Below are 55,025 nucleotides of genomic sequence, written 5' to 3'. Positions count from 1 at the left end.
CCCGGTCCTGCCCCTGGTGGGGACTGATCCGGCAAGCTATGAAGCCCTTTATTTGGCCTTGGAGGAAGGCGTCGCTAGGCCCCGTTACCTGTCAGACGAGGCCCTGGTGGATTGCTTTCAGACAGGTAGTCAGCAGGCAGCCTATGCCCAGGCCTTAGCCCTGGTGCCGGCAGAGGGCTTGGACCTTTATTCGCCGACCTGGCTGGCGGCCAAGCTCCTGGAGGGGGACCGGCCCATCGCTGAGGCCTTGGCCCAGGCCGGTAGCCAGGGTATCCAGGCCTTTCTGACGGCCAACCCGGATGGCAGCCTCTACACTGGCGACTGCAAGTTTGCCTGGATTGAGGCCCTTTTGGCCGACTGTGTGGACCGGTCCCAGAGCCGGCGGCGGGTCTTGGGCCGGTTTGACCGCTGGGCCATTTCTAAAAAATGGGGCAAGGCTATTGCTATAGGGATTGTCCTCCTGGGGGTCATGGCCTCTATGCTGGTGGCGGCGCCGATTATGGTCCTGGGCGGCAGCCTTCCCCTGCTCTTAAAGCCCCTGGTTATCCAGACGGGCCTACCTCCGGTCCTGACCTCCTTTATTAACGGGACCCTGATGACGACGCTTGGCTGGGTGGCTTCCATGGCAGGCTTTGTCTTTGGCATTAACCTGGTCTTTGGCCTTATTGAAGAGGTGGGCTATATGGCCCGGGTCTCCTATGTCTTTGACCACACCATGAACCGGCTGGGTCTCCAGGGCAAGTCCATCATGCCTATGCTGGTTAGCTTTGGCTGCACCATTGGCGGGGCAGCCGGGACCCGGGTCATTGATTCCTACAGCCAGCGGATTTTAACGATTGCCCTGGCCTGGGCTGTTCCCTGCGGGGCGACTTTCGCGGTGGTGCCGACCCTGGCGACGGCGTTTTTTGGTGGGGTGGGCGGCTTTCTCGTGATAGTGCTGATCTTTATCATTATGTTTATTCATATCAAGGTGACGGCTATGATTTTTGGCCGGACCCTGAGCCCGGTGGCAGAGCGGACAGGGCTCATTATGGAGCTGCCGCCTTATCACAAGCCCCGTTGGAAGGGCCTACTGAAGACCACCCTGGTCCGGTCCTTCGATGTCTTTAAAAAAGCCTTTGTGGTTGTCTTTTTTGTTTCGGCCCTCTTCTGGGCCCTGACTTACTCGGCTGACGGAGATATGACAGGGACGGTCCTGTACCGGTTTGGCCAGTCCATTGAGCCGGTAACCCGCTTTTTCGGTATGGGCTGGCAAACTTTCCTGGCCTTCCTGGCCTCGATGATTTCGAAAGAGGCAGTCCTGGGCGTGACGGGCGTTCTCTTTTCCCATACCGGGTCAATTTTTGAGGCCACCACCGGCGCCGGGGCAGATGCCCATATTGGGCATCTGCTGGCGGCTTCGATTTCCAAGGCCGAGGCCCTGGCCTTTATCATTGCTGTGACCTTTAATGTGCCCTGTCTGATGGCCTTGAATGCGACCTTGCACGAAACCCATTCGGCAAAGTGGACCCTGCGGATTGCCCTCTATTATGTGGCCACAGCCCTGGTCCTTTCGGCCTTGACCTACCATATTTCAAGCTTATTTTTCTAAAGGTGGGATTTTATGTCTATCTTGGATGTATTGGGCCAACCTGGCCTCTGCACCAGCCTGGAGGTGGCGGAGACCCTGGGCATGTCCCTGGAAAGGGTTGAGGCCCAGCTGGCCTATTATGAACGCCTGGGCTATATACAAAAAGTACCCCTGACGACTGGTTGCGGGAAGGCCTGCGGTCATTGTCGGGGCTGTGGCCTACAAAAGGCGGAAAAGCAGACCCCGGCCTATTGGGAGCGGGTTAAGTAAAGAGTGGACCTTTCGGTACGCCTGAACCGATATAGCTAAAATGATTTCCTAAGGAGCAACCCGACAAAAAAGTCTTCTGACTTGTTTTATCGGGTTGCCTTTTTGTTTTTCCGAGCAAGTAGGCAAATGGCAGGAAACCAGACATCCTGGAGATAGACCTTAATCACTTGAAATAGAATCTTGAAATTCAAGTAGTATTTATAGATGTATCAATCAGGAACATGGAAAGAAAAGCCTACCTTAAGAGGTATTTTTCTGCTTCCGTAAAAAGTAAAACAATGATATTGAAAAATGAGAGCGCTTTTACTTCAATGAATATTTTTGTAGTAAAATGCTTACCATATCTAATAGGAATGATTAGCAATATCTGTAACCTGCTTAGGTATGATTGCCTTGTTATATTGGATGATTTTAGGAGGAAAAAATGGCAGATAAGAAAGGAAATACGAAGGGGATAGTCCGGAAGACGGTGACCATTTCTTTAGCTGCAGCACTTATTTCAGGACCGATTTTTAGCGATGCAGCTGTATGGGCTAAGGATCCTGCTCCTGTAATTTTAAGTGCAGGGAATGGTGTGAATTCAGCGTCGACTAATACCAGTCTGGCTTACCCGGCTAATATAGTTAATGTTCTTAATTGGGATAAGGACGAAATGTCTGAAAACGACGTGAACTATTGGGGTATCAGCCAAGCCAATCCAAAGCAAAAACTCGTTAGAGTCACTACCTCGGACCCCATCGAAATTGTGGACTTTACCTATGAAGGAACTTTTGTAGACGAAGAAGGCAGAACCAATCTAAGACTGTCCTATATGGAAAAGTCTGCAGCGGTTTCTGCCGTTTGGAAACAAGCCCTCTTTAGGTTTGATGACGATTTATACAATGCCATCGACTGGGAAAAATCAGTGGGTGTGACAGAAAAAGGCGAGGAATATAAATTTACGACGGCACCTGGCAAGAATGAAAAATTGTTGTCTGTTGCACAAATGATTGCAACTAGAACGCAAAACAAGAATAATTTACCAATAAATCTTGTTTTAAAAGAAGGCGTCAATTTAAATACCCTTGGCAAAAAGAATTATTTAATTCAAATGCGCCTTGTTGACGCTAAGAATCAAAGAATTTATGCCTTTGCACCGGGGAAATCCTCTCTCGACTATTCAACCTATACGAGAACCACATCCGTATCTTTAGAAGATAAGATTGATACCTTATTCAAAAAAGGACCTATGCAAAAGAAGGGGGACTACCTTGCTGTACAACGGTCTTTCCTTTCTGAATTTATCGCAAACCCAGACGGTTATGCGGACTCTTCAAATCTTGGACTTGTTAGAACCCAGTACCAAGGAGAAAGAGGGTCAGCACCGGGAAATACTACAGATGACAAGCCGACTGGTTTTGCGCAAGTCTTTGATGCTAGATTTGTAGAGTATTTTAAAGAGGATCCTCAAGGTAATATCGCCTATACCAACTTACTCAAATCGGATAGAACAGAGTACGATAAAGAGGTTCGTGTGCCCATTAAGAAAGAGGACATTAATTATTCTCCAGATGGAAAACTTGCTTATATCGTAATCGGCGAATCCAACTTTACCAAAGATGGGGTAAAAGTTGTGTCCGTAGATAAGATGAATAAAAAAATCAGCTTAGATGGTTTTTATTTCACTGCTATCGACTATGTTGTAGATAAGGAAAAATTCCAAGAAACTTTCCAAACGACGGGAACAACAAAAGTAAACTTCTCAACGATGACTGGTTGGGTTGAAACAAATCCTAAAGGTTGGACGATATTCGAAAAAGACTACGACAGTGATTATGTCGTTCCAGCAGGGGAGTCTTATATCTTAGACACGGCACAAAAACCTGAAAGCGGACAAATTATGTTCCAAGTAGGCAATCCTGATGAAGCCCTTGTAAGAAGAATGCAAGGGTACTATGCAGGATATAAAGGTTCTGCTGATGGATTTGAAAGAGTGAAGGAAATTGCCGATGGAGTCTATGAATTTACCCTACGTGAAGGGGCAAAAATTTCAACTGGCGAAAAATTAAGAATCTATTTACCTGACACTGCAGAGCACACAGGACCCCTTAACTTCATGGAAATGAAAAACGGGTCTAAATTAAATGGGGGTGCTGCGACATTAAAACTCGAAAAAGATAGAAATATCAATATGCACCTTTATAAAGAGGGTAAAAAAGGTAGTTTCAAGCTTAAATATACGCTTGCTGATGGAACTGAATCAGAACTGGACTTCACACCAAAAACATTATGGAATTATAATGATAAAGATAAGGTGATGGCTGGTCTTCCTAACAAGGCTACGGTAAGTACTGGGGGTAATTTCTGGATTGATACGAAAAAATTAAAACCAGGAACAGATATTGTTGTCGAATCATATGATGAAAATGGTATTAAACAAGAAAATCTAACATCTTACTTTAGATATATCAATTTAAATAAGTCAGATGAAAAGTATACAAATCTTGCTTGGGTCGATCATACGGAAGATCTATCACAAATTGGTATTGAAAAATCAACCTATGTACCTTATCAAGACATTTATACGAACGACTATGCAGAGGGAACTGACGACTGGTATAAAGATCCGAGAGTTGAAACCGATTCAACGAAGTTTATGACCAAGACCACGAATATCCTTGGTTTTTCAAAATACGAAGGCGCAAAAGTTAGAATGCGCTATATCAATCCTGAAAATATCACTTATGTTGGCAAAGCAGATGCTGAAAGCAATGAGTACAATAAAGATGGTGAAATAGTTGGCAAAGATGTCACAAAGGTTGTAAATGTTAATGGAACAGATTACGATGCTTACCTATATGACATCAACTTAGCACAATTGAGCGAATTTAAAGATGGCAGCGGCATGACGGGTGGATTCGAGCTTAAAAAAGATATGAAGCTTATCTTTAATGATTCAAATGGTTCCGCCCTTCCCTCCGACTGGATTGAGTCTAGAGTAAAGACAAGAGTCTTATTTGACACCACAGACGGCGCATTTGCGGATAGCAAAAAGCAAGCTATTAAAGTGGTGCCAGATAATGAAAAATTCTTTGAAGAAGATGGCTATGCTGCCAACGGATTTGAAGGAGCAGGAGCAAATACTGCAACGGGAGATAAATTCCCAGAAGCACCAACCGCAGAGGGTAAAACATTCTTAGGATGGGCAACAGAAACTGGAAAGACTAAATTAGGAAAAACCATCGTTAAAGCAGCGGACTATGAAGCTTTAACAGATGCGGAAAAATTCACCTCAACGACAGCTGTACCAACGCACGCAGTCGTTTACGCGATTTGGTCGGAAGAAAAGCTCGTGACCTTTGATGCCAACGGCGGTGCTTTTGACGACGGCAACAAAACCAAAACCGACGATATTGCCGACGGTGTAACGCCACCGACAAACCCGACATTGGAAGGCAAAGAATTTAAAGGTTGGGCAAGCACACCAGGTGCGACCCAACCCGAAGACGGAATCCTCAACAATGTCACCGCAGCAAAAACCGTTTACGCCGTTTGGGGTGATCCTGTTGTTCAAAAGGATAACGAAAAGTACAAAGCCGAATACGCTACCACAGATCCGGTAAAAGTAGGGGAAGCGGCACAATCTAACTACCCGAATTTTAAAAAGGCCGAGGGCGGAGATGCTGTAAAACCGCAAGGAACGACCTTTAAGTTAGGAGAAGGTGCACCAACAGGTGCAACCATTGACGAAAAGACAGGAATCGTTACCTATACTCCCGTTGAAGCTGATGCAGGTAAGACGGTAGACATTCCCGTCGTCGTCGTATATCCCGATAAATCTGAACAAGCGGCTACAGCGAAGATTGCAGTAGAAAAAGATACCAAACTGGACGTCAAAGAACCGGCCAAGACTGAAGTCAAGGACCCGACCGCCTTAACGGAGGGCGAAAAACAAGCCGTTAAAGATGCCATTAAGGAAGCTAACAAAGACCTAGGCTTAAGCGACGATGACATCAACGTCAAAGCAGACGGTTCCGTTGTCGTCACCAAAGATGGAAAGACCGGCGAATTAAAACCGGACCAAACCGTTACCGAAAGCAAAAAGCTAGACGTAAAAGAACCGGCAAAGACCGAAGTCAAAGATCCTGCTGCCTTAAGCAAAGAAGAAAGAGACAAAGTGAAGGAAGCAGTGATTAAAGCCAATCCAGAGCTAAAGGATGAAGAAATCACAGTAAACGCCGATGGTTCAGTCGACGTAACCAAAGACGGTAAAACTGGAAGCTTAAGACCAGACCAAACCGTCACCGAAAGTAAAAAGCTAGACGTGAAAGAACCAGCCAAGACTGAAGTCAAAGATCCCGCTGCCCTAACAGACGATGAAAAACAAGCCGTTAAAGACGCCGTCAAAGAAGCCAACAAAGACCTGGGCTTAACCGATAACGACATCGACGTGAAAGCCGACGGCTCCGTTGTCGTAACCAAAGACGGCAAGACTGGCGAATTAAAACCAGAACAAACCATTACCGAAAGCAAAACACTTGACGTCAAAGAACCAGCGAAGACCGAAGTCAAGAACCCGAAGGCCTTAACGGAAGAAGAAAAACAAGCCGTTAAAGACGCCATCAAAGACGCGAACAAAGACCTAGGCTTAACCGATGACGACATCGACGTCAAAGCAGACGGCTCCGTTGTTGTAACCAAAGACGGTAAGACTGGTGAATTAAAACCGGCACAAACCGTTACAGCAGATACGACAGCACCAGCTAAACCTACAGTTGTTGCAAACGACAACGGTTCTGTCACGGTGACACCGCCTGCTGATAAAGATACCGATGTTGTGATGATCACCTATACTGATGAAGCGACAGGGGCAGAAGGTACTGTTGCCGCAACAAAAGATGATCAAGGCAATTGGACTTTACCGAAAGATTCCGATTTAACGATTGATGCCAAAACTGGTGTAGTAACCATTCCTGCCAATAAGGCGAAAGATAATACAGAGGTCAAGGCAGTTGCTCAAGATGCGGCCGGCAATACTTCTGAAGAAGCAAAGGCAACAGTAGCAAAAGCTGATGAACCTGTAGTAGAAAAAACACAAAAACCAATGGTAGACACTGTAAATGCTGGCGATAAAGAAATCACAGGAAGAACAGAACCAAATGCAGATGTAGAAATAACTCTACCAGATGGAACAAAAGCAACAGGAAAAGCTGATGATACCGGAAAATTCACTGTAACATTACCAGAAGGTAAAGAGCCAAAAGAAAATGATGAAATAAAGGTAGTTGCTACAAAGGAAGGGAAAAACCCATCAGACCAAGAAGTTAAAAAAGTTGAAGCAGCTGACAGAGTTTACAAAACAAAGTGGGTTCAAGAAACTAAAAAAGGAGTCATCACATTAAAAGAAGAAGATGGCAATCATCCAGACGATGACGGTGTATCCGATATTGAAGGCTATGAATTTGTCCGTACAGATACTAAAGAAGAGGGCAATATTGTAACAATTACTAATGTCTACAGATTACAATTGGCGTCAAAATTCTTAGGTCTTGACGGGAAAAATATCAAAGAAGCTGAATTAGGGTATGATAAAGAGAACCCAAATAAAGCGGAGGGCTATACTTTCTTGTTTGATGAAGGAACAAGCACACAAGAAGTTGTCCAAGGTAAAAAAGCGTATATCATTAATCGAATTTATGCTAAAAATCCGGAAGTGGTAGAAGTCGCAAATCCTGACAATTTAACTGGACTTGAACAAGAAGCAGTTAAAGCAAAAGTAAAAGCGGCAAACAAAGATCTTAAAGATGATCAAATTGCAGTAGACAATAAAGGGAATGTGACAATTACAAGAGGTGCTAATACAGGACAATTAAGTGCAGACGTAACTGTAAAAAAAGATACTACCGCACCAGCTGTGCCTACGGTCGTGGCAAATGAAGATGGTTCTGTCACGGTAACACCGCCTGCTGATAAAGATACCGATGTTGTGATGATCACCTATACGGATGAAGTGACAGGGGTAGAAGGTACTGTTGCCGCAAGAAAAGACGATCAAGGCAATTGGACTTTACCGAAAGATTCCGATTTAACGATTGATCCGAAAACTGGTGTCGTTACCATTCCTGCCAATAAGGCGAAAGACAATACAGAGGTCAAGGCAGTGGTTCAAGATGCGGCTGGCAATACTTCTGAAGAAGCAAAAGCAACAGTAGCAACAGTTGATACAAAAGTTAAAGCACCAGTAATTAAAGATGTTTATACTGATTCAATAGATGTTGAAGGTAGGGGCGAAACAGGGTCGTCAATAATAGTTACATTCCCAAGTGGAAGACAAGCAAGAACTGGCGTAGACCAAAATGGTAAGTGGAGAGCTAGTTTACCAGATGGTGAAGTATTAGAAGAAGGTGCTGTAATAACAGCTGTAGCTGAAAAGGCTGGAAAAGAAAAATCTGAAGAAGCTAGTACAACTGTTAAGCAATTAGTGTCCACAATCGACGTAAAAGAACCAGTGAAGACCAAAGTCAAGAACCCGTCTGCCTTAACAGATGAGGAAAAACAAGCGGTTAAAGACGCCATCAAAGAAGCTAACAAAGACCTAGGCTTAACCGATGACGACATCGACGTGAAAGACGATGGCTCTGTTGTCGTGACCAAAGATGGTAAGACTGGTGAATTAAAACCAGAACAAACGGTTGAAAAGAAAGAAACAATTGCGGATAGAATTAAGCTCGTATTACCAGAAAAAACGGCAGTTGATGATGTAAGTAATTTGACGGCAAGTGAAAAAATAGAAGTTGAACGCAAATTAGTTGAAAAGAACCTGCATCAAGTGAAGGAATTTGGTAATTTTAGAACAGCAGCAGGTGCTGATGGAACGACAACCGTAACGTTTGCTGATGGAAGTTCTTTAGAAGTTCCTGGCACAGCGTTAGTAATAGCTAAAGATGCATTAGATGTAAAAGAACCGGCGAAGACCGAAGTCAAGAACCCGTCCGCCTTAACAGACGAGGAAAAACAAGCGGTCAAAGATGCCATCAAAGAAGCCAACAAAGACCTAGGCTTAACCGATAACGACATCGACGTCAAAGACGATGGTTCCGTCGTTATCAGCAAAGACGGCAAGACCGGTAACCTAACCCCCGCCCAAACCATCCGTGAAAAAGCCACACCACCAGGCACCTCCGGTGGTGGTTCCAGCTTTATCATCCCCAAAGATGACAAAGGCACAGTAGAAGAGCTGAAAGACCACAAGGCCTACATCTTTGGCTACGAAGATGGGACCGTCCGGCCCGATGGGAATATTAAGCGGGCTGAGGCGGCTGCGATGGTTGCCCGCCTAATGGGTTATGACCTATCTGATACCAGTAAGCCAAAATTTGCCGATACCAACGGCTGGTACAATAATGCCATCAACGCCGTTGTCAAAGCGGGCCTCATGGGTGGGTATGAAGACGGGTCCTTCCGGCCGGATGCCCCCATAACCAGAGCAGAGTTTGCCAAAGTCATCCAAAAGATTGACAAGCAAAACACCACAGATAACCTTCCCTTTGCCGATGTCAGAGGCCACTGGGCTTATCAAGCCATCTCCCAGGCCTACGCTAATGGCCGGATTAGCGGCTATCCAGACGGCAGCTTCAAAGCTGAACGAAAGATTACCAGAGCAGAAGCAGCCAGCATATTGAACGCCGTATTCAACCGAAAGGTCGATAAAGAAGGTTTGGCAAAAATAGCTGCACAGACCAAACACTTCCCTGACTTGCATGAAGGTCAATGGTACTACTATGAAATGGTAGAAGCCATCAACAGTCATACCTACCACAGGGCTGATCAAGCAAAAAGTGAATCCTGGAAGAAATTAAAATAATCAAGTGTAAGAAGGAATGGGACAGGGGTGCTGTCCCATTCCTTTTTTATTCAATAGCACTTAGAAAAGAATCCCCTATAGCGAACTGGTCCAAGCTGGTCTTGGGTCGGTTCGCTATAGGGGATTATTAGGATTGGCCAGGCTTATAGGCATAGAGATTTTAGGGGGACGGAGAAGTGGCTTTATCCAATATTTCTAAGGCGAGGAGTTTAGAGGCGATGAGGGATTTGATATCCTCTATAGAGATATTGCGGACGTAAGTTGTTTGTTGGAGGGCAGCTAGAAGCTGGCTGATGAATCGACAGACAGAAGGGTCATAGGAAACCAGGTACTTGAACCTGGTGGTATCAAAGGGGTCCAGTTTTTTCATGATAAAGCTGTTTTTTCTCAAGATAAAGGACATATAATAGTCCCAGTTAAAGTTGGTCATATACTGGGTGTCAATTACCGCATAAGTATGTTGGTCTAAGTGGGTCAGGTTTTCTTTAAGAGATTTTAGGTAGCGTTTATAAGCCGTTTTGGGGAGGGTTAGGTAGTAGGGCCCTACAGAGACCTTTCGACTTTCTATAGAGGCCAAGAGCGATGAGACGTTAAAGGTAATCTCATAATGCTTATTGGAAAAGGCGTAGCCCTGCAAGGCCAAGAGGTTATCCAGGATAGCCGCTTGTTTTTGGTTGACCTTATTTTTGCTGAGAACCTGCTTCAGTTGGAGGGTGTCACTCAAGCAACCGTCAATATAAGAGGTGAAGATTTTAGCTTTATCGCCAGCCAGGTTTTGTTCGTATTGAGACTTTTCAAAGGCGAAGTTATCAATAGTTTTCAATAAGGGGCTGCTGTACCTAAAGAGCCGGTTATTGTTGCGGTTTAGGTGCTTGAGTAAGTCCGGATTTTTAGAGAAGGTAATCATCAGGGGCTGGCCATCATAAAAGGATTGGAAAAAGACGACGAATTTATTCTTCACATAGAGGTAGGGACTATCTGTTTGTGTATCGGTATAAGTGAAAATATTTAAGTCATAATAAGATAAGAGGCCCAGGGCCTTGATGTAGCATAGCAAGTCTTCTTGCTCAGGGGCTTGGGGGAGGGCATCTACTAATAAGTTTAAGGTAACAGGCGCCTTTAGGCCGAAGAGCCATAATTGATCAAACCAGTCCAATAAGGTGATGGATTGGTTAGTGGGCAGGGTGGAGAAGACTTCGATGTGTTCGAGGTCTAGGTCTGCAGCAAAAAGGGCATATAAAAAGCCGGCTATTTTTTTCTTGCCTACGATAACCTGATGGTCTTCCGAGGTCTCAAGAGGCGGAACATTGGATTTTCTGTAGGTCTCAAAATAAGCTGCCGTTAGGCCATTATAAAGGGATTTATTCAGCATGGATTGGGTGGAGTAATTGGCATTTTTGGCTAAGACTGCAGAGAGGGTGTCTTTTTTATCGGAATTAAAGAGGATGCTGGAGAACAAGGAGGCTAGCTCATTGTGAATGGCAGAGACGGAAGAGATGGAGGGGATTGACTTGCCGTTAATCCACTTGCTGATGTAAGAGAAATCATAAAATAAAAGGTTGGCAATGTCTTGCAGCTTTTGGTCAGATACATCAATCAGCCATTTTAATAATTTTGCGTACTCCATACAAGGTGCCTCCTAGATTGGCAAGAGAGGGGCTGCAGGTATTTATGGTCCTGTGTGGGATAATAGCTATTATACCATGATTGTCCTGAGCCTGTGGCCTGATTATCATTTGGTAATAGCCAGGTTGGTTAGAAAGTAGTGGATAGTAAAGAAACCGTCCTCTAGGGACGGCTTCTACAAAAATTATACATTAAATAAAAATTCGATGACATCGCCGTCTTGGACCACATAGTCCTTACCTTCCAGACGGAGTTTGCCGGCTTCTCTGGCCCCGGCTTCGCCTTGGTAGAGGATAAAGTCATCATAGGAGATGACCTGGGCCCGGATAAAGCCCTTTTCGAAGTCGGAGTGAATTTTACCGGCGGCCCCGGGGGCCTTGGTGCCCTTGGTGATGGTCCAGGCGCGGGTTTCCTTTTCGCCGGTGGTCAGGTAGCTGATCAGGCCGAGCAACTTGTAGCTGGCGGCAATGAGCCGGTCCAAGCCGCCGGAAGAGATGCCCAGGTCATCTAAAAATTCCTGGCGCTCATCATCGTCCAGTTCGGCGATTTCCTGTTCCACAGAGGCGGATACCACAAAGACTTCAGACCCCTCCTGGGCGGCATGGTCGCGGACAGCGGCCACATAGGCATTTTCGTCCGCTAAATCATCTTCGGCGACGTTGGCTGCATAGAGGACGGGCTTGGCGGTTAAAAGGTTGAGCCGGTCAATAAAGACCTGGTGGTCCGGGTTATCCGGTTCAAAACTGCGGGCACTTTGGCCGGCTTCTAAGTGGCTATAGAGGGCTTTTAGGCAGCCGTCTTCAGCAATCAGGTCCTTGTCCTGGGTCTTTTGGCCCTTGGCCGTCCGCTGGAGCCGGCGGTCAACAGCCTCCATATCGGCAAAAATCAGTTCCAGGTTGATGGTTTCAATGTCCCGGACAGGGTCAATGTTGCCATCCACATGGATGATGTTGCTATCGTCAAAGCAGCGGACAACATGGACAATGGCATCTACCTCACGAATGTGGGAAAGAAACTGGTTGCCCAACCCTTCGCCCTTACTGGCGCCTTTCACCAGCCCGGCAATATCCACAAATTCAATGACTGCCGGCAGGATTTTTTGGCTCCCGCTGATGGCCGACAGCTTGTCCAGCCGTTCATCCGGTACGGTGACAATCCCGACATTGGGGTCAATGGTACAAAAGGGGTAATTGGCCGATTCTGCGCCGGCCTTGGTAAGCGAATTAAAGAGGGTACTCTTGCCGACGTTCGGCAGACCGACAATCCCTAGTTTCATCTATACTTCATCCTTTCAACGTGAGGCATTCTATCTCCTGGTTATTATAGTAGACGGCTGAGGCTTTTGCAATTATGGCTTGGCGGTTGGGGTCTCTTCGCCGAGGCCTTCCTGGGCAGCTTGTAGGTAGCTGATAAAGCGTTCCACCGCCGGTGACTGGCGCCGGCTGGCCTTGGTGGCCAGGACAATTTGCCGGGTCAGGGTGGTGTCCAGTTCTCGCGTGACCAGCTGGTAGGGGGACCGCTCCAGGACCAGCTGGGGCATGATGGAGACCCCGATGCCGCTTTCAACCATGGCCATGATGACATAGTCGTCATAGGTGGTGAAGCGGATATTCGGGGTCAGCCCGTTGGCCTCAAAAAGCACCGTCACCTCTGATGTCTTGCCTTCCTTTTGCCAGAGGAGGAGGGGTTCCTGGCTCATGGCCTTTAAGGAAACGGTCTCGCCCTTGCTTAGGGGGTGGTCCGGGGGCAGGACGGCGATGAGGTGGTCATGGCCGAGGGGGATATAGTCAAAATTACCCTCATAGGGCAGGCGTAAAAAGCCACAGTCGACGCTGCCCTCATTGAGCCACTGCTCCACTTCCGGGTAGTCGCCCAGCATGATTTCATAGTCTATACCCGGGTAATCGGCCTGAAAGCGCTGGATCAGGGCCGGGAGCCAGTGGATGGCCACGCTGGTAAAGGTGCCGATCCGAATATGGCCGCTTTCGACCCCATGCAGGCGTTGGACCTCATCCTGTAAGTCATCGTAGTCTGCGATGAGGGCCTTGACATAGGGCAGCAGTTGTTGGCCTTCAGGGGTCAGGGACAGGGGGGCGGTCGTCCGGTCTAAGAGGTAGACCTGCCATTCTTTTTCCAGGTCGGCAATCATCCGGCTAATGCCGGACTGGGAGTAATTCAAGGCCTCTGCTGCCCGGGTAAAACTCCCGGTATCTACGGTCTTCAGCAGGGCCATGTACTTCGATAAGTTTTTATCCATCACCAGCACCTCATGATAAAAACGCATAGTAGCAATGATAAACATTCGTTTTCTTAATGCACTAATTTATGATAAAGTAAAATAAACAAGAAGACAAGGGAAAAGGAGCACTTGATATGTTTGTCAGCGATCCTGTCACCAGCCCACCCACTGGCCCCTTAACGCCAGTTCAGGAGCGGATTTACGCCCTCTTAGAGGAGCTAGAGATGCCCTACCAGCGGGTGGCCTGCGAAGCAGCCATCCGGATGGAAGACTGTGCGGCGATTGAAGACCGCCTGGCCACAAAAATCGTCAAGAGCCTGCTCCTGACCAACCGGCAAGAGACAGCCTATTACCTCTACGTGTTGCCGGGGGAGGCCCCCTACAAGGCCTCGGCCTTTAGCCAGGCCCTAGGTGTAGCCCGGGCCCAGTTTGCCAAGGCCAGCGCACTCCAGTCCCTCCTGGGGACCGATGTTGGCGGGACCACCATTTTAAGTGCCGTCTGGCCCGCCGCCCGGGAAGTCCAGCTGGTCATTGACCAAGCCTGCCTGGCTGCCCCTACCTTAGGCTGCACAGACGGGACCCCGACCGGCTACTTGAAAATAGCCAGTCAGGACTTGCTCAACTTATACTTACCGGCCTGCGGACGGCAAGTGACCCTTATTTAATCCCGCAGATGAAGATACCCCCTCTCGTGAATTGGTGCATGGGAGCGCTTGATGGTTCAAGTGAGCACTGAGTCACGTTCTGCCTTATTGCCTGCTGGCGGTAAGGCCTTTTTTATGCCCTGACTGGTCATTGCAGGGGCTTTCGTCATTTGATATGATGGGGGCAGAGAGGAGTGGTCCCGTGAAAAGAACCCTTGAATCATACTATACCACCATTGAAGATTTCCCGGCGGAAGGCATCTTATTCCGTGATATTACCTCTGTTTTAGGCGATGCTGACGGCTTTAAGCTGGCCATCGATGAAATGCTCAAGGCCATTGAAGGCGAAGCCATTGATGTCATTATTGGGATTGAGGCCCGCGGCTTTATGTTTGCCCCGGTCCTGGCCTATGAGCTGGGCAAGCCCTTTGTACCGGTTCGTAAGGCAGGCAAGCTGCCTCGGGAAACGGTGTCGGCCACCTGTACCCTGGAATATGGCGAGGCAACCATCGAAATGCACGCCGATGCTTTTCCGCCCGGGTCCAAGGTTTTAATTGTCGATGACCTCATTGCAACCGGGGGCACCGCCAAGGCTACGGCCCAGATGGTTGAAGAATTGGGAGGGGTGGTATCCTCTTTCTTATTTGTATCTGAGCTGACCTACCTGAATGGCCGAGACCTCTTAGAGGGTTACAAGGTGCATAGCCTGGTCACTTTTTAAATATTCATTTTATTTTATAATATTGCCATTAGTGAAAGATACTGCTATAATATTGGTAAGTCGAAAGGAAATGTGGTGAAATGGTATCACGCTAGGTTGTGGCACCTAGGGTGCAGGTTCGAATCCTGTCGTTTCCTAACGTCGACGCACTCGCCGTATGGATGTGGGTGCGTTTTTTTGTTGGCAGATTTATAAGGAGGCGCCTGTTGAGGCTGTTATTTATAGGAGACATGGTGGGGCCGGCATCCATCGACCTGGCAGAGATGGCTCTGCGCCGGTTACGGCGAGAGGGGTCCTTTGACCTGGTGGTTGCCAATGGGGAGAATGTATCCGTCAGGAACGGCTTGGCGGAATCGGAATACCGGGCCCTGCTATCCATTGGGGTGGATGTAGTCACTCTGGGGAACCACGCCTGGGATAATCATGATATTTATAATTATATCGATGATGCCAGCCGCCTGGTCCGGCCTTTCAACTATCCGCCGGGCACACCGGGCCAGGGCTGGTGTCTGGTGGATACAGGTAAGCACCAGGTGGCGGTTCTGGCGGCCATGGGCAATGCCCTCTGCTCCGCCCTGCCCTCTCCGTTTTTAGGTATAGAAGGGGTCCTGGCGGATATCAAGGCCGAGGGCATCCGGCACATTGTGGTGGATATCCATGCCGAGGCCACGAGCGAAAAGGTGACCCTGGGCTACTTCCTGGACGGTCAGGTGAGTGCGGTCCTAGGCACCCATACCCATGTGCCCACAGCAGATGCCCGGCTCTTACCGGCCGGCACCGCCTACCAGACCGATGTAGGGATGACCGGTCCCTATGAAAGCGTCATTGGCCTGGATATTGACCTGGCCAAGACCCGGTTCACCACCCAGCGGCCCAGCCGCTACCGCCAGGCTCCGGCTTGGCCCGGGGTCTTTAATGCAACAGCGCTGACCTTAAATGAGGCCGGCCTGGCAGTAGATATCAAAACCCACCAGTTTATTCTCAATGAAGAAGGAGGCTTATTGTGAACGGTGCAGAAAAGGCATCCTTTGTGAACCAAGTATTCGATACCATTGCCGGTGACTATGACCGGATGAATATGCTCATGACCTGGGGCATGCTGCCCATGTGGCAGCGGCGGGTCATGCGGTACACCGACCTTCCCCTGGCCGGTCGCGGCCTGGATGTGTGCTGCGGGACCGGGGAAATGGCTTTCCAACTGGCCAAGCTAGCCGGCCCCTACGGGGAAAGCGTCGGGGTTGACCTCTCCCGGGAAATGCTGGCTGCGGCCAGAGAAAAACAGGCCCAGCGCCAGGTTGACAACATCAGTTTTAAAGAAGGGGATGCCCTTAACTTGCCGGTATCCACTGGTTCTTTTGACGCGGCCACCTGTGGCTATGCCCTGCGGAATGTGACGGATATTCCCCGGGCCATCCGGGAAATGGCCCGGGCTGTCCGCTCCGGCGGCAAGGTGGTTTGTATTGAAGTCAGCCGGCCCCTCTTCCCACCGGCCCGGTTATTCTTTAACTTTTATTATTACAAGGTGGTACCCTGGCTCGGAGACCGGCTGGTCAGCCGCCGGCTGGTCGGGGACCAGTATAGCCCCTACGCCTGGTTGGCCGAATCCCTCCGGTCCTTCCCCAACCGGAGGACCATTTGCCGCTATTACAAGGAAGCCGGCCTGGTCGATGTCCATACCCGGTCCTGCGGCTTTGGGGCCACGACGATTTACGTTGGCCGCAAGCCGACGCCGGAGGAAAGCCTCCGGCCGGAGCCGACGATACTTGACCGGGTCCTGGGGCCCATCGTTCAGGTGAAAAACAAGTGCCTTTCCTTAATCAAGCGTATCAAAGGCTAACAAAAGCGAGTACCCGGCTGGGTACTCGCTCTTTTTTATGCCTTGTCTTCCTGGGCCTCTAAGTCATAGTAGGGCCAAATGCCCACTTCAGACAGGGAGGGATGGGGGACCATGGTTTCCCGGACGGTCCGGAGCTTATGGGGGTCCATGTCGCGGACCAGGCCGGCAGACCGTAATTGTTCGGTTTCGGGGCTGGCGATGACCTCATTGATGGCCTCCAGGGGGGTAGGCCCGGCATTCATCAGGTTCAGGTAGGGTTGAATCAGGGCTGAGGCATAGGGCCCGATGGCGTGGGCCCCCAGGAGGGTCCCGTCTTGGGCGTCAACGATGAGCTTGGCAAAGGCCTTGGCCCGGCTATCCGGGTTGTAGCCCAGGGCAAAGCCCTTAGCGGTTTCGTAATAGTGCCAGCGGCCCACCCGGACCTGGTGGCCGGCTTCTATGGCCTGGGCTTCCGTCAGGCCCACATCGGCCACTTCCGGATGGGTATAGGTTACAGCCGGGACCAGGTCATACCGGGCCCAGCGGCGGTCTTCGTCATCTTCCGCCAGGAAATGGTTATGGGCCAGGATATCCGCCTCATAATTGGCCTTGTGGCGGAATTGGTGGAGGCCGTTGATATCGCCGAAGGCGTAGACCCCTTCGACAGAGGTTTCTAAGAATTCATTGGTGGGGATCCAGCCCCGGCTATTGGTCTCGATGTTGGTATTTTTCAGGGCCAGGCTGTCGCTATTGGGTATGATGCCCGGGCAGATAAAGAGCAGGTCGGCGTCAATATCTGTGAGGCTGTCATCAGCCCGGTCGCGGATGGTCAGGGTCAGGCCGTCCCCCTTGGGCTTGACCTTGGGGGTTTTTTTGTTCAGGTAGACGGTAATCCCGTCTAAGCGGAGGTTATTCAGGATGGCGGCGCTCATTTCTTCGTCCGACTTGGGCAGGAGGCGGACATTATGCTGGACCAGCTGGACCTTGGCCCCAAAGGCCCGGAAAATATGGGCAAACTCACAGCCAATGGCCCCGCCACCAATGACGATAACGTCCTTGTAGGGTTTGTCCGGCCAGGCCGGGCCAAAATAGTCTTCGCTGGTGGCGTAGGGGACCTGGTCTAGCCCCTCGATCTCCGGTATATTGGTTCGCCCACCGACGCCAATATAGATTTTAGGGGCGGTGATTTCTTCAGATTCGCCACCGGCGTTGAGACGGACTTTCAGGGTATGGTCTCCGGTGAAGTAGCCTTCTCCTTCATAGACATCCAGGTTTTTTTCATTCAGGTAAAAGCGGTGGAGGTCCTTGCTTTCATCAATCTTTTGCCAGACCCGCTGGCTGATGACCTCCCAATTGACCTTTGGCGCGCCGGCTTCAATGCCCAGCTCGCCTGAATCACGGATTTCATACAGACGATCAGCAGCAGTGACCATGACCTTGGTGGGGATACAGCCCCGGGTCAAGCAGGTGCCGCCAAACTTGGCCCGCTCGATTTGGGCGCAGGATAGGCCTTTCTTTAAGGCGGCCTCTAAAATAATATTACCGGATCCGGTACCGATAACGATGACATCATATTTTTTCATCATCTCATCCTCCTCATCAATGACTACATACCCTGAAAGGGTAAGATAAACCCCCTTTGCCGGTGACAAAGGGGGTATTTATTACTGGTCTAAGAGGCTCAGGTCCTCGGGATCCAGTTTAAAGAGGCGGCAGGCATTGTGCCAGGTCTGGTCGATGATCCGGTCCACCGGTTCACCGCGCAGGTCGCTAATGGCTTCGGCCACATAGCGGGTGTAGGCCGGCTCATTCCGCTTGCCCCGGTAGGGGGCCGGGGTCAGGTAGGGACAGTCTGTTTCAATGACCAGCCGGTCCAGGGGGACGGCCTTGGCCACTTCTTTGATGGTTTTGGCGTTTTTAAAGGTAACCACGCCCCCAATTCCGATATAGAAGTTGTGGGCCAGGATTTCTTCCATCATTTCGACAGACCCGCTATAGGCGTGGAAGACGCCACCAACCGACTGGGCATCATTGGCCCAGAGGGTGTCCAGGCAGTCCCGATGGGCGTCCCGGTCATGGATGATGATGGGCTTATTCACGGCCTTGGCCAGGTCGATATGGTCCCGTAAAAGGGTCATCTGGGCCTCCTTGCCGGAGGTCATCCAGTAGTAGTCCAGGCCGGTTTCACCAATGGCCCGGACCTGGGGGTGGCGGGCCAGGTCGGCCAAGCGGTCCATGAGGGCCTCGGTTCGGTCCGGTTCATTGGCTGGGTGGAGGGCCACCGCGGCAAAGATCGTGGGGTGGTTTTCAGCCAGTTGGACCGTCTTCTCAAAGTCCTCCAGGCTTTCACACCCTACATTCATAATGGCGCCGCAGGCCTCAAGGGTCCGGGTCAGGACCTGGTCAAAGTCTTCCTGGAAGGCCGGGTCCAGGATATGGGCATGGGAGTCAAAGAGTTTAGCCATTAGGATATCTCCGATCCGGCGGGCATCTCTTTAGCCACCTGCAGAAGTTCCAGAACGGCATCGTCGTCGCTGGCAGCGGTTAGGAGCATGCCGTGACTTTCAATGCCCCGGATTTTTTTCGGGGCCAGGTTGGCAATCATAACTACCTGTTTGCCGACCAGGTCTTCAGGATTTTCATAGCTGGACCGGATGCCGGAGACAACGGTTCTTTCCTCTGTGCCGATATCCAGGCGGAATTTTAGCAAGCGGTCGGCCTTTTCCACCGGTTCGCAGGCCAGGACCTTGGCCAGGCGGAGGTCCAGCTTGGCGAAGTCATCGTAGGTCACCGTCGGCTTGCCGGGGGCCTGGTCAGCTGCTGGTGCCGCTGCCGGGGCTGGCTCGACCGGTAAATCCAGGGACTTGGGGTCAATCCGGGGGAAGAGGGCCTCGCCCTTGTGGACTTGGGTGCCGGCTTGGGACTTGCCCCAGAGGGCGGCATCGGCCCAGGTCTCTTGGCTGAAGTCGTAGTTGAGCTGGGCGCCACACCGGGCCGGTAGGGCCGGCATGAAGGGGGTCAGCATGGTGGTCACAATCCGGATGCTATCGTATAAGTGGTAGAGGACCGTTGCCAGCCGGTCTTTTTGGGCCTCATCCTTGGCCAGGAGCCAGGGGCTGGTTTCATCGATATATTTGTTGGCTCGGCGGATGAGTTGCCAAATATCTTCCAGGGCCAGGGGAAACTGGAGGTTATCCAGGTGGCTGGCGGCACTGGCGGCGGTTTCTGCAGCCAGGCGGCGGAGGGACTGGTCCAGGTCATCGCCGGCCTCTGTGGCGGCCGGGAGTTGGCCATCGAAGTACTTATCAATCATGGCCACGGTCCGGCTGACCAGGTTGCCATAGTCATTGGCCAGGTCTGTATTGATGCGCCGGACCAGGGCTTCTTCGCTGTAGTTGCCGTCCTGGCCGAAGCTTACTTCCCGGAGGAGGAAGTAGCGGATGGCGTCCACGCCGTACTTGTCCAGGAGCTCATTGGGGTCGACCACATTCCCCTTGGACTTACTCATCTTGCCGCCGCCGACCAGGAGCCAGCCATGGGCATAGACATGCTTGGGAATCGGCAGGTCGGCAGCCATGAGCATGATAGGCCAAATAATGGTATGGAAGCGGGCAATGTCCTTACCAACCATGTGGACATTGGCCGGCCAGAAGGTCTTGTAGAGGCTGTCATCTTCACTGCCCCAGCCGAGGGCGGAAATATAGTTGAGCAGGGCGTCAAACCAGACATAGATGACGTGCTTGTCATTGATGGGGACCTTGATGCCCCAGTCGAAGCTGGTCCGGGAGATGCAGAGGTCCTCCAGGCCCTGCTTGACAAAGCTAATCATTTCATTGCGGCGGGCTGTCGGTTGGATAAAGTCAGGATGGTCCTCAATGTACTGAAGCCAGCGGTCCGCATACTTGCTCATCTTGAAGAAGTAGCTTTCCTCTTCCAGCCATTCGGTCGGTTTGCCGCAGTCCGGGCAGGTGTGGTCCTCGCCCACCTGGGTTTCGGTGAAGAAGGTCTCGCAAGAGGTGCAGTAGTGGCCCTCGTAGCTGGACAGGTAAATATCGCCCTGATCATAGACCTTTTGGAAGAACTTTTGTACGGCCTTGTGGTGGAAGGGCATGGTGGTGCGGATGAATTGGTCATTGGAAATCATCAACCGGTCCCAGAGCTTTTGGATGCCGGCAACAATCTGGTCAACATAGGCTTGGGGGGTGGTGCCGGCTGCTTCAGCCGCCCGCTGAATCTTCATCCCGTGTTCATCGGAACCGGTGAGAAGATAGGTCTTAAAGCCTTGCATGTCCTTATACCGGCGCAGGGTATCGGCCATGGTGGTGCTGTAGGCGTGACCGATGTGAAGCTTGGCGCTCGGATAGTAGATGGGGGTGGTAATATAGAAGGTTTTTTGTTCGCTCATAGAATCCTCCTCGTTTAGGATGCCCATTGGGTCTTTTCATAAGTATAGGGTTTAGGGGCGAGATTTGTCAACGCAGCAGGCTGGGGACTGGCGGCCCGGGCTGGTCGATTGCGATAAAATTTTTGAATATTTGCGCAAGGTGAAGACGGCTTTCGAGATTCCGCCCGGGGCTGGCAGGGGCCAAAAGGCCGATAGAAGGGGAGGGGCGCAGGAAAAACCGGCCAGCCGGCAGGACCCAATAGCTGATCCGGGTATAGGTTGGTCCCGGCCTTTCTTTTTTGACGGGTCATTGGGCATGGGTTATAATCTTTTTAGACTACATGTTTATAAGGAGTGCCTATGAGCGATAATAAAGATATTAAAGATATGATTACCTTCTCTACTGCTGATGACCAGCCTGTCCGCCATGATAAACTGATGGACAGTGACCGTCACTATGAGCTGTATGTCACCCAGGTAGACGACTACAATGCCCTGGTCCAGGTCGACCTGGCCTTAAGGGAAATTGCCCCGGTGCCGGCCTACTATTGGCTTCTGGGCATCCAGGTGGAAATTCAGGACCCCGGTGAGGATGGCTTTTACCAGGCCCATGAACGGGATGCCCTCTTGAGCCTGGAGAAGGAAATCGTTGAACAGATGGAAAATGAAGGCCATGCCCGCTTTGTGGGCTCGGTGACCTATGCCGGGACCCGGATGATGTACTTCTATGGCCAGGATGAAAACTACCTGCCGCCCATTGTTGGTGGTCTGGCTGCCAAGCACAGCGACTATGAATTCAACTTTATGACGGAAAAAGACGGCCCCTGGCGGTTCTTCTTTAATTCCCTCTTCCCATCGGATATGGACTTAATGCACATCCGCAACCGGCATATGCTGGCTAACCTGGAAGCAGCCGGTCTGGATATGACGGCCACCTATGCCGTCAGCTATTACTTCTACTTCCAGGACGGGGCAGCCCGGGCCCAGGCCGCAGCCCGCTTTCAACTGATGGGCTTTGAAATCATCGATGACCATATGTATGTCGAGGCCCTGGAGCCGATGAGCATGGGCTTACGAATCATGGCCCACCATGACCTGACCTACGCCACCATTACCGAGAAGACCTATGACTGCTTTGAAGTCATGGAAGACTTTATCGGGATCTTTGATGGTTGGGAACTTTCCCCGACCGAAGACATTAAAGAGTGGGTATAGGCCAATGAAGCTGACCAAAGAAGACCAGGCCTTCCTGGAAAATTACGATGCCTCCGCCTATGACCGGCCCTCAGTCAGTGCAGATACCCTGCTTTTTCGCCTGACCCCGAGCCGGGGGCCTCGGCGGCTGCAACTCTTACTCATCCGGCGTAAGCGCCCCCCCTATGCCGGGGGCTGGGCCCTGCCCGGCGGTTTTTGTGAGATGGGCGAAGACCTGGCCGCCTGTGCCGCCCGGGAACTATATGAAGAAACCGGCCTCAAAGCTGCCTACTATGGCCAGTGTGCCAGCTACAGCGCCCCGGACCGGGACCCCCGGACCCGGGTCATCACCGTCAGCCACTTGGCCATCCTGCCCTATGACTTTCCCCAAGAGCCGGCTGCCGGCGATGATGCAGCCGAGGCCCGGTGGTTTGACCTGACCTTTGACCTGGAAGCCCGGGACGAGGCCTTTATCGGCAAGGTTGGCCTGACCGCCGGGGCAGAAAGCATCAAGGCCCAGATCGATATCCGGCGGGATGCCGAGGGCAATTGGCGCCGGCAGCCGCTCGGCGAAGTGGAAAACCTGGCCTTTGACCATGCGGAGGTCATCACTGCCGGGATTTTTGCCTTGCGGGACCGGCTCTACCGGACTGACTTTGCCTTCAGCTTCCTGCCGGAACCCTTTCCCCTGCAAGAGCTCCAATACGTTTTTGAGGCCATCTTAGACGAAGAATTACTCCGCAGTACCTTTATTGCCCACCTGAATCACAAGTTGATTCGTACCAGTGATGTCGATGCCGGACTGTCCCTTATGGAGCAGGAATACCGTCATGATCCGGAAGCCATCTTTCATTCAGCCCCCTTCGACATCTGGCTGTAACAAAAAGGAGAAGAGAATGGATAAACGGAACCTCACCCTGCTGATGGACTTTTACGAACTCACCATGGGCAACGGCTATTTCTTAAAGGGCTTGAAAGACCGGGTGGCTGTATTTGATGCCTACTTCCGGACCCTACCGGACCAGGGCGGCTTTGCCATTATGGCTGGCCTGGACCAAGTCATTGACTACATGGAAAAACTCCATTTCACCCCGGAAGACATCGCCTACCTGCGCCAGCGGAACCTTTTTGACGAAGCCTTTTTAGACTACCTGGCTAATTTTGAATTTGCCTGTGATGTATGGGCCGTACCTGAAGGGACGCCGGTCTTTCCCGGCGAACCCCTGGTGACCGTCCGTGGGCCGGTGATTCAAGCCCAAATGCTTGAAACCATGACCCTCCTTCTCTTGAACCACCAGTGCCTGATTGCCACCAAGGCCAACCGGATTGTCCGGGCGGCCCAGGGCCGGGCTGTTATGGAGTTCGGGTCCCGCCGGGCCCAGGGGGCAGACGCTGCCAATTACGGGGCCCGGGCAGCCTATATTGCCGGGGCTGTCGGTTCGGCCAATACCTGGACTGACCGGGAAATGGGCATTCCAGCCCTGGGGACCATGGCCCACAGCTGGGTGCAACTTTTCAGTTCCGAATATGAAGCCTTCAAGGCCTATGCAGAAGTCTACCCCCAGGACTGCACGCTCCTAATCGACACCTACGATGTTCTGCAAAGCGGCGTCCCCAATGCCATCAAGGTCTTTGATGAAGTGGTGGTGCCTGCCGGCTACCGGCCCAAGGGGGTCCGGATTGATTCCGGGGACATTGCCTACCTGTCCAAGCGGACCCGGCAGATGCTGGATGAGGCCGGCTACCAAGACTGCGCCATTGTGGCAAGCGGTGGCCTGGATGAATACCTAATCCGGGACTTGCTCCTGCAAGGGGCCAAACTGGACTCCTTTGGCGTCGGCGAGCGGCTCATTACCGCCAAGAGTGACCCGGTCTTTGGCGGGGTTTACAAGATGGTGGCCGTCGCCGATGAAACCGGCGCCCTGGAGCCCCGGATTAAGATTAGCGAAAACGTCGATAAAATCACCACCCCCGGCTTTAAATGCACCTGGCGGCTCTTTGACCGGGATACCGGTAAGGCCATTGCCGATGTCATCTCCCTGGCCGATGAGACCATCCCGGAAGATGAGCCCTTTACCCTCTTTGACCCGAAAGCCATCTGGAAACGGAAAGAGGTCGACAACTTCCGGGCCGAACGTCTGCAAGTACCCATCTATGAAAAGGGCCAGCTGGTCTATGCCCGGCCCTCTGTCGAAGCCATCCGGACCTATTGCCAGGAAAAACTGGATACCCTCTGGGAAGAAGTCACCCGGTTTGAAAACCCCCACAAGTATTATGTGGACTTCACCTACAAGCTTTGGCAGCTCCGGGAAGACATGCTGATGCGTCACCGGGTATAAATGAGACAGAAGCCGGCCCTTGCCTTGGCAAGGGGCCGGCTTTTTTTGCAAGAAGACTATAAGCCTAATTAGTTAGGAAACAGTTTGGTAACAAGATAAGGTAGGGTAGGGAGGGGCTATCCTTTCGTGTTATAATAAAAGGGAGTTGAGAGGGGTGTGGATATGAGAAAACTGGTCGTTATTCCGGCCTATAATGAGGCGAACAATCTAGAGGCTGTCATTGCCGATATCCAGGTTCATGCACCCACTTTTGATTATATTATTGTTAATGACTGTTCGACAGACCACACCCGCCAGCTTTGTGAAGAGAAAGGTTATTCTGTCTTGCACCTGCCCTATAATTTAGGCATTGGTGGTGCAGTCCAAGCCGGGTACTTATTTGCAGAAAGATATGATTATGACTTAGCCATTCAATTTGACGGAGATGGGCAACATGATGCCAGCTATCTGGATGCTTTGGTGGACGCTCAGCTTGAAAGCGGTGCTGATATGGTCATTGGCTCACGCTTTATTGATAAGCAGGGCTTCCAATCGACCAGAATGCGGAAATTAGGGATCCGTTTTCTGTCATCTCTAATCGCCTTGCTCTGCCAGCGGCGGATTTATGATGTCACCAGCGGTATGCGGTTGGTCAACCGGCAGGTCATTCAAGACTTTTGCGCCTATTACCCGAGTGACTATCCTGAGCCGGAAACCTTAGCCTTGATACTACGGCGTGGCTACAAGGTGCTAGAAGTTCCAGTGAAAATGAGGGCGCGTCAGCAAGGTCGGTCCTCCATTACTCCCTTACGGAGTGTTTACTATATGGTAAAGGTGACGCTGGCTATTTTTATTGATGCCCTAAAGCCGAATGCATAGGGGGTATTATTATGGAATTGCGCTTGCAAGTGATCATCCTCTTGGCCTGCTTGGCATCTCTGCTGGTCTATGGAGAGGCTGTTAGACGCGAGAAGTTAATGCTACGGATCACCTTCCCTTGGCTTTTTTGTTTATTGGTTACGGTTCTTTTGACCTTATTCCCGGCCTTTATTGATGGGTTGGCTTTTTTACTTGGCGTCGCCAGCCCAATGAACGCTGTTTTTTTCTGTGCTGTTTTATTTTTGGTGATGGTGGGATTTTTTAATTATGTCACCATGAGCAAATTAAGACAGCAAACTGTACGGACCGTTCAAGAGCTGGCCCTGCTGGAGTATAGCTTGCGGCAGCAAAATAAGCGGGGGGATAAGGAATGACGACAAGCAAACTGTTTCCGACACCATCAGCTAAGCGTGTGTTTGGGATGTTGGTCCTTTGGTTTTTAGAAATCCTGGCCCTTTGCTGTGGTGCCTACTACGCAGCTTATCATGTCTATACCCCTCTCTGGCGGGTAGGTCTAGCCCTACTGGTTTGGATCGGATTGACCCTGGCCTTTCGATATATCTCAGGGCCGCAGACCATTTTTAAAGGCCAAGTGGCTAAGGTCATTATATTTTTACTGGCAACGGGCATCGCCACTTTCTGCTTCTTTGGAAAGGGCCTGCTTTATGAACCTGGGGGATACTGGCTTTCTTTAGACCTTTGGCCTGTACTCTCAGGGCTTTACATCATAGTAGGGATAACCGCACGGGATACTTTCTTACTTTGGCGGCATTTACCCCTCCTGCTTTGTAGCTCTAAAAGTACGCCTTACCGTCGTTTTCATATGGCAGCCATCTTTGTTTTACAGGGAATGATTTTAGCCGGCTACTATATTGCTTTAGCACCGGGAAGTATGTCCTATGACACCTTCAACCAGTTGCAGCAGATAGATGGCAGCATCGGTTACACCACTTGGCATCCTATCGCCCATACCCTCTTGCTCAAGGGCCTTTTAATGGCTACTGGTAGCTTGTCCGCCCAAAGCCTTTGCCATATTCTTTTCTTTTGTTTGGTGACAACTGCCTTTGCCGGTGAACTCATGAAAAATCGCCTGCGCCCAGTCGTTTTATATCTTGTCATTTTAGCCCTGGTCTTGATGCCCCAAACAGGGATTAACCTGATGACCCTCTGGAAGGATATACCCTTTACCATTGCCCTCTTATGGATGACCCTGATGCTCTACCGAGCCGGAACGGACCAAGCCTTTCTTCGGACGGGCAAGGGATGGGGGGCTTTCTGCCTGGGGTTATTACTGATAGTCCTTCTCCGCTATAATGGGGTTTTGGCCTTCGCTTTATGTCTACTTTATGGCCTCTATTATATGGTCAGGTATGAGCAGAAAAGAGCTGGACGCATTCTTATGGCCCTCGGCTTATGTTTGCTCATTATTGCACTTGTTTTAGGGCCCCTGCCGAAAGTGCTGGATGCGGATCCAAATCCTGCAGGGATGAAATTAAGGCCTATTTACCAAGGCCTGGGGGCTATGTATGTAGCTGAACGAGAGCGGGATTTACCAGCAGGAGCACGGAAGGCTATGGCAGGCGTGGCCTCTCCTGACCAATGGCGGACCTACTATAACCCTTATTTTTCAGATATTTATATTCAATATGTGCGTCGCTATATTCAAAACTTGTCACCTATTAGTACAGGTTCATCTTTACACTGGTATATAGAGGCTCTTGAAAAGGCGCCGACAGTGATCCTGGGGGACCGGTTTAACCTGGGGCTACTTAGCTGGAGCGTACCGCCGGACCCTTTAAGCTATAATAATCGCTATACCCTGGCTATTGATGAAAATGTTACCAAGGCCTATGGCATTAGTCGAGATGAAAATCAGGCCTATGACCGGTTAGTGACTTGGGCTTCGACCACTACGGATTATGCTCTAATAGATACTTTCTTCTGGAGAGGCGGCATTTACTTGCTAGGCTTAACCATGCTTTTAGCCTACACCTTAATGTATCGACGGCAGGGACTGGCCTGGCATCTTCCTTGGCTTGGTAATTTTATTATTGTCTTTCTAACGATGCCGGCCCAGGATTTTCGTTATATATGGTTTCAGGGGCTCATCTTTCCATTTCTTTTCTTAGCCTTGATGAGCCGGCCCGGCCAGATTGGGGACGATGAAAGAGAGGCACTATGAGATCGAAGGGGGTTCGTATGGGGATATTTGTCGCTTATATCTTTTTTACAATGACTGGCTTACTACTGATGAAATTTAGCCAAGAAGGTATTGTTTTTGCCCTGGAAAATGGGTCTTTTAACCTGCACATTAATATAACCATGATTTTTGCTCTAGTGATGTACGGCATTAGCTTTTTATTATGGACAAGCCTAGTGGTCAATAATGACCTGGGCTTTATCCTGCCCTTTTCCACGGCTATTGTGAATGTTTTATCGGTGACGGCCGGCATTTTGCTCTTTGATGAAAGCATGACGCCTTTAAAGGCCCTGGGTATTGCCCTAGCTGTCTGTGGGGTTGTTATTATGAATTTAAAGAGTTAAAAGAAAAAATAGGCAGTCGATGCCTTGCATCTCAGGCTATGACGTGCTATAATTTATGATTGTAATCCCTGCTCTGTAAATTTTGATGCAGAGCCGTTAGTCCGGGGGGAGGAGGTGCAAAATGCGCGAATATGAATTGCTGTTTATCGTCAAAACGGAAGTCCCTGAAGAAGGCACCCAAGAAGTCATCGATCGTTACAGTAAAGTACTGACCGATCAAGGTGCTGAAGTAACGGCCGTTGATAAATGGGGCAAACGTCGTTTGGCTTATACCATCGACAAAAAATACACCGATGGTGTCTATGTCCTCATTAAATTTAACGGTGACAGTGCCGCAGTCAACGAAGTGGATCGTCTCATGAAGATCGACGAACGTCTTCTGCGTCATCTCGTGACCCGTGTCGGCGAATAGTCTGACTCAAGAAAGGATTCTCCATGAATAAAATCATTCTGATCGGTCGCCTGGTGGCAGACCCCGAATTACGGTATACGCAAAGTGGTATTCCTGTGTGTAATTTCAGACTGGCAGTAGATAGACCTTTTACAAACCAGAGTGGTGAGCGAGAAGCCGATTTCATTGATATTGTGGTGTGGCGGAAAACAGCTGAAAACGTGGCCAAGTTTATGAGTAAGGGCCGCCAAGTCGCTGTTGAAGGCTCACTGCAAATTCGCAGTTATGATGATAATAACGGCATCCGTCGTCGTACTGCCGAAGTACAAGCCAATAACGTTGAATTTTTAGGTTCCGCAGCTGGCGGCCGCTCTCAAGAAGACGGCTTCAGCCAGGGGACTGGTGGTTTTTCTGCTCCGCAACGGCCGGCTGCACCCCAGGGGGGCTTCGGTGAGGAAGTAACCTTTGACGATGACGACCTGCCTTTTTAACTAAGGAAGGAGATTCTCATGGCAAGACGAGAACGCGGCAGACGGTCCAGAAAGAAAGTCTGCAATTTTTGCGTCGATAAAGTCGATCATATCGACTACAAAGACAGCAACCGTCTGAAAAAATACATGACGGAACGCGGCAAAATTTTACCGCGTCGTATTACCGGTAACTGTGCCAAGCACCAACGTGCTGTAACGGTCGCTATCAAACGCGCCCGGGCAATGGCCTTACTACCGTATTCCAACGACTGATACCAAGCGTCGGCGAGAGCCGGCGCTTTTTTCTTACTATTTTTAAGGGGTCGAATAAAGGGGTAAGCCTATAGGTAAAGCTAGAAATGCATTGTGTAAAGGAGACGACTATGACCAAGCAAGCCTTATCTGACCAAGCAGCTGCTATTGCCCCCTGTGACCTGGACCAGCCCTATTATTATATTTCCTACTCCACCCGGGAAGGGGAGACCGTTTACAAAACCGTCGCCGGCCTACAGGCTGCCGGGGCCAACCTCTGGATTGACACAGAAGCCAACCTTATCCAGGGCGATGGCTATAATTCCTCTATTTTTAAGGCCCTGGCCAGCCCCAAGTGCCAAGGAATCATCTTTTTTATGAGCCAGGCGGCCATGACCAGCGCCCAATGTGCTAAAGAGCTGAACTACCTCAAGAGCACCCCCTTTTTAGCCAACCATGGAGAGGACGTTCCCCTTATCCTGGTTGAATTAGAAGACATCGATGCCCATGATGATGAAAAGTGGGTGGAAGGCCTGCTCTACCAGACCTACCAGGATGATAACCTGTCTGCCGCTGAAGAAAGCCGGATTGAAAAGTACCGGGAAAAGTACAACCCCAAAATAGACCGGTTGACCAGCAAGTATGACGTTGCCAAGAGCATCCTCCCCTTTTTACTGGCCCAGGAAGCCGGGCGGGTCCCCTATGGCAGCCCAGACCCGGTGGCTGACCTGCGTCCCCTTTTAAAATAGACTGATAATCTTTCAAGGCCCTCCCACTTGGAGGGCCTTTGCTTATGAACGCCCTGAATGGGGTATCTATAAATTAAGTAGGCAAGCGAGTTCGGGTGCCTACCCGTTTATACAAAAAAATAATGAGAGAGGAGCGATATTTATGGAGGCAAAAATAATACATAGAGAAAAAGGGGTGCGGACCAAAGATGGCGCCGGCGTCAGCCTGGTCCGGGTCCTGTCCAACCGGACGGCGACCGCCTATGACCCCCTACTTATGCTGGATTCCTTTGATTCAACAGACCCCAATGACTACATAGCCGGCTTCCCCATGCACCCCCACCGGGGTATTGAAACCATCACTTACTTGCGTCGGGGTGAAATCACTCACGAGGACAGCCTGGGCAATAAGGGCCGGATTATAGACGGTGGCAGCCAGTGGATGACTGCCGGGTCCGGCATCATGCACGAAGAAATGCCCCAGCCGAGTGACCGGATGCTGGGGGTCCAAGTCTGGCTCAACATGCCCCAAAAGGAAAAGATGGCCCCGCCGGCCTATCATGATCTGTCGGCCGACAAGTGCCCGGTGGTCCCTGTTGAAGGTGGGGAAGTCGCTATTATTGGCGGCCAGTACCAGGGGGTTAAAGGTTTTCAAGGCCATCACCACCCCTTGACTTTCTTATCCATCCGCCTGGAAGCCGGTGCTTCCCTGACCCTACCCCTGGACCCGAAGGGGTCACAAACCGTCTTCCTGCTGGAAGGGGATGCCCGCCTGGGGGACGTCGTGGTTGAAGAAAAAACCGCTGTCCGCCTGGCTGAAGGGGATACCCTCACCCTAAAAACGACCGATGGGCCCATTGAAGTCCTTTTCTTCGAAAGCTACCCCCTGGATGAATCCATCGCCTGGGGCGGCCCCATCGTCATGAACACCCAGGAAGAATTAGACGCCGCCTTTGCAGAACTCCGGGAAGGCACCTTTATTAAGGACAAGCCTGAAGGGGAAGCCTAAGGCCGCCGCTGGAATGCTATAGAACTATACAAGAAAAGCGTGCATCCATGTGGATAAGCACGCTTTTTGTATGGCTTGCGATTCATCTATTCGGTATCTTCTTCGAACCAGTCTTTAAGATGGTTACAGATGTTTTCCATGTTATCTGTGATAAGGGGTTGGTCGGGCAGAGACCCGATGAATTGGCGGCCGTAGTTTTTGCTTAGGAGCCGGTTATCCAGGATGATAACGGCGCCGTGGTCCTTGGCAGACCGGATCAGGCGGCCGGCGCCCTGGCGGAAGCGGAGGATGGCGTGGGGGAGGCTGAGTTTATTAAAGGCACTCTTCCCCTGGGCTTCGAGCCGTTCGGCCCGGGCGCTTTCGACGGGCATGGTTGGCGGGGCGAAGGGAAGTTTGGCGATGACCACGGTGCGCAGGTGGGCGCCGGGGACATCGACCCCTTCCCAGAAGCTGGAGGCCCCAAGGACGACGGTCTTACGTTTGCTCTGCATGGTGGCAATAATACTCGACCGGCTGCCGTCCTGGCCATGGCCCAGGATGGTGTAGTCGCTCAGGCGGCGGTCCTTTTTAAGGGCGAAGTAGACCCGGTTGAGCATGGCGTAGCTGGTAAAGAGGACCAGCATGTCCCCATCAACGGCCGGGATAAGGGCAGTGAGGTCCCGGGCGACATTATAAGAATAGTCCATGTCGCTGACCTTTGAATAATCGGGATGGTCGGTGGGGATGGCGATAAAGGACTGGGTCTGGTAGTCAAAGGGGGAGCTGCAGATAAAGGCTAGGTAGGTCTCCGGGTCCAGGAGAAACTTGTCGGCCGTGAAGGTCAGCTGCCGGTTGACGGCCAGGGTGGCCGAGGTCAGGATGACGCTTTCCTTGGCGTTGAAGAGCTTTTCCTTTAAGAGGGGGGCGATGTCTATACGGGCGCTGTAAAGGAGGAGGTTATTCCCCCAGCCGGCGGTGACACTTTTCACCCAGTGGACCAGGTCAGTGTTTTGGCCGTCCAGGATTTGGGCCAGGCATTCCAGGGCTTCTGTAAAGGTGTCCAGGGCGAAGCCCAGCTCTTTGGCGATGGCTTCCAGGTCTTCAGCCTCCCGGACCCGGTCCAGGAGCCGTCTGCCGGTGCGGTTAAAGGCGGTCAGGGCGTTGACCAGGCCGGCCAGGTCAGCAGATAGGTCCTGCCACCAGGCTTGGTTGCGGACCTTGTCGGTTAACCGCTTATCAGATACCCGGTCTAATTCAGGCAGTTTGACGGCGAAGTCGATGAGGTTTTTGAGCCGGTCTTCCAGGCTTTCGGCATCGGCCCTTAGGCCGGTGACCATTTCTTCGATTTCGACGGTGTCAAAAACAAGTTCCGGGGCGGTTTTGGCCTTGGTATTCAGGCGGTTGAGAATCCCCTGGGGTCGCTTGAGGGCAGCCATGGATTTCCGCAGGAGTTCCAGGTCTACGGTGTCGGTCCATTGGCGGGTGGCTTCGTCTTCCAGGTGGTGGGCCTCGTCAATGATGACCTGGTCATACTGGGGCAGGAGGCCGCCTTCCAGCTTCATATCCTGAAGGAGGAGGGAGTGGTTGACGATGATGACCTGGCTTTTTTCAGCGGCCCGCTTGTTGTTAAAGTAATAACAGTCGTTAAAGTGGGGGCAACGCCGGTTTAGGCAGGTATCTGCCGTGGCCGCAATACCCTGCCAGTATTGGTGCTCCATTTTATTCAGGTTTAACTGCTCCCGGTCGCCGGAGGGGTCCCGGTCCAGGTGGCGGATCAGGGAGCTGAGAAAGAGGCGCTCGGTCGGATTGACTTGGTCGGCATTTTTGACCTGCTGGTAAAACCGGCGCTTGCAGAGGTAGTTGGTCCGGCCCTTGCTGATGGTGGCCCGGAAGGGAAAGCCCAGGGCCTGGCGGAGGAAGGGGAGGTCATACCGGAAAAGCTGTTCCTGCAAGGTGATGGTTGCCGTTGAGACAATGAGCCGGCTGTCGTTTTCGTAGCTCCACAGGAGGGCCGGGACCAGGTAGGCGAAGCTCTTGCCGGTACCGGTGCCGGCCTCAATGATGGCGTGTTTGTGTTTTTCCAGGGCTTGGGCAATGACGGTCAGCATCTGGCCCTGTTCAGGCCGTTCTTCATAGGCGCTATGGGCTTGGGCCAGCAGGCCGTCAGCGGCGAAAAAATCCCGGGCATGGGCGAAGTCCAGGGCCGGGGCCGGGGCATCGGCCCAGATAGCTGGTTCCGGGCTTTCCTCAGCAGGTGCAGCACTGACCGAAACCGCTGCCTCCAGGAGGCGGCGGAGGGGGGTGTCTGCTTCAAGGACGCTGGCCATGTCTTCCAGGATAAAGGGGTCCGTGCGGCGGATTTCTGCAAAGAGCCGCTGGGTGACTGCCGCAGCGACGTAGGCATCGTTTAAGGCCCGGTGGTGGCCGGGGTCGTCAACGCCCAGCTCGCCGGCCAGGGCCACCAGCTTATAGCTGGTCAGGGTCGGCAGGAAGAGCTTGGCGATATCATGGGAGTCTAACCAGTCATTGGGGAGGTCCTCACCAAAGGCATAGGCCAGCCGGCCCCGGTCAAAGGGGACATTGTGGGCCAGAAGGAGGCGGCCGTCCAGCTTGTCGGCCAAGTCCTGGCGGATGTCCGCCCAGCTGGGGGCATTTTCCAGCATCCGGGGGGTAATGCCGGTCAGCCGGGTGATTTCCCGGGATAGGGGCTTGGTCGGCTTGACGAAGGTCTGCCATTGGTCGACGATTTTATCGCCATTGACAAAGACCAGGCCGATTTCAATGATTTCCGCATCCTTTTCCAGGCCGGTGGTCTCTAGGTCGAGGGCAACGAAGCGGTCAAATCCACTAATCATTGAGGGACCAACTGTTGAGGTAGGCGGCCTGGTCCTCGGTCAAGCGGTCAATCTCAACGCCCAGGGCCTGGAGTTTGATTTCGGCGACTTCCCGGTCGATGGCCGGGCTGACCGGATAGAGGCCCGGGGCCGGGCGGTTTTCAACCAGGCTATTTAAGGAAAGGACCTGGAGGCCGAAGGTGAGGTCCATGATTTCTGCAGGATGGCCATCGCCGGCGGCCAGGTTGACCAGGCGGCCTTCTGCCAAGAGATAAATTTTCCGGCCGTCAGCCAGGCTGTAGGCGTCAATGTTGGGTTTGACCCGGCGGCAGTCCTGGGCCATATCGGCCAAGGCCTCCTTGTTGATTTCCACATCAAAGTGGCCGGCATTGCAGCAGATGGCCTGGTCCTTCATTTGCTCAAAGGCATCCCGGTCGATGACGTGGCGGTTGCCGGTGACGGTGATGAAGACATCGCCCAGAGGGGCGGCCTCTACTAGGGGCATGACCCGGAAGCCGTCCATCATGGCTTCGATGGCCTTGATGGGGTCTACTTCCGTAACGATGACCCGGGCGCCAAGGCCCTTGGCCCGCATGGCGACCCCCTTGCCGCACCAGCCATAGCCAATGACCACACAGGTGGTGCCGGCAACCACCAGGTTGGTGGCCCGCATGATGGCGTTCCAAACGGATTCGCCGGTGCCGTAGCGGTTATCGAAGAAGTGCTTCATTTGGGCGTTGTTTACAGCCACCATGGGCACTTTGAGGGCACTTTCCCGGGCCATGGCCTGGAGCCGGACAATACCGGTGGTGGTTTCTTCGCAGCCGCCAATCATATGGTCTAGCTTGCCCGCATAGGCATCATGGAGGAGCTGGGTGAAGTCGCCGCCATCATCAATGTAGAGGTCGGGCTCAAACTCAGCCAGCCGGCGGATATAGTCATGGTACTCTTCCGGACTGCAATCGTGGGTGGCAAAGGCCGTTACCCCTTCTTGGACCAGGGCGGCGACAACGTCATCCTGGGTCGAGAGCGGGTTGGACCCGGCGACGGCCACTTCGGCCCCACCGGCCTGGATGACCAGGGCCATGTAGGCCGTCTTGGCCTCTAAATGGAGGCAGATGGCCACTTTTTTTCCGGCAAAGGGCTGCTGGTCCTTGAACCGGGCCTCAATGGTGTTTAATATGGGCATATGGGCCTTGACCCAGTTGATTTTATCGTAGCCTGCAGGGGCGAGGGAGATATCTCGGATAATACTCTTCATGGTAGACTCCTTTCGAGGGCAGTATAGTCAAACCATATTATAAGGTGAACCGGCCAGGGGTGCAAGGGGAGCCCCTTGGGCCGGGCTTGTAAAATGCTTGCAGGGGCAGGTCATGAACAGTATAATAAAAGTAGGTCCGGGCCAGGCGGCTCGGACTTTTATCAAAAAATGAGGAGGCTGCTAATGATCGGTCAGCACTTGCTCAGTATCGCTCAACTGACCCCTGAGGATATTGACCATATATTTACCGTCGCGCGAGACATGCGCGACCGGTTGCAGAGTTCACGTAAGAAACGGGATGACCTGGATGGACGGGCGGTCATTAATCTATTCTATGAAAACAGTACCCGCACCCGGACTTCCTTTGAACTAGCGGCAAAGTACCTGGGTGCAGAGGTGGTTAATATTGTCGCCAGTGCCTCCAGTGTGCAAAAGGGAGAATCCTTAAAGGATACCGCGGCGACCCTAAACCGCCTCAAGCCGGATGGGATTATTATGCGCCACCCGGCCAGCGGTGCCCATAAAATTTTATGCGAAAATGTAGACGCTATCGTCATCAACGGCGGTGATGGCACCCATGCCCACCCGACCCAGGCCTTACTGGACGGGCTGACCATTAGTGACCATAAAGGCGATTTTTCAAAGCTGACCATCGCCATTATTGGCGATATCCTCCACTCCCGGGTGGCCCGGTCCAACATAGCCCTTTACCGGAAGTATGGGGCCACCATCCGGGTCGCTGGGCCGCGTACCCTTATACCGCCGGCCATTAGCGATGAGGGCGTTATTGTGTGCCCGGATATGGAAACGGCCTGCCGGGATGCAGATGTCATCATGATGCTGCGCATCCAACTGGAACGGCAGGATGCAGGTCTTTTCCCCTCTGTAGAGGAGTACGCCCACTTTTATGAATTGAACCCTCGCCGCCTGGCCCTGGCCAAGCCGGACGTGATTGTCCTGCACCCGGGGCCCATTAACCGCGGGGTAGAAATAGAGCCATCGGTAGCCGATGGCGACCGGTCTCTTATCAATGAGCAGGTCACCAATGGCTTGGCCATCCGGATGGCATTACTGAAAATCATGACTGAGGAGGCATAGCATGCTACTAAGAAATGGACACCTGGTTGACCCGGGACAAGCCATCGACGGCGTCACCGATATTCGCATCAAAGGAGAAACCATTGCCGAACTGGGGCCGGACCTGCCGGCAGAAGCCGGTGAAGAGGTCGTGGACCTGGAAGGGCTCTATGTCATTCCAGGCTTAATTGACCTGCACGTTCACCTGCGTGACCCGGGCGATGAAGACTCCGAAGACCTGGAAAGCGGGAGTAAGGCGGCCATTGCCGGCGGTTTTACCACGGTGGTCTGCATGCCCAACACCAAGCCGGTGATTGACAACGTACCCATGGCGACCTACATCCAGGAAAAGTCTCGCCGCCTGGGCTATGCCGATGTCATTCCCTCAGCAGCCATTACCAAGGGGGAAATGGGCAAGGAAATCACCGAAATCGGCATGCTGAAAGAGGCCGGGGTTGCCGCCTTTACCGATGACGGGAAGACGGTTATGGATGCCGGCGTCCTCCGCAATGCCATGGACTATGGCAAGGCCTATGATGTCCTCTTCATGGAGCACTGTGAAGACCCCTATCTGAGAGACCGGGGTGTGATGAATGAAGGGAAGGTGGCCACAGAGCTGGGCCTTTTCGGCGCCCCCAAAGAGGCCGAAGATGTCATCATCATGCGGGACATTATGCTGGCCGAACTGACCGGGGCCCGGATGCATATCCAGCACCTGTCTACAGCCCGGGGCCTGGACATGGTGCGCCAGGCCAAGGCCAAGGGCCTGCCGGTCAGCTGTGAAGTGACCCCCCACCACCTGCTTTTAACTGAAGAAAAGGTTCGGGGCTATAATACCTTTGCCAAGGTGGCCCCGCCGCTGCGGACGGCTGAAGACAATGCCGCCCTGATTGCCGGCCTACAGGATGGGACCGTCGACTGTATCGCCACCGACCATGCCCCTCATGCAGCTGAGCTGAAGGACTGTGAATTTGTCCGGGCCCGGTTTGGGATTTCCTCTATCGAAGTGGCCTTCCCCCTGGCCTGGACCCACCTGGTCGGCAGCGGCCAGCTATCCTTAAGTGAATTGGTGCGGCTAATGAGTGCGCGGCCTGCTGACCTCCTGGGCTTGGAAAGAGGGAGCCTCATTCCGGGCCGGGTAGCGGACATCCTCATCTTTGACCCCAATACCGAAAAAGAAGTAGAGCCTGAGACCTTCTACAGCAAGGGGAAAAACTGCCCCTATGAAGGCGAAACCCTCTCCGGGTGGCCCGTCCATGTGCTCCGGGCCGGCCGCCTGGTCTACCGGGATGGGGCAATCGTCGCCCCGGGGGCAGAGGCATGAGTGACAAACACTTCGGCCCCTACCCCATTACAGAAATAAGCAAACTGGGTCGGGAGCTGGTGGTCTGGGTCCAGGCGCCGGCCATACAGGCGGCGGCACGTCCGGGACAGTTTGTCATGGTTGGACTGGGCCGGCCCCGGGCCAACTTTTTAAAACGGGCCATCAGCATCCATGCGGTTCGGGCAGATGAAATCGCCCTGGCCATCCTCCAAGTGGGGGATGTGAGCCGGGCCCTGGCCGCCCTCCAGCCCGGCGATACACTAGAGCTGATTGGCCCCTTGGGCAATGGCTTTGACCTGGACCCCAAGGGGGCGCCGGTTGCCATGGTCGCCGGGGGGATTGGCCATGCTCCCTTCCGCTTTTTAGCGAAAGGCTTAAAGGATAAGGTCAGTGACCTGACCCTTTATGTCGGGGGCCGGGATAAGGCTGCCCTGGCAGGCCTAGACTGGGCTAAGGCCGCTGGTCTGAAGGTGGCGGTTGCCACGGAAGATGGGTCTGCCGGGACCCGGGGCTTTGTGACCACCCTCTTGCAGGAGCTCGCCCCGGACACCCGCCTGTATGCCTGCGGGCCCCTGCCCATGCTATCAGCCGTCCAGCGCCTGGCCTTAGACAAGGACCTGGCCTGCCAGCTCTCCCTGGAAGGGAAGATGGCCTGCGGCGTCGGGGTCTGCCTGGGTTGCACCTGTGCCCGCCCGGACCCAACGGCCACTTATGCCAAGGTTTGTACAGATGGACCGGTCTTTTGGGCTGAGGAGGTGGACCTCCATGGTTAATATGCAGGTAGACTTCTGTGGAATTCCCTTTAAAAACCCCGTTTCAACCGCTTCCGGCACCTATGGCTTTGCCATTGAATACGGCAGCTTTGTGCCTGTTGAAGACTTGGGCTCAGTGACCACCAAGGGGCTGACTCTCCAGCCCCGGCAGGGGAACCCCGGAATCCGGGTGGTCGAAACCCCGGCCGGCATGCTCAATTGCATTGGCCTGGAAAACCCCGGCGTAGACGCCTTTATTCAAGATATCCTGCCCCGGATGCGCGACCGTCTGGCGGCCTCCGATACCAAAATCATCGCCAATATCAGCGGTAACACAGTGGATGAGTACGCCCGGATGGCAGAAAAGCTGGCCGCCTGCCCGGATGTGGCCTTGCTGGAAGTGAATATTTCCTGCCCTAATGTGCGGGCCGGGGGCATGGCCTTCGGGACCTCCTGCAGCCAGGCAGCAGCCGTTTGCCAGGCGGTGAAGGGGGCTGCCGGCCAGCCGGTGCTTATGAAGCTGTCGCCGAATGTGACCGATGTCGTTGAAATTGCCCTGGGCCTCCAGGAGGCCGGGGCAGATGGTCTGGCCATGATCAACACCCTGATGGGGATGGTCATCGACGTCGATAAGCGGCGGCCTGTCTTGGGTAATGTCACCGGGGGCCTGTCCGGCCCGGCTATCCGCCCGGTCGGGGTGAGGATGGTTTGGCAGGTGGCCCAAGCGGTGGATATCCCCATCCTCGCCATGGGCGGGATTGATACGGCCAGAGACGCTTTAGAGTATATCCTGGCCGGGGCCCGGATGGTGTCGGTGGGTGCAGCAGCCTTTGCCGACCCCCTCGCCCCCATGCAGGTGGTTGAAGGGCTCCGGGCCTATTGCGAAAAATACCAAGTTGCGGCCATAACCGACCTGGTCGGGGCCGCTTGGAAGGAGGATACAGGTGGCAACTGAACTGATTGTAGCCTTGGACTTTGATACAGCAGAGGAAGCCCTGGCCCTGGTGGATGACCTGAAAGATGACGTCCGCTGGTACAAGGTCGGCCTGGAGCTCTACCTGAATTCCGGCGGCCGGATTTTATCTGAATTGAAAATGCGGCGGCGGAAGGTTTTCCTGGACTTAAAATTTCATGACATCCCCAATACCGTTCACCAGGCTGTCCGTTGGGCAGCCGGCACCGGTGTAGACCTCCTGACCGTCCACGCCCTGGGCGGGGCGGATATGATGCAGCGGGCGGCTGAGGCCGCCAAGGAAGGGGCCGAAGCGGCCGGCGTCACTGTGCCGACCGTGGTGGCGGTGACCGTCTTAACCAGCATGGACCAGGCCGGCCTGGCTGCCATTGGCATCCCTGATGGGCCGGAAAAAGCCGTCCCCCGCCTGGCCAAGCTGGCCAAGGCCGCCGGCCTGGACGGGGTGGTCTGCTCCGGCCGGGAACTCCCCCTCTTTAAAGATATCCCCCAACCCTTTGTCACTGTTTGCCCGGGCATCCGGCCGAAAGGGGCAGATACAGGGGACCAGAGCCGGGTTCTAACACCGGCTGAAGCCGCCCAGAAGGGCGCCAGTTTTATTGTCGTCGGTCGACCGATTCGCCAGGCAGCAGACCCAGTGCAAGCGGCCCGACAGATTCTTCAAGACCTAAGGGAAGGTGAGCAGAAATGAAACAAGAGGAAGCCTTAAAAATACTGGAAGATACCGGCGCCTATCAAAGGGGCCACTTTAAACTCTCCAGCGGTTTACATAGCGACGTATACGTTCAATGTGCCCAGCTTTTGATGCACCCGGCCCTGGCAGAGCAAATCTGCCGGCAGGTGGCCGACCTCTGGCGGGATGAAAAGCCGGAAATGGTTGTTGGACCAGCCATTGGCGGTATTTTAGTGGCCTATGAAGTGGGCCGGGCCTTAAATGTGCCTACGATTTTTGCAGAACGGCAGGAAGGGGTTATGACCCTGCGGCGGGGCTTTGAGCCCCACGTGACCAAGGGCCTCCGGGTCCTGGTGACGGAAGACGTATTAACCACAGGCGGGTCAGCCCAGGAAGTGGTGGAACTCTTACAAGGCCTGGGCGCTGATGTCATTGGGGCAGCGTCCATCATTGACCGGACCCATGGGAATACTCTGAAGCTCACGGTGCCCCACCGGTCTCTTATCACCCTGGAAGCCGGCACCTACCAGCCCGACGCCTGCCCCCTGTGCCAGGAAGGACTGCCTATTAATAAGCCGGGGAGCCGCCCGGGGATTTGAGTATCGAGAAAGAAAGGGCCCTGCTGATTTTTCTGCCGGCGGAAGGCAGCCAGCCGGACCTCATCGCCCGGCGCCAGGCGGAAATGCTGGCCCTGGCCGATAGCGCCGGCCTGGAAGTGGTCGATACCCTATCCCAAAAGCTGCGGGGCGACCAGCGGCAGCTGGGCAAGGGCAAGGCCCAAGAGGCAGCGGCCTATATGGCAGCAGCAGATATTGATGTAGCCGTCTTTGACCGAGACCTGACCCCCTCTCAGACCCGGGCCATGGAAAAGGCCCTTGACCGGAAGGTCATCGACCGGGCAACCCTCATCCTGGATATTTTTGCCCAGCGGGCCCGGACCCGGGAGGGGCGGCTGCAGGTAGAAGGGGCTCAACTGGCCCGTCTGCTTCCCCGCCTGACCGGCCAAGGGACCGCCTTGTCCCGGTTGGGGGGCGGGATTGGGACCAGGGGACCGGGGGAAACCCAACTGGAAACAGACCGTCGGCACATCCGGCGCCGCTTGGCCCAGGTTCAGCGCGACCTCAAGAAGGTCAGCGCTGAACGTCAGGTCCAGCGGGCTGCCCGGGAAGCTCAGCCCCACCCCTTTGTGGTTATCGTGGGCTATACCAATGCCGGCAAGAGCACCTTCTTAAATGCCCTGACCGGTAGCGATATTTACGCTGAAGACCGGCTCTTTGCCACCCTCGACCCAACGACCCGCCGGGTCAGCTCCCCCCTGGGAGAACTTTACTTTATGGCTGACACGGTGGGCTTTATGGAAGACCTGCCCCCGGAACTGACCATTGCCTTTAAGGCGACCCTGGAAATTGTCAAAGAGGCCGATGTCCTCATCCACCTTTTTAATGTCGCCGACGAAGGCTATGAGGACCGGATTCGGGTAGTCAACCACTTCCTGCGGGATCTGGGTGGGGAGGGGATTCCTATGCTCTATGTGGCCAACCAGGTTGACCAGCTGGACGAAAGCCCCTACCTTGGGGGCCTCTTTAAGGATGAGCCGGTGGTGGCCCTTTCAGCCAAGACCGGCCAGGGCTTTGACGCCTTTTGGCAGGCCCTCAGGCCGCTGGCGGAAAAAAGCCTTTTTGCCCAGCCTGTCCGCCTGCCCAATAGCGCCGAAGGGGCTCGGCTCCTGGCCCTGGCCCATGAAAGCGGCGAAGTATCCCAGCTCTCGGCCACTGAAGCAGGTATTTCCTTTTACCTGCGCGGGGACCGGGACCGGCTGGCCGGCCCCTTTGGCCCCTACATTAAAGGGCCGGAAGATGATCAAGATTAAGGAATAGAAAGGAACCTGCCCCAACAATGAATGCTTTTCAGAGACAATTAGCCCAGCAATGCGGCATCAAGGAGGCCGCCCTGGCAGAAATCAGTGAAATCGAAGAACGGTATGCAGCAGCCTACGCCCGGGTGGATGAAATGACCAATGCCGCCCAATTACGGATTTTAGCGGCCTTTCAAGCGGAAAACGTCGGCGACTTCCACCTGCATGGCTCAACCGGCTATGGCTATGGGGATATTGGCCGGGACAAGCTGGAAGAGGTCTGGGCCCGGGTCTTTCAGGCCGAAAGTGCCCTGGTCCGGTCCAATATTGTCAGTGGGACCCATGCCATCGCCACCGTGTTATCTGCCCTTTTAGGGCCGGGCGATGAATTGCTCTCCATTAGCGGTATGCCCTATGACACCCTCCAGACCATTATTGGTGAAAGTGGTGATGACCCCCAGTCCCTCAAGGCCCTTGGGGTCCGGCACAGGGTGGTTCCTTTAACAGCAGATGGCGACTTTGATGACCAGGCAATCCTGGCGGCTATTGGCCCCCAAACCAAGGTCATCTCCATTCAACGGTCGCGAGGCTACCTCTGGCGGCCCAGCCTCAATATTGAAAAAATCCGGCGGATCACATCATTGATTCGGGATCGGTTCGCTGATATCATTATATTTGTAGATAATTGCTACGGAGAATTCGTAGAAGAAGAAGAGCCCCTGGCTGCCGGTGCAGATATTATTGCCGGGTCCCTGATTAAAAATCCGGGCGGCGCCTTGGCTCCGCGTGGGGGATATATTGCCGGCCGGGAAGACCTGGTCCGGCGGGCGGCGACCCGGCTGACCGCGCCGGGCATTGCCTTTGAAGTGGGCAGTGCCCTGGACTTTAACCGGCCGGCCTTCCAGGGCCTCTTCATGGCCCCCCTGATTGTCCAGCAAGCCCTGAAAGGGGCCATCTTCGCCTCAGCTATGCTGGAAAATCGCGGTTTTGCGGTATCGCCGGGACCGGCTGAGTGGCGGACGGATATTATCCAGGCCATCCGCTTTGGGGCAGAGGCGCCCCTCCTGGCCTTTGCGGAAGGAATCCAGGCGGCCTCGCCCCTAGAAAGCTATGTCCACCCGGAAGCCGCCTTCCTACCCGGCTATGAGGACGCCGTCATCATGGCCGGTGGAACCTTTACCCAGGGCTCTTCGATTGAATTATCCATTGACGCCCCCTTGCGGGCCCCTTATATTGGGTATATGCAAGGTGGATTATCCTATGCACATGTTGTATATGCAGTGACGCTTGCTTGCCAAAGATTGGAGGCTTAAGATGGATGTCTATGCATGGCTACTGATTATTGTACTGGTTGTAGGGACCCTTGGTACTTTTGTGCCGATGGTGCCCGGTATGTGGTTGATCTTTGCCGGTATCCTGGTTTATGGACTTTTTGACAGCTGGACTGCCTATTCACCGGTGTTTGTTGTGGTGGTTGGCATTTTAGCGGTCTTGACTTCGGTGCTGGACTATGGCGGGGCCATGATTGGGGCGAAAAAGTTTGGCGCTTCCAATATGGCGACCATCGGGGCCCTGGTGGGCTCGGTGGTGGGTGGCCTCCTTCTGAATATCCCCGGGACCCTCTTAGGCGGGATTGTGGGGGCTATCTTAGCGGAATATAAGCGGCAAAGGTCCCTGCCCCATTCTCTGCGGGCGGCGGCCGGGTCCTTAATTGGGACGGCCATTGGATCCTCTGTCCAATTGGTGGTGGCCATGGTTATCACGGTCTATGCCATCTTCCGTTTACAAGGAGTCGCCTAATGACGGCCCCGCTGACGGTTGGTGTCCTCTTTGGCGGTCCCTCGGAAGAATATGAGGTTTCCCGGAAGTCTGCCTGTACTGTGATGAGGGGCTTGCGGGAGGCTGGCTTTGATCCGGTCGCCATTGGCATAGCCCGGCATGGCCGTTGGTATGGACCCATCGCTGAAGAAGATATCCTGACCTTTGACCCGGTTGAAAATGCCCCCGGTGAAGTGGCCATGATGCCCAGGCCAGGCGGCACTGTATACCGCTTATTTGACCTCCAGCCCATTTGTGAACTGGATGTAGTTTTCCCCATTATCCATGGAACCTACGGGGAGGATGGCCGACTCCAGGGCTTTTTGGATATGTGCTGCCTGCCCTATGTCGGGGCCGGTGTTGGTGCCTCAGCCGTTGGGATGGATAAGGTCTACATGCGGGATATTGCCAAATGTCACGGCATAGCTCAGACAGACTATGCCTCCGTTTTACGCAAGCGTTGGCAGAAGGACCAGACCGAGATCTTAGAGGACCTGACCCGGCAATTCGCCGGGGCAGAGGTCTTTGTCAAACCGGCTAATGGGGGGTCTTCCATTGGGATCAACAAGGCCACGAGCCGGGATGAACTTATCTATGCCATCGACCAGGCTGCCCGCTATGACCGGAAAATCCTGGTGGAACGGGCGGTTGAAAAAAGAGAAATAGAGTTGGCGGTCATGGGCAATGACCAGCCGGTGGCCTCGCTCCCCGGCGAAATTCTTGCCGACCAGGCCTTTTACGACTACCACAGTAAGTATGAAAGCCAGGTCAGCCGGACGGTTTGCCCCGCTAATTTAGATGAAAAAACCACTGAAGCTGTGCGCCGCACCGGCTTGGAAATCTATCGGGCCCTGGATATGTGTGGCCTTTGCCGGGTGGATTTCTTTATAGAAAAAGAAAGCGGCCGGCTCCTCTTCAATGAGGTCAACACCCTGCCCGGTTTCACAGAAATCAGCATGTATGCCCAAATGTGGGCTGCCAGTGGGAAAGATTTAGCAACCCTCTGCCGGGAATTGGTCGAACTCGCCATCGCCCAACGGGCGGAGGTTGATGCCAATGCGATTACCTTAGGAGGGATATAATGGCCAAAAAAGAGACCAAGAAACAAGGCGCAAATAGAGTCGAAGGCGACGGACGTGAAGCCGCTCTAAAACGCGCGATTAAAGATATAGATGAGCGTTTTGGTGCCGGGGCCGTCATGCGGCTGGGCGACCAGGATAAGCTGGATATTGAAGCCATTTCGACCGGATCCATGGCCCTGGATAAGGCCCTGGGTATCGGCGGGATTCCCATCGGCCGGATTACGGAAATATACGGGCCGGAATCATCCGGTAAGACCACCGTTGCTTTGCATATCATTGCCGAATGCCAAAAAACCGGCGGGACGGCCGCCTTCATTGACGCCGAACACGCTCTCGATCCCATCTATGCCGAGCATATCGGGGTGGATACAGCCAACCTCTTGATTTCCCAGCCGGATAACGGGGAGCAGGCCCTGGAAATTTGCGACGCCCTGGTCCGTAGTGGGGCCGTTGATATTGTTGTCGTTGACTCCGTTGCCGCTCTGACCCCCCGGGCAGAAATTGAAGGGGAAATGGGGGACACCCATGTCGGTCTTTTGGCCCGGCTCATGAGCCAGGCCCTGCGGAAACTGACAGCCAACACGGCCCGGACAGGAACAACCCTTATTTTTATTAACCAGGTTCGTGAAAAGATTGGTGTCATCTACGGGAATCCGGAAGTTACCACCGGGGGCCGGGCCTTGAAGTTCTACAGCTCCGTCCGCCTGGAAGTCCGTCGGGGTATGGCCATCAAAAAAGGGGACGAGCAAATCGGTAACCGGACCTCCGTTAAGGTGGTCAAAAACAAGGTGGCCCCGCCCTTTAAGAAGGTCGAATTCGACATCATGTACGGGGAAGGGATTTCTATTTCCGGCGGCATTGTGGATGTCGGCGCTGAAATGGGCATCATTAACAAGAGTGGGTCCTGGTATTCCTATAAGGGCGAACGGCTTGGCCAAGGCCGGGATAACGCCAAGGTCTACCTGGAAGAAAACCCCGAGGTTATGGAAGAAATTCGTCAGTTGATTATGGCTGGTGGCGAAGAGCCCCAGGCTGCAGAAGAGACCAAGGACGCTCCGGCCAGCCAGGAGCCCCTTACCGATAATGAATTTGTAGATGAAATGAACGCCCTCCTGGACGAAGACTTTTTAGATGATGACAGTCTGGAGGACCTATGATCAGCCAGAGGCATAAAGACGCGGCGCTAAAATTTTTAGCGCCGCGTCGTCGTAGCGAGCAGGAAATGCGCCTTCACCTGGAAAAGCTGGACCTGGCCTTTGAGGACATAGAGGACCTGGTGGCCTGGCTCTACAGCTACGGCTACCTAGACGATGCCGACTATGCCGCCGCCTATATCCGGGATAAATTGCGCTTCCATCCCTGTGGGTCCCTGCGTCTGCGCCAGGAGCTCCGTGACAAGGGGGTTGATGAAGCCACCCTTCAGGCTGCCCTGGCGGCGAACCTGCCTCTTGATTTGGAAAAAAGATTTGTGAAGCACTTTTACCTGAAAGCCCGCAAAAGGGGGCGGACCCATGTCCAGGCCCTCCGGTATGTGGCCGGCAAGGGTTTTCCCAGCGACCTGATCCGGGGGTTGGAGGAATTGTTATAATGGCTTGACAATATTTGTTCTAGTTCGTAAAATTGTAAAGAGGCTCCGCAATCTGCGGTGTAAATAAGTATTTTCGCATCCCTTTGGATTGCCCGTAGGGCGGGAAGATCAATTATTGATACCGACAAACCGAGGCAGCTCGGTTTGTTTTTTTGTCAGGAGCCTACCTAATCGGAGGAAGGAGGCCTTTATGGAATTGACCATCATCGCTGTTGGTCTTTTAGCCTTGATTATTGGCTGTGCCGCTGGCTATGTTCTGCGTAAGCAGAGCGCTGAAAAAGTGATTGGCTCTGCAGAAACAGAAGCCAAGCGGATTGTAGAAGACGCCAATCGATCGGCAGAGACCCTTAAAAAAGAAGCGCTGGTGGAAGCGAAAGACGACGCTTACAAAATTCGTAACGAAGCGGAACAAGAAGCCCGGGAAAGACGGGCCGAAGTTCAAAATACTGAGAAGCGGTTGGTACAAAAAGAAGATATTTTAGACCGCAAGTCAGATAGTTTAGAACAAAAGGAAGAAAAGCTTCTTGAACGGGAACAAGCAGTTTTTGAGGCAAAAAACGACATTGACCGCTTAATTGAAGAACAAAAAGCGGAATTAGAGCGGATTGCTGGCTTGACCAATGAAGAGGCGAAAAATCAACTGTTCCGACAAGTTGAAACAGAAATCGATCATGATTTGGCCGTCATGATTAAAGAAAAAGAAAGTGAAGCCAAAGACGAGGCCGATAAAATCGCTCGTGAAATCATTGGCGGCGCCATCCAGCGCTGTGCCGCTGACCATGTCGCGGAAACAACCGTGTCTGTGGTCCAGCTGCCCAATGATGAAATGAAGGGGCGGATTATCGGGCGCGAAGGGCGCAACATTCGGACCATCGAAAGCTTAACCGGTGTCGATTTAATTATTGATGACACCCCGGAAGCGGTGGTCGTGTCTGCCTTTGAACCGGTTCGTCGTGAAGTGGCCCGGCTGGCTTTGGAAAAACTCATTGTGGATGGACGGATTCATCCGGCCCGCATTGAGGAGATGGTTGCCAAAGCCCAGAAAGAAGTCGATGCCAGTATTCGGGAAGCTGGGGAACAGGCGGTCTTTGAAACCGGCGTCCACGGCATTCACCCGGAATTGGTGAAGCTACTCGGTCGCCTCAAGTACCGGACCTCCTATGGCCAAAATGTCCTGAAACATTCCATTGAAGTGGCCCACTTAGCCGGCTTACTCGCAGCCGAGCTGGAATGTGATGTGAGCTTGGCCAAACGGGCAGGTCTTTTACATGATATCGGTAAAGCCCTTGACCATGAAACAGAGGGGTCTCACGTGACCCTGGGCGCTGAAGTGGCACGGAAATACCAGGAACCGAAGGGTGTTTTAAATGCCATCGTCAGCCACCATGGGGATGTCGAACCCAACTGCGTGGAAAGTGTTCTGGTGGCTGCAGCGGATGCAATTTCTGCTGCCCGTCCAGGTGCCCGCCGCGAGACCTTGGAAAACTACCTGCGTCGGCTTACTCAATTAGAAGAAATTGCATCTGACTTTGAAGGGGTAGAAAAAACCTACGCCGTTCAAGCCGGTCGTGAAGTCCGCGTGATTGTCAAACCGGAAAAAGTCGACGATGCTAAAAGCGCCAAAATGGCCTTTGATATCTCTAAACGGATTGAGCAGGAAATGCAGTACCCCGGTCAAATTAAAGTCGTTGTCATTCGTGAAACCAGAAATGTTGATTACGCGAAATAAGAGCCAAGCCCCTGTCGACAGACAGGGGCTTTTTGTCTTATCTTGCGAGTTATAGTAAAGCGTGCTACAATCATTTAAATATCATGGTTGATTGCGGCACTGGCAAGGCCGCAGACGAGGTGAGGTGTAGGATGGAAGATGTACTGGTAGTCGGCGGTGGTCCGGCCGGTATGATGGCCGCTATTGCCGCAGCTGAAGGGGGCGCCCGCGTCACCCTTTTAGAAAAAATGCCGCATTTAGGTAAAAAGCTCCTCATCACCGGTAAGGGGCGGTGTAACGTCACCACAGACTTTGGCCAAGACCAATTAATAGAACACATTCACCATAATCCCCGGTTTATCTATTCAGCCCTAGCCCGTCTAGGGCCTAGGGAGGTACGGGCCTTTTTTGAAGATCGGGGCTGTCCCTTGAAGGTGGAAAGAGGGGGCCGGGTATTCCCGGAAAGTGACCGGGCCCAGAGCATCCTCGATGTGCTCCTGGCCGCCTTAAAAGAGGCAGGGGTTACCGTCCAGACCAAGGCGGCTGTGGAAGAAGTGGTGCAGAACAAGGACCAGTCCTGGACCGTCCGGACCTCGGCCGGCAGCTATACCGGTAAGGCCCTGGTTTTGGCCACCGGTGGGGCCTCCTACCCGGCCACCGGCTCGACCGGTGATGGATACCGGCTGGCGGCAGACCTGGGCATTGCAGTGGTGCCGGCACGACCGGCCCTGGTACCTCTGGTTTGCCGGCCGGGCTGGGTCCAGGCAGCCCAAGGGCTTAGCCTGCGGAATATCCGCATTATTTTTACCGCTGAGGGAAAGGTCATCTACAGTGACTTTGGGGAAATGATGTGCACCCATTTCGGGGTCTCCGGCCCCATTATCCTGAGCGCGAGCGGCCGCTTGGTCGACTACTGGCAGGACCACCCGGGCCCCATCCAGGCCACCGTTGACCTGAAGCCGGCCCTGGATGAGAAACAGTTGGATGACCGGCTCTTGCGGATGATCAAAAAAGATGGCCGCAAGCAACTGGTCAATGGCTTAAAGCCTCTCCTGCCTCAGAAACTCATCAGCCCCTTTATTGCCGAGGCCCAATTGGACCCGGCTCAGCGGATGCTGGACTTGACCCGGGCCGACCGGCTGAAGATGGTCCACCTGTTGCAAAATATGCCCTTGACGGTAACCGGCCCCCGGCCCCTGCGAGAAGCCATCGTCACCGCCGGGGGAATCGCTGTAGGTCAGGTGGCGCCAAAGACCATGGCCCTGCGCAGCCATGCAGGCCTCTATGCCTGCGGCGAATTGTTGGATATTGACGCCAATACCGGGGGCTTTAACTTGCAAATTGCCTTTTCAACAGGCTATGTGGCCGGTCATGCAGCCAAGGCCTGTGCAGCTTATTTTGACGGGGAGGGGAGCTCATGCAAATAGCCATTGACGGCCCGGCCGGGGCCGGCAAGAGTACCATTGCCAAAAAAATCGCCCGTGACCTGGGTTTTGTTTACATTGACAGTGGGGCCCTCTACCGGGCAGTGGCCCTGTTGGCCCTGCAGGAAGACCAGCCTCCGGAAGAAGGCCCTGGCCTGGCTGCCTTCTTAGACCAGCTGACCCTTGACCTGACAACGGACCAGGCCGGCCAGCAGCAGGTTTGGGCCAATGGCGAGGACGTGACAGAGGCCATCCGGGACAACGCTGTCTCCCAAAGGGTCTCTGCCTACAGCGCCCTGCCGCCAGTCCGCCAGCTGGTGACTGACCGCATCCAAGACTTGGCAGCCCAGGCCGATGTGGTCATGGATGGCCGGGATATCGGCACCGTTGTCCTGCCGGCAGCAGACCTGAAAATATTCCTGACTGCCAGTGTTGAAGAAAGGGCCCGTCGCCGGGTGGACCAACTGGCCAGCCAGGGTGACCAGGTTTCCTTTGAAACCATTGCCCAAGAAATTGCCGACCGGGACGAAAAAGACCGTCAACGGGCGGTCGCACCCCTGGTTCAAGCGGCAGATGCCGTCTACCTGGACAGTAGTCATATGGGAATTGAAGAAGTTTCTGAATATATTTTAGGCTTGATTCGAAAATAACCGTTGGCAACTTAAGATTTCTTGGGTATAATAGAATAGTGTACTTGAAGTTGGCTAATAAGGAGTCGGAAGATGGAAATCCGTATTGCAGCGAATGCTGGCTTTTGTTTCGGTGTTCGTCATGCGATTGAAAAAGGTGAAGCCCTCATTGAGGAAGGTAAGGGGCCCCTGGCAACCCTGGGACCGCTGATCCATAACCCCCAAGAGGTGCAGCGCTTAGAAAGCATGGGGATTCGGTCTTACGATGACTATGACGATATAACAGAGAAAAGTGTTATTTTTCGCACCCATGGCGTGACGCCGGCGGTTTGCGAAGAAGCAAATCGTCGCGGACTGACAACTTTTGACTGCACTTGTCCGAAAGTCAGAGCCGTTCAAAAACTGGCGGAAAAATACGCCGAGGACGGCTACCAAGTGCTCATACTAGGTGATGCCAACCATCCGGAAGTACAAGGTATTGTCGGCTGGTCCGGTGATCGGGCTGAGGTATTTTTTGAGCCTGAAGAACTTCAGCGACTCAATCTCACCGGTCAAAAGGTATGCCTGGTCAGTCAAACCACAGAAAAAACGGAACGGTTTGAGTCCGCTGTGGAAATACTGAAAGACCTGGACTTGGCAGATTTAGTGGTGCGCAATACCATATGCGCCGCTACCCGAGACAGGCAATATGATGCCGGCAAGCTCGCTCGTGAGGCGGATGCGATGATTGTCATCGGCGGTTATAACAGCGCCAATACGAACAAACTAGTGAACATTTGCCAAGAAGCAGGCGTCACCACCTACCATGTGGAAATCGCCGCTGACTTACAGGCAAGCTGGTTTGACGGTGTCAATTTAATAGGCTTAACAGCAGGGGCCTCGACCCCTGACTGGATAATTAGGGAGGTCATTGACAAGATGGAAGAATTAACGATGGAACAAGGGTTAGAACAAGGCTACGGTACACTGGATCCACTCAACCTGTATGATGTGGTCACCGGGACTGTGGTTAAAATCACCCCGGACGAAGTGATGGTAGATGTCGGAGGCAAATCCGAAGGCGTCATTCCTAAGAAGGAACTGTCTTTCCAAAAAGACCCGGACGTGAATGAATTGGTCCAAGTGGGCGATGAAATTCAAGTCATGGTCATCAAGATGGAAAACAATGAAGGTCACATGGTTCTGTCCAAGAAACGTGCGGATCAAGAAAAAGCGATGGATGCCTTACAAGAAAAATTCGATAACGACGAAATCATTGAAGCAAAAGTCGTTAATGATGTTAAAGGCGGTGTCATCGTTGATATCGGCGCACGCGGTTTTGTTCCGGCTTCTCATCTTGACACCAAATACGTTGAAGACATCAAGCAATTTGTAGGGAACACCTACCGCTTCAAAATCATCGAATTTGATCCGAATCCGGAAAACCGTAAAATCATTCTTTCTCGCCGGGCTTTAATTGAAGAAGAAGAAAAAGAAAAACGGGAAGAACTTTGGAAGACCCTCGAAGTTGGTGAAACCCGTAAAGGGACCGTTCAACGGATTGCTAGCTTTGGTGCTTTCGTTGACCTGGGCGGCGTAGACGGCTTACTGCACATTTCTGAAATGGGCTGGGGTCGCGTCAAACAACCGACCGATGTGGTCAATGTTGGCGATGAAATCGAAGTTTACATCCTTGCCTTAGACGAAGAAAAAGGCAAAATCAGCTTAAGCCTGAAAAAATTACTCTCCAACCCCTGGGATGATGTTGATGAACGCTATGAAGTTGGGTCTACCGCTCATGGTAAAGTCGTCCGCATTGCACCCTTCGGTGCCTTCGTTTCCCTGGAAGACGGCGTAGACGGCTTGGTTCACATTTCCCAAATCGCTTGGGAACATGTTGAACAAGTTGAAGATGTTCTTAAAGTGGGTCAAGAAGTGGACGTTAAGATTCTCGATGTGGATAAAGACCGCAAACGGATCAGCCTGTCCATCAAAGAACTCAAAGAACGTCCGGCCGGCGAAGCCCCGAAACAACAAAAGCCTCGCCGTGAATCTCGCCCTAAGAGTGATGTACCGGTAGTGAATGAAGACATTTCTACCAACTTAGGCGATGTCTTTGGTCAACTCTTGGACCAAGAAGAAGACGCTGAATAAGTTAAAATTAAGCCCTGCTCCGGCAGGGCTTTTTTGCGCTTAAAAATATGTCGTCAAGCAGGCGCCTAGGCCCATTGGGCGGCTAGTTTTTGCCACATCGGCCTTTAGCTACTGCCATGATTTGACCTTTCATGGTATACTGTAAGAATGAGAGAAAGGAGGCTCGCCAATGAGCGGCGAACACGGAAACACCCAAGGAAAAAAGGATAAAAAACAGGAAATTTCCGGCGAACAGGTCCGTACCACCAAGTATGGCGACATTCGTATGGATGATGATGTCATCGCCTCCATTGTTGCTTTAGTTGTGAGCGGTACGCCCGGGGTGGCGGCCATGGTCGGCGGGATGACCGATGGCATCACCGAGATGCTGGGGAAAAAGTCAGCGACCAAGGGCGTTAAAGTGGAAACCACCGATGGCGCCACCCGGGTAGGGGTCGCCATTACGGTTGACTACGGGATCCCCATCCCGGACCTGGCTTATACTATCCAAAAGGAAGCGGCAGAACAAGTGAAGAATATGACTGGCGTCCTGCTACATGGGGTAGATGTCCATGTGCAGGGGGTCCAGTTTAACGATAACCACAATGACACAGATGAGGGAAGGGCTGGTAAAGGATGAACCAAGATAAGCGGGCAGCACGCTTGATGACATTTCTCTGCCTCTATGCAGAGCAGGAAAGCGGTGCAGAGGATACAGGGATTTTAGACCACTTATACCCGACCCGGTTTCACTTGGCAGACCTGGCTAGAGCTGTTGACCTAACCGAGACCGACCCCCTGCTGGCGGTGCGTACCTGGTTATATGACCGCCTGGATACGCCGAAAAGCGACCGGCTCAAGACCCAGGCCGCCATGTACGACCTCTTAGCCGATCTTTATGAAGGCTATGGCATCGCGGCAGAGCAGAAAGCCACGCCCAGCCTGGATATGGAGGCCTACAGTGCCTTTTTTGACGCCTATGTTGAGGCCAGCGCTAGGGCCCTGCATAAGGCGGCCGGGCCCGACTGGCAAGACCGGCTCATCCAGGAACTCCTGGCAGATATTGCGGAGCAAGCCTTTTTTTATGAAAAAGCCCCCATGGTGGTGGCCCGGGACTATTTTAAGGCCAAGCGCTTTGGCGAGCTCCTGACGGAAGGCCCTATGGTCAATGCCCTCCTGGGCCAAGAAGACCTGGCGGCTTACCAGTCAGAGGTCATGACCGCCTGGCTGGATGATGCAGACTTAAAAGGGGCCCTGGGGAAAAATATCCAGGCCGCAGACCTTTTAGCCCTAGACGGCCAAGCCCTAGCGGGCCACTTAGCCGGCATTGCCAACCAGCTGGAGGCCATTGATGAAGATATCCGAGCCGTTGCCAATAAATGGCGGCTGGACCGGCTGGCATCCTGTGACCGGGCCATCCTCCGTCTGGGAACCTATGAGCTCAAGTACGCGCCGGACCCGGCTGACCCGGCCCTGGTCATCAATGAAGCGGTGGAACTGGCCAAAACATACGGTGACGATGAGGCTTACAAGTTTATCAACGGGGCCTTGGATTCTATTGCTAAAGGACGAGCGGCTGATGAGTAAGACCTGGACGGTATCAGAACTCAACCGCTATATCAAGGGCTGCTTTGAGGAAAATGCCAACCTCCGCCAGCTGGTATTAAGCGGGGAAATCGCTAATTTTAAGCGGCATGCCCCCAGTGGTCACTGCTATTTTTCCTTAAAGGACGACAAGGCCTCTATTACCTGTGTCATGTGGCGGAGCCAGGTCAGCCGCCTGACCTTTACCCCGGCCAATGGGATGACTGTTCTGGTCCGGGGGCAGGTGACGGTTTTTGAACGAAACGGGGCCTACCAGCTTTATGTCGACCGGATGCTGGCCGAAGGGGCCGGGGCTCTGGCCATCCAGTTTGAAGAACTCAAGCAAAAGCTGGCCAAGGAGGGCCTCTTTAAAACAGCGGCGGACCGTCGGCCTATCCCGACCTACCCGGCCCGGGTTGGCCTGGTGACCTCTGAAACAGGGGCCGTTATCCGGGATATGTTAACGGTTATGCGGCGACGGGCCCCCTATGTGAAAATCCTCCTGGCGCCGGCTACGGTCCAGGGGCCGACCGGGGCGGCTTCGATTTGTGCCGCCCTGGATGCCCTTTACCAGCGGGATGACCTGGACCTTATTATCCTGGCCCGGGGCGGGGGGTCTCAAGAAGACCTCTGGAACTTCAATGAGGAACCGGTGGTGCGGAAGATTGCCGCCAGCCCGGTGCCCATTATCAGCGCCATCGGCCACGAAACGGACGTGACCCTGGCAGACTTTGCCGCGGACCTCCGGGCCGGGACCCCGTCCATTGCAGCAGAGCAGGCGGTGCCCAACCAGGCAGACCTGCAAAATAGCCTCCAGGCCCGCCGCCGGGCCCTGGGCCAGGCCCTCCTCCGGGATGTCCGCTTAGCCCGGTGGCGGCTGGACCAGACTTATCGGCGACCCGCCTTTAGCCAGCCGGAAAAAATCCTGGCCCCTTATGCCCAGGCCCTCGATGAACGCTTTATGGCCCTGGACCGGGGGATGAAGGGGGTCCTGGATCGGGCAGACCTGGCCCTACAAAAACGGATTGGCCCCCTGGTGGCCTTAAACCCACTGGCAGTGGTGGCTCGGGGTTTTTCTATAGCGACAGATGACAGCGGCCAGGTGATCAGTCACCCGGCAGACCTTCCGGTAGATAAACACTTTTATCTACGATTTGCAGATGGGACCATCCAGGCCCGGAGCCTGGGGCCCGTTCCTGAAGAAGAGGGAAAGGATTATCATGAATAAGTCGATACCTGAAGATATGACTTTCGAAGCGGCGCTGGGAGAATTAGACGCCGTTTTGAATGCCTTAGAAAAGGGGGACATCCCCCTGGAAGACGCCCTGGCACATTATCAGTGGGGGATGGACCTGGCCATGCTTTGCCAGAAAAAACTAGATGCCGTTGAAGAAAAAATAAAGGTCCTGCAGCCGGATGGCAGTTTGCAGACGATAGATGAACCTGAGGGGGATAGC

The 55,025-nt window shown here is 53.3% G+C and carries 47 protein-coding genes and 1 tRNA gene (1 of these 48 only partly in view); 40 read left to right on the top strand and 8 right to left on the bottom strand.

The window, feature by feature from the left end:
- The 3 genes from ACKQTC_RS05645 to ACKQTC_RS05635 form a co-directional block, all read left to right on the top strand.
- Positions 1-1,591: nucleoside recognition domain-containing protein (locus ACKQTC_RS05645; protein WP_408977455.1), on the top strand; the 1,591-nt coding region annotated here is incomplete at its 5' end.
- 12 nt (positions 1,592-1,603) lie between these two features.
- The gene (locus tag ACKQTC_RS05640) at positions 1,604-1,840 is read left to right on the top strand and encodes a FeoC-like transcriptional regulator (RefSeq protein ID WP_408977454.1); all 237 of its coding nucleotides are present in this window, start codon (positions 1,604-1,606) and stop codon (positions 1,838-1,840) included.
- Positions 1,841-2,264: 424 nt separating this feature from the next.
- Positions 2,265-9,683: an S-layer homology domain-containing protein gene (locus tag ACKQTC_RS05635; protein WP_408977453.1), complete on the top strand. Its 7,419-nt coding sequence runs from the start codon at positions 2,265-2,267 to the stop codon at positions 9,681-9,683.
- A gap of 160 nt (positions 9,684-9,843) precedes the next feature.
- Here the strand turns inward: ACKQTC_RS05635 and ACKQTC_RS05630 are convergent, their stop codons facing one another.
- From ACKQTC_RS05630 to ACKQTC_RS05620, 3 genes are all read right to left on the bottom strand, one after another.
- Positions 9,844-11,310 (bottom strand): helix-turn-helix domain-containing protein, encoded by a 1,467-nt coding sequence (locus ACKQTC_RS05630; protein WP_408977452.1) that lies wholly within the window; start codon positions 11,308-11,310, stop codon positions 9,844-9,846.
- A gap of 183 nt (positions 11,311-11,493) precedes the next feature.
- The gene (gene ychF, locus ACKQTC_RS05625; protein WP_408977451.1) at positions 11,494-12,585 is read right to left on the bottom strand and encodes a redox-regulated ATPase YchF; all 1,092 of its coding nucleotides are present in this window, start codon (positions 12,583-12,585) and stop codon (positions 11,494-11,496) included.
- A 72-nt stretch (positions 12,586-12,657) separates the two neighbouring features.
- Positions 12,658-13,566 carry a LysR family transcriptional regulator gene (locus tag ACKQTC_RS05620; protein WP_408977450.1) on the bottom strand — a complete coding sequence of 303 codons (909 nt, stop codon included), beginning with the start codon at positions 13,564-13,566 and terminating at the stop codon, positions 12,658-12,660.
- A gap of 116 nt (positions 13,567-13,682) precedes the next feature.
- Between ACKQTC_RS05620 and ACKQTC_RS05615 the strand changes: the two genes are divergently transcribed.
- The 5 genes from ACKQTC_RS05615 to ACKQTC_RS05595 all read left to right on the top strand — a co-directional run bounded on the left by ACKQTC_RS05615 (position 13,683) and on the right by ACKQTC_RS05595 (position 16,750).
- Positions 13,683-14,213 carry a YbaK/EbsC family protein gene (locus ACKQTC_RS05615; protein WP_408977449.1) on the top strand — a complete coding sequence of 177 codons (531 nt, stop codon included), beginning with the start codon at positions 13,683-13,685 and terminating at the stop codon, positions 14,211-14,213.
- Between the two features lie 181 nt (positions 14,214-14,394).
- The gene (locus tag ACKQTC_RS05610; RefSeq protein WP_458295184.1) at positions 14,395-14,913 is read left to right on the top strand and encodes an adenine phosphoribosyltransferase; all 519 of its coding nucleotides are present in this window, start codon (positions 14,395-14,397) and stop codon (positions 14,911-14,913) included.
- Positions 14,914-14,979: 66 nt separating this feature from the next.
- Positions 14,980-15,050: transfer RNA gene (locus ACKQTC_RS05605), tRNA-His, on the top strand.
- 69 nt (positions 15,051-15,119) lie between these two features.
- Positions 15,120-15,920: a TIGR00282 family metallophosphoesterase gene (locus ACKQTC_RS05600; protein WP_408977448.1), complete on the top strand. Its 801-nt coding sequence runs from the start codon at positions 15,120-15,122 to the stop codon at positions 15,918-15,920.
- Complete coding sequence (locus tag ACKQTC_RS05595) at positions 15,917-16,750, top strand: ubiquinone/menaquinone biosynthesis methyltransferase (protein WP_408977447.1); 834 nt, start codon at positions 15,917-15,919, stop codon at positions 16,748-16,750. Before ACKQTC_RS05600 ends, ACKQTC_RS05595 begins: the two co-directional genes overlap by 4 nt.
- A gap of 35 nt (positions 16,751-16,785) precedes the next feature.
- Here ACKQTC_RS05595 and ACKQTC_RS05590 read toward each other — a convergent pair whose 3' ends face one another.
- The 3 genes from ACKQTC_RS05590 to metG form a co-directional block, all read right to left on the bottom strand.
- On the bottom strand, positions 16,786-18,315 hold the full coding sequence (locus ACKQTC_RS05590) for a dihydrolipoyl dehydrogenase family protein (protein WP_408977446.1): 1,530 nt from the start codon (positions 18,313-18,315) through the stop codon (positions 16,786-16,788).
- A gap of 78 nt (positions 18,316-18,393) precedes the next feature.
- Complete coding sequence (locus tag ACKQTC_RS05585) at positions 18,394-19,194, bottom strand: TatD family hydrolase (protein WP_408977445.1); 801 nt, start codon at positions 19,192-19,194, stop codon at positions 18,394-18,396.
- Positions 19,194-21,134, bottom strand: a complete 1,941-nt coding sequence (gene metG / locus ACKQTC_RS05580) for a methionine--tRNA ligase (RefSeq protein WP_408977444.1) — start codon at positions 21,132-21,134, stop codon at positions 19,194-19,196. Before metG ends, ACKQTC_RS05585 begins: the two co-directional genes overlap by 1 nt.
- Before the next feature lie 339 nt (positions 21,135-21,473).
- Here metG and ACKQTC_RS05575 point away from each other — a divergent pair, with 339 nt between their 5' ends.
- The 12 genes from ACKQTC_RS05575 (at position 21,474) to ACKQTC_RS05520 (ending at position 30,898) form a co-directional block, all read left to right on the top strand.
- Positions 21,474-22,328, top strand: coding sequence for a DUF695 domain-containing protein (locus ACKQTC_RS05575; protein WP_408977443.1), 855 nt, complete (start codon positions 21,474-21,476; stop codon positions 22,326-22,328).
- Between the two features lie 4 nt (positions 22,329-22,332).
- Positions 22,333-23,187: an NUDIX hydrolase gene (locus ACKQTC_RS05570; RefSeq protein ID WP_408977442.1), complete on the top strand. Its 855-nt coding sequence runs from the start codon at positions 22,333-22,335 to the stop codon at positions 23,185-23,187.
- A gap of 16 nt (positions 23,188-23,203) precedes the next feature.
- Complete coding sequence (locus ACKQTC_RS05565) at positions 23,204-24,646, top strand: nicotinate phosphoribosyltransferase (RefSeq protein ID WP_408977441.1); 1,443 nt, start codon at positions 23,204-23,206, stop codon at positions 24,644-24,646.
- Between the two features lie 162 nt (positions 24,647-24,808).
- Entirely contained in the window at positions 24,809-25,504 is a 696-nt protein-coding gene (locus ACKQTC_RS05560) for a glycosyltransferase family 2 protein (RefSeq protein WP_408977440.1), read from the top strand.
- An 11-nt stretch (positions 25,505-25,515) separates the two neighbouring features.
- The gene (locus ACKQTC_RS05555; protein ID WP_408977439.1) at positions 25,516-25,878 is read left to right on the top strand and encodes a DUF2304 domain-containing protein; all 363 of its coding nucleotides are present in this window, start codon (positions 25,516-25,518) and stop codon (positions 25,876-25,878) included.
- Between the two features lie 449 nt (positions 25,879-26,327).
- Entirely contained in the window at positions 26,328-27,686 is a 1,359-nt protein-coding gene (locus ACKQTC_RS05550; protein ID WP_408977438.1) for a hypothetical protein, read from the top strand.
- 68 nt (positions 27,687-27,754) lie between these two features.
- Positions 27,755-28,048 carry a DMT family transporter gene (locus ACKQTC_RS05545; RefSeq protein WP_408977437.1) on the top strand — a complete coding sequence of 98 codons (294 nt, stop codon included), beginning with the start codon at positions 27,755-27,757 and terminating at the stop codon, positions 28,046-28,048.
- Between the two features lie 121 nt (positions 28,049-28,169).
- Entirely contained in the window at positions 28,170-28,460 is a 291-nt protein-coding gene (rpsF, locus tag ACKQTC_RS05540) for a 30S ribosomal protein S6 (protein WP_408977436.1), read from the top strand.
- A gap of 23 nt (positions 28,461-28,483) precedes the next feature.
- Positions 28,484-28,930, top strand: coding sequence for a single-stranded DNA-binding protein (locus ACKQTC_RS05535; protein ID WP_408977435.1), 447 nt, complete (start codon positions 28,484-28,486; stop codon positions 28,928-28,930).
- Between the two features lie 18 nt (positions 28,931-28,948).
- The gene (gene rpsR, locus ACKQTC_RS05530) at positions 28,949-29,182 is read left to right on the top strand and encodes a 30S ribosomal protein S18 (RefSeq protein WP_091792459.1); all 234 of its coding nucleotides are present in this window, start codon (positions 28,949-28,951) and stop codon (positions 29,180-29,182) included.
- A gap of 110 nt (positions 29,183-29,292) precedes the next feature.
- The gene (locus ACKQTC_RS05525) at positions 29,293-29,910 is read left to right on the top strand and encodes a toll/interleukin-1 receptor domain-containing protein (RefSeq protein WP_408977434.1); all 618 of its coding nucleotides are present in this window, start codon (positions 29,293-29,295) and stop codon (positions 29,908-29,910) included.
- 142 nt (positions 29,911-30,052) lie between these two features.
- Positions 30,053-30,898, top strand: coding sequence for a pirin family protein (locus ACKQTC_RS05520; protein WP_408977433.1), 846 nt, complete (start codon positions 30,053-30,055; stop codon positions 30,896-30,898).
- An 86-nt stretch (positions 30,899-30,984) separates the two neighbouring features.
- Here ACKQTC_RS05520 and ACKQTC_RS05515 read toward each other — a convergent pair whose 3' ends face one another.
- A complete protein-coding gene (locus ACKQTC_RS05515) occupies positions 30,985-33,732 on the bottom strand; it encodes a helicase C-terminal domain-containing protein (RefSeq protein ID WP_408977432.1) in 2,748 nt (915 codons plus the stop codon).
- Positions 33,725-34,972 carry an adenosylhomocysteinase gene (locus ACKQTC_RS05510; RefSeq protein ID WP_408977431.1) on the bottom strand — a complete coding sequence of 416 codons (1,248 nt, stop codon included), beginning with the start codon at positions 34,970-34,972 and terminating at the stop codon, positions 33,725-33,727. The genes ACKQTC_RS05515 and ACKQTC_RS05510 overlap by 8 nt, the downstream gene beginning before the upstream one ends.
- A 177-nt stretch (positions 34,973-35,149) precedes the next feature.
- On the opposite strand from ACKQTC_RS05510, the gene ACKQTC_RS05505 reads away from it, so the two are divergent.
- The 20 genes from ACKQTC_RS05505 to xseB all read left to right on the top strand — a co-directional run.
- Positions 35,150-36,070, top strand: a complete 921-nt coding sequence (locus tag ACKQTC_RS05505; RefSeq protein WP_408977456.1) for an aspartate carbamoyltransferase catalytic subunit — start codon at positions 35,150-35,152, stop codon at positions 36,068-36,070.
- Position 36,071: 1 nt separating this feature from the next.
- Complete coding sequence (locus tag ACKQTC_RS05500; RefSeq protein WP_408977430.1) at positions 36,072-37,373, top strand: dihydroorotase; 1,302 nt, start codon at positions 36,072-36,074, stop codon at positions 37,371-37,373.
- A complete protein-coding gene (locus ACKQTC_RS05495) occupies positions 37,370-38,146 on the top strand; it encodes a dihydroorotate dehydrogenase electron transfer subunit (RefSeq protein WP_408977429.1) in 777 nt (258 codons plus the stop codon). Before ACKQTC_RS05500 ends, ACKQTC_RS05495 begins: the two co-directional genes overlap by 4 nt.
- Positions 38,139-39,080 (top strand): dihydroorotate dehydrogenase, encoded by a 942-nt coding sequence (locus ACKQTC_RS05490; protein ID WP_408977428.1) that lies wholly within the window; start codon positions 38,139-38,141, stop codon positions 39,078-39,080. Before ACKQTC_RS05495 ends, ACKQTC_RS05490 begins: the two co-directional genes overlap by 8 nt.
- Positions 39,070-39,786, top strand: a complete 717-nt coding sequence (gene pyrF, locus ACKQTC_RS05485) for an orotidine-5'-phosphate decarboxylase (RefSeq protein WP_408977427.1) — start codon at positions 39,070-39,072, stop codon at positions 39,784-39,786. The genes ACKQTC_RS05490 and pyrF overlap by 11 nt, the downstream gene beginning before the upstream one ends.
- Positions 39,783-40,367 (top strand): orotate phosphoribosyltransferase, encoded by a 585-nt coding sequence (pyrE, locus tag ACKQTC_RS05480; protein ID WP_408977426.1) that lies wholly within the window; start codon positions 39,783-39,785, stop codon positions 40,365-40,367. The genes pyrF and pyrE overlap by 4 nt, the downstream gene beginning before the upstream one ends.
- Positions 40,364-41,638 carry a GTPase HflX gene (gene hflX / locus ACKQTC_RS05475; protein ID WP_408977425.1) on the top strand — a complete coding sequence of 425 codons (1,275 nt, stop codon included), beginning with the start codon at positions 40,364-40,366 and terminating at the stop codon, positions 41,636-41,638. The genes pyrE and hflX overlap by 4 nt, the downstream gene beginning before the upstream one ends.
- Positions 41,639-41,664: 26 nt before the next feature.
- Positions 41,665-42,936, top strand: coding sequence for a methionine gamma-lyase family protein (locus ACKQTC_RS05470; RefSeq protein ID WP_408977424.1), 1,272 nt, complete (start codon positions 41,665-41,667; stop codon positions 42,934-42,936).
- Position 42,937: 1 nt separating this feature from the next.
- Entirely contained in the window at positions 42,938-43,423 is a 486-nt protein-coding gene (locus tag ACKQTC_RS05465) for a DUF456 domain-containing protein (protein ID WP_408977423.1), read from the top strand.
- Positions 43,423-44,523, top strand: a complete 1,101-nt coding sequence (locus tag ACKQTC_RS05460) for a D-alanine--D-alanine ligase family protein (RefSeq protein ID WP_408977422.1) — start codon at positions 43,423-43,425, stop codon at positions 44,521-44,523. Before ACKQTC_RS05465 ends, ACKQTC_RS05460 begins: the two co-directional genes overlap by 1 nt.
- Positions 44,523-45,680 (top strand): recombinase RecA, encoded by a 1,158-nt coding sequence (gene recA, locus ACKQTC_RS05455; RefSeq protein ID WP_408977421.1) that lies wholly within the window; start codon positions 44,523-44,525, stop codon positions 45,678-45,680. Before ACKQTC_RS05460 ends, recA begins: the two co-directional genes overlap by 1 nt.
- A complete protein-coding gene (locus ACKQTC_RS05450; RefSeq protein WP_408977420.1) occupies positions 45,677-46,111 on the top strand; it encodes a regulatory protein RecX in 435 nt (144 codons plus the stop codon). The genes recA and ACKQTC_RS05450 overlap by 4 nt, the downstream gene beginning before the upstream one ends.
- A 190-nt stretch (positions 46,112-46,301) precedes the next feature.
- The gene (gene rny / locus ACKQTC_RS05445; RefSeq protein ID WP_408977419.1) at positions 46,302-47,840 is read left to right on the top strand and encodes a ribonuclease Y; all 1,539 of its coding nucleotides are present in this window, start codon (positions 46,302-46,304) and stop codon (positions 47,838-47,840) included.
- Between the two features lie 131 nt (positions 47,841-47,971).
- Positions 47,972-49,246, top strand: a complete 1,275-nt coding sequence (locus ACKQTC_RS05440) for a BaiN/RdsA family NAD(P)/FAD-dependent oxidoreductase (RefSeq protein WP_408977418.1) — start codon at positions 47,972-47,974, stop codon at positions 49,244-49,246.
- Entirely contained in the window at positions 49,237-49,893 is a 657-nt protein-coding gene (gene cmk, locus ACKQTC_RS05435; protein WP_408977417.1) for a (d)CMP kinase, read from the top strand. The genes ACKQTC_RS05440 and cmk overlap by 10 nt, the downstream gene beginning before the upstream one ends.
- A 72-nt stretch (positions 49,894-49,965) precedes the next feature.
- Positions 49,966-52,005 (top strand): bifunctional 4-hydroxy-3-methylbut-2-enyl diphosphate reductase/30S ribosomal protein S1, encoded by a 2,040-nt coding sequence (locus tag ACKQTC_RS05430; RefSeq protein ID WP_408977416.1) that lies wholly within the window; start codon positions 49,966-49,968, stop codon positions 52,003-52,005.
- Positions 52,006-52,174: 169 nt separating this feature from the next.
- A complete protein-coding gene (locus ACKQTC_RS05425; RefSeq protein ID WP_408977415.1) occupies positions 52,175-52,624 on the top strand; it encodes an Asp23/Gls24 family envelope stress response protein in 450 nt (149 codons plus the stop codon).
- Positions 52,621-53,571 (top strand): transcription antitermination factor NusB, encoded by a 951-nt coding sequence (nusB, locus tag ACKQTC_RS05420; protein ID WP_408977414.1) that lies wholly within the window; start codon positions 52,621-52,623, stop codon positions 53,569-53,571. Before ACKQTC_RS05425 ends, nusB begins: the two co-directional genes overlap by 4 nt.
- Entirely contained in the window at positions 53,564-54,796 is a 1,233-nt protein-coding gene (gene xseA / locus ACKQTC_RS05415; RefSeq protein WP_408977413.1) for an exodeoxyribonuclease VII large subunit, read from the top strand. Before nusB ends, xseA begins: the two co-directional genes overlap by 8 nt.
- Positions 54,789-55,025: the 5' portion of an exodeoxyribonuclease VII small subunit gene (xseB, locus tag ACKQTC_RS05410; RefSeq protein ID WP_408977412.1), read on the top strand. The gene runs 9 nt beyond the window's last position; 237 of the gene's 246 nt are visible here — the first part of the coding sequence; its start codon is at positions 54,789-54,791; its stop codon lies off the right edge, out of view. The genes xseA and xseB overlap by 8 nt, the downstream gene beginning before the upstream one ends.

Origin of the sequence: Peptococcus simiae (assembly GCF_046097595.1) — a bacterium.
Taxonomy (GTDB): domain Bacteria; phylum Bacillota; class Peptococcia; order Peptococcales; family Peptococcaceae; genus Peptococcus; species Peptococcus simiae.
Note: the sequence above shows the minus strand (reverse complement) of the source record. Positions and strands in the feature narration are given on the sequence as shown.

What these genes read in the sequence shown, in the direction of transcription:
- rpsF (WP_408977436.1), top strand. Translation starts at nt 28,170, where the DNA reads ATGCGCGAATATGAATTGCTGTTTATCGTCAAAACGGAAGTCCCTGAA.
- ACKQTC_RS05560 (WP_408977440.1), top strand. Translation starts at nt 24,809, where the DNA reads ATGAGAAAACTGGTCGTTATTCCGGCCTATAATGAGGCGAACAATCTA.
- ACKQTC_RS05510 (WP_408977431.1), bottom strand. Translation starts at nt 34,972, where the DNA reads ATGAAGAGTATTATCCGAGATATCTCCCTCGCCCCTGCAGGCTACGAT.
- ACKQTC_RS05535 (WP_408977435.1), top strand. Translation starts at nt 28,484, where the DNA reads ATGAATAAAATCATTCTGATCGGTCGCCTGGTGGCAGACCCCGAATTA.
- ACKQTC_RS05460 (WP_408977422.1), top strand. Translation starts at nt 43,423, where the DNA reads ATGACGGCCCCGCTGACGGTTGGTGTCCTCTTTGGCGGTCCCTCGGAA.
- ACKQTC_RS05430 (WP_408977416.1), top strand. Translation starts at nt 49,966, where the DNA reads ATGGAAATCCGTATTGCAGCGAATGCTGGCTTTTGTTTCGGTGTTCGT.
- ACKQTC_RS05500 (WP_408977430.1), top strand. Translation starts at nt 36,072, where the DNA reads ATGCTACTAAGAAATGGACACCTGGTTGACCCGGGACAAGCCATCGAC.
- xseA (WP_408977413.1), top strand. Translation starts at nt 53,564, where the DNA reads ATGAGTAAGACCTGGACGGTATCAGAACTCAACCGCTATATCAAGGGC.
- ACKQTC_RS05550 (WP_408977438.1), top strand. Translation starts at nt 26,328, where the DNA reads ATGGCAGCCATCTTTGTTTTACAGGGAATGATTTTAGCCGGCTACTAT.
- ACKQTC_RS05635 (WP_408977453.1), top strand. Translation starts at nt 2,265, where the DNA reads ATGGCAGATAAGAAAGGAAATACGAAGGGGATAGTCCGGAAGACGGTG.
- rny (WP_408977419.1), top strand. Translation starts at nt 46,302, where the DNA reads ATGGAATTGACCATCATCGCTGTTGGTCTTTTAGCCTTGATTATTGGC.
- ACKQTC_RS05620 (WP_408977450.1), bottom strand. Translation starts at nt 13,566, where the DNA reads ATGGATAAAAACTTATCGAAGTACATGGCCCTGCTGAAGACCGTAGAT.
- ychF (WP_408977451.1), bottom strand. Translation starts at nt 12,585, where the DNA reads ATGAAACTAGGGATTGTCGGTCTGCCGAACGTCGGCAAGAGTACCCTC.
- ACKQTC_RS05470 (WP_408977424.1), top strand. Translation starts at nt 41,665, where the DNA reads ATGAATGCTTTTCAGAGACAATTAGCCCAGCAATGCGGCATCAAGGAG.
- pyrE (WP_408977426.1), top strand. Translation starts at nt 39,783, where the DNA reads ATGAAACAAGAGGAAGCCTTAAAAATACTGGAAGATACCGGCGCCTAT.
- ACKQTC_RS05440 (WP_408977418.1), top strand. Translation starts at nt 47,972, where the DNA reads ATGGAAGATGTACTGGTAGTCGGCGGTGGTCCGGCCGGTATGATGGCC.
- ACKQTC_RS05630 (WP_408977452.1), bottom strand. Translation starts at nt 11,310, where the DNA reads ATGGAGTACGCAAAATTATTAAAATGGCTGATTGATGTATCTGACCAA.
- ACKQTC_RS05520 (WP_408977433.1), top strand. Translation starts at nt 30,053, where the DNA reads ATGGAGGCAAAAATAATACATAGAGAAAAAGGGGTGCGGACCAAAGAT.
- ACKQTC_RS05525 (WP_408977434.1), top strand. Translation starts at nt 29,293, where the DNA reads ATGACCAAGCAAGCCTTATCTGACCAAGCAGCTGCTATTGCCCCCTGT.
- cmk (WP_408977417.1), top strand. Translation starts at nt 49,237, where the DNA reads ATGCAAATAGCCATTGACGGCCCGGCCGGGGCCGGCAAGAGTACCATT.
- ACKQTC_RS05450 (WP_408977420.1), top strand. Translation starts at nt 45,677, where the DNA reads ATGATCAGCCAGAGGCATAAAGACGCGGCGCTAAAATTTTTAGCGCCG.
- nusB (WP_408977414.1), top strand. Translation starts at nt 52,621, where the DNA reads ATGAACCAAGATAAGCGGGCAGCACGCTTGATGACATTTCTCTGCCTC.
- rpsR (WP_091792459.1), top strand. Translation starts at nt 28,949, where the DNA reads ATGGCAAGACGAGAACGCGGCAGACGGTCCAGAAAGAAAGTCTGCAAT.
- ACKQTC_RS05545 (WP_408977437.1), top strand. Translation starts at nt 27,755, where the DNA reads ATGAAATTTAGCCAAGAAGGTATTGTTTTTGCCCTGGAAAATGGGTCT.
- ACKQTC_RS05570 (WP_408977442.1), top strand. Translation starts at nt 22,333, where the DNA reads ATGAAGCTGACCAAAGAAGACCAGGCCTTCCTGGAAAATTACGATGCC.
- ACKQTC_RS05615 (WP_408977449.1), top strand. Translation starts at nt 13,683, where the DNA reads ATGTTTGTCAGCGATCCTGTCACCAGCCCACCCACTGGCCCCTTAACG.
- ACKQTC_RS05590 (WP_408977446.1), bottom strand. Translation starts at nt 18,315, where the DNA reads ATGATGAAAAAATATGATGTCATCGTTATCGGTACCGGATCCGGTAAT.
- ACKQTC_RS05515 (WP_408977432.1), bottom strand. Translation starts at nt 33,732, where the DNA reads ATGATTAGTGGATTTGACCGCTTCGTTGCCCTCGACCTAGAGACCACC.
- ACKQTC_RS05495 (WP_408977429.1), top strand. Translation starts at nt 37,370, where the DNA reads ATGAGTGACAAACACTTCGGCCCCTACCCCATTACAGAAATAAGCAAA.
- recA (WP_408977421.1), top strand. Translation starts at nt 44,523, where the DNA reads ATGGCCAAAAAAGAGACCAAGAAACAAGGCGCAAATAGAGTCGAAGGC.
- ACKQTC_RS05585 (WP_408977445.1), bottom strand. Translation starts at nt 19,194, where the DNA reads ATGGCTAAACTCTTTGACTCCCATGCCCATATCCTGGACCCGGCCTTC.
- ACKQTC_RS05490 (WP_408977428.1), top strand. Translation starts at nt 38,139, where the DNA reads ATGGTTAATATGCAGGTAGACTTCTGTGGAATTCCCTTTAAAAACCCC.
- ACKQTC_RS05465 (WP_408977423.1), top strand. Translation starts at nt 42,938, where the DNA reads ATGGATGTCTATGCATGGCTACTGATTATTGTACTGGTTGTAGGGACC.
- metG (WP_408977444.1), bottom strand. Translation starts at nt 21,134, where the DNA reads ATGAGCGAACAAAAAACCTTCTATATTACCACCCCCATCTACTATCCG.
- ACKQTC_RS05565 (WP_408977441.1), top strand. Translation starts at nt 23,204, where the DNA reads ATGGATAAACGGAACCTCACCCTGCTGATGGACTTTTACGAACTCACC.
- ACKQTC_RS05555 (WP_408977439.1), top strand. Translation starts at nt 25,516, where the DNA reads ATGGAATTGCGCTTGCAAGTGATCATCCTCTTGGCCTGCTTGGCATCT.
- ACKQTC_RS05425 (WP_408977415.1), top strand. Translation starts at nt 52,175, where the DNA reads ATGAGCGGCGAACACGGAAACACCCAAGGAAAAAAGGATAAAAAACAG.
- ACKQTC_RS05640 (WP_408977454.1), top strand. Translation starts at nt 1,604, where the DNA reads ATGTCTATCTTGGATGTATTGGGCCAACCTGGCCTCTGCACCAGCCTG.
- ACKQTC_RS05575 (WP_408977443.1), top strand. Translation starts at nt 21,474, where the DNA reads ATGAGCGATAATAAAGATATTAAAGATATGATTACCTTCTCTACTGCT.